This is a genomic window from Streptomyces sp. NPDC012510 (assembly GCF_042955065.1).
In the GTDB taxonomy this organism is placed as follows: domain Bacteria; phylum Actinomycetota; class Actinomycetes; order Streptomycetales; family Streptomycetaceae; genus Streptomyces.
On the sequence record NZ_JBIBEN010000020.1, the window covers coordinates 1 to 56,351 of the forward strand.

Annotated in this window: 51 protein-coding genes and 4 pseudogenes (1 of these 55 running past the window's edge); 35 read left to right on the forward strand and 20 right to left on the reverse strand. The window is 70.7% G+C overall.

The annotated features are described in order from the left end of the window. The first annotated feature begins 321 nt into the window (after window positions 1-321). From ACFY9I_RS31000 to ACFY9I_RS31010, 3 genes are all read left to right on the forward strand, one after another. A complete protein-coding gene (locus ACFY9I_RS31000; RefSeq protein WP_391007574.1) occupies window positions 322-1,146 on the forward strand; it encodes an SDR family NAD(P)-dependent oxidoreductase in 825 nt (274 codons plus the stop codon). 546 nt (window positions 1,147-1,692) lie between these two features. Further along, window positions 1,693-1,860 (forward strand): alpha/beta fold hydrolase, encoded by a 168-nt coding sequence (locus ACFY9I_RS31005; protein WP_391007575.1) that lies wholly within the window; start codon window positions 1,693-1,695, stop codon window positions 1,858-1,860. Between the two features lie 353 nt (window positions 1,861-2,213). Next, on the forward strand, window positions 2,214-2,837 hold the full coding sequence (locus tag ACFY9I_RS31010; protein WP_391007577.1) for a TetR family transcriptional regulator: 624 nt from the start codon (window positions 2,214-2,216) through the stop codon (window positions 2,835-2,837). 786 nt (window positions 2,838-3,623) lie between these two features. Here ACFY9I_RS31010 and ACFY9I_RS31015 read toward each other — a convergent pair. Next, entirely contained in the window at window positions 3,624-3,806 is a 183-nt protein-coding gene (locus ACFY9I_RS31015) for a hypothetical protein (RefSeq protein WP_391007839.1), read from the reverse strand. Between ACFY9I_RS31015 and ACFY9I_RS31020 the strand changes: the two are divergent. The 3 genes and pseudogenes from ACFY9I_RS31020 to moaA form a co-directional block, all read left to right on the forward strand. Then, window positions 3,744-4,204, forward strand: a pseudogene (locus ACFY9I_RS31020) (molybdopterin cofactor-binding domain-containing protein); the annotation flags it as partial. The gene ACFY9I_RS31015 and the pseudogene ACFY9I_RS31020 sit on opposite strands and share 63 nt — an antisense overlap. Beyond that, window positions 4,202-4,524: pseudogene (locus ACFY9I_RS31025) on the forward strand (XdhC family protein); the annotation flags it as partial. The pseudogenes ACFY9I_RS31020 and ACFY9I_RS31025, both read left to right, overlap by 3 nt. 104 nt (window positions 4,525-4,628) lie before the next feature. Next, window positions 4,629-5,618: a GTP 3',8-cyclase MoaA gene (gene moaA / locus ACFY9I_RS31030; RefSeq protein WP_391007579.1), complete on the forward strand. Its 990-nt coding sequence runs from the start codon at window positions 4,629-4,631 to the stop codon at window positions 5,616-5,618. A gap of 60 nt (window positions 5,619-5,678) precedes the next feature. On the opposite strand, the gene ACFY9I_RS31035 is transcribed toward moaA, so the two are convergent. Further along, window positions 5,679-6,566, reverse strand: a complete 888-nt coding sequence (locus tag ACFY9I_RS31035) for a helix-turn-helix domain-containing protein (RefSeq protein ID WP_391007581.1) — start codon at window positions 6,564-6,566, stop codon at window positions 5,679-5,681. A gap of 139 nt (window positions 6,567-6,705) precedes the next feature. Between ACFY9I_RS31035 and ACFY9I_RS31040 the strand changes: the two genes are divergently transcribed. After that, window positions 6,706-7,530, forward strand: a complete 825-nt coding sequence (locus ACFY9I_RS31040; protein ID WP_391007574.1) for an SDR family NAD(P)-dependent oxidoreductase — start codon at window positions 6,706-6,708, stop codon at window positions 7,528-7,530. Window positions 7,531-7,724: 194 nt separating this feature from the next. Here ACFY9I_RS31040 and ACFY9I_RS31045 read toward each other — a convergent pair whose 3' ends face one another. Continuing rightward, a complete protein-coding gene (locus ACFY9I_RS31045; RefSeq protein ID WP_391007583.1) occupies window positions 7,725-8,276 on the reverse strand; it encodes a gamma carbonic anhydrase family protein in 552 nt (183 codons plus the stop codon). Between the two features lie 281 nt (window positions 8,277-8,557). Between ACFY9I_RS31045 and ACFY9I_RS31050 the strand changes: the two genes are divergently transcribed. Next, window positions 8,558-9,391 carry a PaaX family transcriptional regulator C-terminal domain-containing protein gene (locus ACFY9I_RS31050; protein WP_391007584.1) on the forward strand — a complete coding sequence of 278 codons (834 nt, stop codon included), beginning with the start codon at window positions 8,558-8,560 and terminating at the stop codon, window positions 9,389-9,391. Window positions 9,392-9,609: 218 nt separating this feature from the next. On the opposite strand, the gene fdxA is transcribed toward ACFY9I_RS31050, so the two are convergent. The 6 genes from fdxA to ACFY9I_RS31080 all read right to left on the reverse strand — a co-directional run bounded on the left by fdxA (window position 9,610) and on the right by ACFY9I_RS31080 (window position 17,076). Further along, window positions 9,610-9,951: a ferredoxin gene (gene fdxA, locus ACFY9I_RS31055; protein WP_391007586.1), complete on the reverse strand. Its 342-nt coding sequence runs from the start codon at window positions 9,949-9,951 to the stop codon at window positions 9,610-9,612. A gap of 16 nt (window positions 9,952-9,967) precedes the next feature. After that, window positions 9,968-10,984, reverse strand: coding sequence for an FAD-dependent oxidoreductase (locus ACFY9I_RS31060; protein ID WP_391007587.1), 1,017 nt, complete (start codon window positions 10,982-10,984; stop codon window positions 9,968-9,970). A 122-nt stretch (window positions 10,985-11,106) separates the two neighbouring features. Further along, on the reverse strand, window positions 11,107-12,699 hold the full coding sequence (locus ACFY9I_RS31065) for a benzoate-CoA ligase family protein (RefSeq protein WP_391007588.1): 1,593 nt from the start codon (window positions 12,697-12,699) through the stop codon (window positions 11,107-11,109). Between the two features lie 11 nt (window positions 12,700-12,710). After that, window positions 12,711-14,132, reverse strand: coding sequence for a benzoyl-CoA 2,3-epoxidase subunit BoxB (gene boxB, locus ACFY9I_RS31070; protein WP_391007590.1), 1,422 nt, complete (start codon window positions 14,130-14,132; stop codon window positions 12,711-12,713). 4 nt (window positions 14,133-14,136) lie between these two features. Next, window positions 14,137-15,846, reverse strand: coding sequence for a 2,3-epoxybenzoyl-CoA dihydrolase (gene boxC / locus ACFY9I_RS31075; RefSeq protein ID WP_391007591.1), 1,710 nt, complete (start codon window positions 15,844-15,846; stop codon window positions 14,137-14,139). Window positions 15,847-16,110: 264 nt separating this feature from the next. Beyond that, the gene (locus ACFY9I_RS31080; RefSeq protein ID WP_391007593.1) at window positions 16,111-17,076 is read right to left on the reverse strand and encodes a LysR family transcriptional regulator; all 966 of its coding nucleotides are present in this window, start codon (window positions 17,074-17,076) and stop codon (window positions 16,111-16,113) included. A 332-nt stretch (window positions 17,077-17,408) separates the two neighbouring features. Here ACFY9I_RS31080 and ACFY9I_RS31085 point away from each other — a divergent pair, with 332 nt between their 5' ends. From ACFY9I_RS31085 to ACFY9I_RS31110, 6 genes are all read left to right on the forward strand, one after another. Next, window positions 17,409-18,467, forward strand: a complete 1,059-nt coding sequence (locus ACFY9I_RS31085; protein ID WP_391007594.1) for a fumarylacetoacetate hydrolase family protein — start codon at window positions 17,409-17,411, stop codon at window positions 18,465-18,467. A 67-nt stretch (window positions 18,468-18,534) separates the two neighbouring features. Then, a complete protein-coding gene (locus ACFY9I_RS31090) occupies window positions 18,535-19,773 on the forward strand; it encodes a cytochrome P450 (protein ID WP_391007596.1) in 1,239 nt (412 codons plus the stop codon). 144 nt (window positions 19,774-19,917) lie between these two features. Next, on the forward strand, window positions 19,918-20,397 hold the full coding sequence (locus tag ACFY9I_RS31095) for a DoxX family membrane protein (RefSeq protein WP_391007598.1): 480 nt from the start codon (window positions 19,918-19,920) through the stop codon (window positions 20,395-20,397). Next, complete coding sequence (locus tag ACFY9I_RS31100; protein ID WP_391007600.1) at window positions 20,394-21,416, forward strand: amidohydrolase family protein; 1,023 nt, start codon at window positions 20,394-20,396, stop codon at window positions 21,414-21,416. The genes ACFY9I_RS31095 and ACFY9I_RS31100 overlap by 4 nt, the downstream gene beginning before the upstream one ends. Window positions 21,417-21,468: 52 nt before the next feature. After that, complete coding sequence (locus ACFY9I_RS31105; protein WP_391007602.1) at window positions 21,469-22,455, forward strand: cyclase family protein; 987 nt, start codon at window positions 21,469-21,471, stop codon at window positions 22,453-22,455. A 103-nt stretch (window positions 22,456-22,558) separates the two neighbouring features. Then, on the forward strand, window positions 22,559-23,536 hold the full coding sequence (locus ACFY9I_RS31110) for a fumarylacetoacetate hydrolase family protein (protein ID WP_391007604.1): 978 nt from the start codon (window positions 22,559-22,561) through the stop codon (window positions 23,534-23,536). A gap of 195 nt (window positions 23,537-23,731) precedes the next feature. Here the strand turns inward: ACFY9I_RS31110 and ACFY9I_RS31115 are convergent, their stop codons facing one another. Then, on the reverse strand, window positions 23,732-24,859 hold the full coding sequence (locus ACFY9I_RS31115) for an FAD-dependent monooxygenase (protein WP_391007605.1): 1,128 nt from the start codon (window positions 24,857-24,859) through the stop codon (window positions 23,732-23,734). Between the two features lie 414 nt (window positions 24,860-25,273). Here ACFY9I_RS31115 and ACFY9I_RS31120 point away from each other — a divergent pair, with 414 nt between their 5' ends. The 4 genes from ACFY9I_RS31120 (at window position 25,274) to ACFY9I_RS31135 (ending at window position 29,086) form a co-directional block, all read left to right on the forward strand. Continuing rightward, entirely contained in the window at window positions 25,274-26,158 is an 885-nt protein-coding gene (locus ACFY9I_RS31120) for a hypothetical protein (RefSeq protein ID WP_391007606.1), read from the forward strand. After that, entirely contained in the window at window positions 26,155-26,442 is a 288-nt protein-coding gene (locus ACFY9I_RS31125) for a hypothetical protein (RefSeq protein WP_391007608.1), read from the forward strand. The genes ACFY9I_RS31120 and ACFY9I_RS31125 overlap by 4 nt, the downstream gene beginning before the upstream one ends. A 163-nt stretch (window positions 26,443-26,605) precedes the next feature. Next, complete coding sequence (locus tag ACFY9I_RS31130) at window positions 26,606-27,967, forward strand: glycine cleavage T C-terminal barrel domain-containing protein (protein WP_391007610.1); 1,362 nt, start codon at window positions 26,606-26,608, stop codon at window positions 27,965-27,967. Window positions 27,968-28,060: 93 nt separating this feature from the next. Continuing rightward, entirely contained in the window at window positions 28,061-29,086 is a 1,026-nt protein-coding gene (locus ACFY9I_RS31135) for an alcohol dehydrogenase catalytic domain-containing protein (protein WP_391007612.1), read from the forward strand. A 132-nt stretch (window positions 29,087-29,218) separates the two neighbouring features. Here ACFY9I_RS31135 and ACFY9I_RS31140 read toward each other — a convergent pair whose 3' ends face one another. After that, window positions 29,219-29,389, reverse strand: coding sequence for a hypothetical protein (locus ACFY9I_RS31140; protein WP_391007613.1), 171 nt, complete (start codon window positions 29,387-29,389; stop codon window positions 29,219-29,221). Window positions 29,390-29,505: 116 nt separating this feature from the next. Here ACFY9I_RS31140 and ACFY9I_RS31145 point away from each other — a divergent pair, with 116 nt between their 5' ends. The 3 genes from ACFY9I_RS31145 (at window position 29,506) to ACFY9I_RS31155 (ending at window position 33,414) form a co-directional block, all read left to right on the forward strand. Then, the gene (locus tag ACFY9I_RS31145; RefSeq protein ID WP_391007614.1) at window positions 29,506-30,129 is read left to right on the forward strand and encodes a TetR family transcriptional regulator; all 624 of its coding nucleotides are present in this window, start codon (window positions 29,506-29,508) and stop codon (window positions 30,127-30,129) included. Between the two features lie 1,011 nt (window positions 30,130-31,140). After that, window positions 31,141-32,538 carry an alpha/beta hydrolase-fold protein gene (locus ACFY9I_RS31150; RefSeq protein ID WP_391007616.1) on the forward strand — a complete coding sequence of 466 codons (1,398 nt, stop codon included), beginning with the start codon at window positions 31,141-31,143 and terminating at the stop codon, window positions 32,536-32,538. A gap of 132 nt (window positions 32,539-32,670) precedes the next feature. After that, the gene (locus ACFY9I_RS31155; protein ID WP_391007618.1) at window positions 32,671-33,414 is read left to right on the forward strand and encodes a family 1 glycosylhydrolase; all 744 of its coding nucleotides are present in this window, start codon (window positions 32,671-32,673) and stop codon (window positions 33,412-33,414) included. 531 nt (window positions 33,415-33,945) lie between these two features. Here ACFY9I_RS31155 and ACFY9I_RS31160 read toward each other — a convergent pair. Then, window positions 33,946-34,911, reverse strand: coding sequence for a pirin family protein (locus tag ACFY9I_RS31160; protein WP_391007620.1), 966 nt, complete (start codon window positions 34,909-34,911; stop codon window positions 33,946-33,948). A 408-nt stretch (window positions 34,912-35,319) separates the two neighbouring features. On the opposite strand from ACFY9I_RS31160, the pseudogene ACFY9I_RS31165 reads away from it, so the two are divergent. Then, window positions 35,320-35,768, forward strand: a pseudogene (locus tag ACFY9I_RS31165) (MarR family transcriptional regulator). Window positions 35,769-35,871: 103 nt separating this feature from the next. On the opposite strand, the gene ACFY9I_RS31170 reads toward ACFY9I_RS31165, so the two are convergent. Next, on the reverse strand, window positions 35,872-37,326 hold the full coding sequence (locus tag ACFY9I_RS31170) for a PepSY domain-containing protein (protein WP_391007621.1): 1,455 nt from the start codon (window positions 37,324-37,326) through the stop codon (window positions 35,872-35,874). Between the two features lie 299 nt (window positions 37,327-37,625). Between ACFY9I_RS31170 and ACFY9I_RS31175 the strand changes: the two genes are divergently transcribed. Next, complete coding sequence (locus tag ACFY9I_RS31175; RefSeq protein WP_391007623.1) at window positions 37,626-38,282, forward strand: peptide deformylase; 657 nt, start codon at window positions 37,626-37,628, stop codon at window positions 38,280-38,282. Window positions 38,283-38,404: 122 nt separating this feature from the next. Here the strand turns inward: ACFY9I_RS31175 and ACFY9I_RS31180 are convergent, their stop codons facing one another. Then, window positions 38,405-39,862 (reverse strand): FAD-dependent oxidoreductase, encoded by a 1,458-nt coding sequence (locus tag ACFY9I_RS31180; RefSeq protein ID WP_391007625.1) that lies wholly within the window; start codon window positions 39,860-39,862, stop codon window positions 38,405-38,407. Window positions 39,863-39,988: 126 nt separating this feature from the next. On the opposite strand from ACFY9I_RS31180, the gene trxA reads away from it, so the two are divergent. Further along, a complete protein-coding gene (gene trxA, locus ACFY9I_RS31185) occupies window positions 39,989-40,435 on the forward strand; it encodes a thioredoxin (protein ID WP_391007627.1) in 447 nt (148 codons plus the stop codon). Between the two features lie 203 nt (window positions 40,436-40,638). On the opposite strand, the gene ACFY9I_RS31190 is transcribed toward trxA, so the two are convergent. Then, the gene (locus ACFY9I_RS31190; protein WP_391007629.1) at window positions 40,639-41,673 is read right to left on the reverse strand and encodes a substrate-binding domain-containing protein; all 1,035 of its coding nucleotides are present in this window, start codon (window positions 41,671-41,673) and stop codon (window positions 40,639-40,641) included. Window positions 41,674-42,516: 843 nt separating this feature from the next. Here ACFY9I_RS31190 and ACFY9I_RS31195 point away from each other — a divergent pair. The 4 genes from ACFY9I_RS31195 (at window position 42,517) to ACFY9I_RS31210 (ending at window position 46,358) form a co-directional block, all read left to right on the forward strand. Beyond that, window positions 42,517-43,941: an amidase gene (locus ACFY9I_RS31195; protein ID WP_391007631.1), complete on the forward strand. Its 1,425-nt coding sequence runs from the start codon at window positions 42,517-42,519 to the stop codon at window positions 43,939-43,941. A gap of 54 nt (window positions 43,942-43,995) precedes the next feature. Next, complete coding sequence (locus tag ACFY9I_RS31200; RefSeq protein ID WP_391007632.1) at window positions 43,996-44,220, forward strand: hypothetical protein; 225 nt, start codon at window positions 43,996-43,998, stop codon at window positions 44,218-44,220. A gap of 136 nt (window positions 44,221-44,356) precedes the next feature. Then, entirely contained in the window at window positions 44,357-45,775 is a 1,419-nt protein-coding gene (locus tag ACFY9I_RS31205; RefSeq protein ID WP_391007634.1) for an SPFH domain-containing protein, read from the forward strand. A 136-nt stretch (window positions 45,776-45,911) separates the two neighbouring features. Then, the gene (locus ACFY9I_RS31210) at window positions 45,912-46,358 is read left to right on the forward strand and encodes a type II toxin-antitoxin system PemK/MazF family toxin (RefSeq protein WP_391007635.1); all 447 of its coding nucleotides are present in this window, start codon (window positions 45,912-45,914) and stop codon (window positions 46,356-46,358) included. Window positions 46,359-46,450: 92 nt separating this feature from the next. Here the strand turns inward: ACFY9I_RS31210 and ACFY9I_RS31215 are convergent, their stop codons facing one another. Continuing rightward, window positions 46,451-47,275, reverse strand: coding sequence for a TIGR02452 family protein (locus tag ACFY9I_RS31215; protein WP_391007637.1), 825 nt, complete (start codon window positions 47,273-47,275; stop codon window positions 46,451-46,453). A gap of 360 nt (window positions 47,276-47,635) precedes the next feature. Here ACFY9I_RS31215 and egtA point away from each other — a divergent pair, with 360 nt between their 5' ends. The 6 genes from egtA to ACFY9I_RS31245 all read left to right on the forward strand — a co-directional run bounded on the left by egtA (window position 47,636) and on the right by ACFY9I_RS31245 (window position 52,953). After that, a complete protein-coding gene (gene egtA / locus ACFY9I_RS31220; RefSeq protein ID WP_391007639.1) occupies window positions 47,636-48,910 on the forward strand; it encodes an ergothioneine biosynthesis glutamate--cysteine ligase EgtA in 1,275 nt (424 codons plus the stop codon). Next, window positions 48,907-50,253 (forward strand): ergothioneine biosynthesis protein EgtB, encoded by a 1,347-nt coding sequence (gene egtB, locus ACFY9I_RS31225; RefSeq protein ID WP_391007641.1) that lies wholly within the window; start codon window positions 48,907-48,909, stop codon window positions 50,251-50,253. Before egtA ends, egtB begins: the two co-directional genes overlap by 4 nt. After that, window positions 50,253-51,101 (forward strand): ergothioneine biosynthesis protein EgtC, encoded by an 849-nt coding sequence (gene egtC / locus ACFY9I_RS31230; RefSeq protein WP_391007643.1) that lies wholly within the window; start codon window positions 50,253-50,255, stop codon window positions 51,099-51,101. The genes egtB and egtC overlap by 1 nt, the downstream gene beginning before the upstream one ends. Next, window positions 51,098-52,060 (forward strand): L-histidine N(alpha)-methyltransferase, encoded by a 963-nt coding sequence (gene egtD, locus ACFY9I_RS31235; RefSeq protein WP_391007645.1) that lies wholly within the window; start codon window positions 51,098-51,100, stop codon window positions 52,058-52,060. The genes egtC and egtD overlap by 4 nt, the downstream gene beginning before the upstream one ends. Continuing rightward, window positions 52,057-52,185: a hypothetical protein gene (locus tag ACFY9I_RS31240; RefSeq protein ID WP_391007646.1), complete on the forward strand. Its 129-nt coding sequence runs from the start codon at window positions 52,057-52,059 to the stop codon at window positions 52,183-52,185. The genes egtD and ACFY9I_RS31240 overlap by 4 nt, the downstream gene beginning before the upstream one ends. 552 nt (window positions 52,186-52,737) lie before the next feature. Then, window positions 52,738-52,953 carry a dodecin gene (locus tag ACFY9I_RS31245; protein ID WP_391007648.1) on the forward strand — a complete coding sequence of 72 codons (216 nt, stop codon included), beginning with the start codon at window positions 52,738-52,740 and terminating at the stop codon, window positions 52,951-52,953. 37 nt (window positions 52,954-52,990) lie between these two features. Here the strand turns inward: ACFY9I_RS31245 and ACFY9I_RS31250 are convergent, their stop codons facing one another. Beyond that, window positions 52,991-53,479, reverse strand: coding sequence for an HAD family acid phosphatase (locus ACFY9I_RS31250; protein ID WP_391007650.1), 489 nt, complete (start codon window positions 53,477-53,479; stop codon window positions 52,991-52,993). A gap of 145 nt (window positions 53,480-53,624) precedes the next feature. On the opposite strand from ACFY9I_RS31250, the gene ACFY9I_RS31255 reads away from it, so the two are divergent. Then, on the forward strand, window positions 53,625-54,728 hold the full coding sequence (locus tag ACFY9I_RS31255) for an FAD-dependent oxidoreductase (RefSeq protein ID WP_391007652.1): 1,104 nt from the start codon (window positions 53,625-53,627) through the stop codon (window positions 54,726-54,728). 87 nt (window positions 54,729-54,815) lie between these two features. On the opposite strand, the pseudogene ACFY9I_RS31260 reads toward ACFY9I_RS31255, so the two are convergent. From ACFY9I_RS31260 to ACFY9I_RS31270, 3 genes and pseudogenes are all read right to left on the reverse strand, one after another. Next, window positions 54,816-54,950 (reverse strand): annotated as a pseudogene (locus ACFY9I_RS31260) (MarR family transcriptional regulator); the annotation flags it as partial. A gap of 147 nt (window positions 54,951-55,097) precedes the next feature. Further along, window positions 55,098-56,168, reverse strand: a complete 1,071-nt coding sequence (locus ACFY9I_RS31265) for an alcohol dehydrogenase catalytic domain-containing protein (protein ID WP_391007654.1) — start codon at window positions 56,166-56,168, stop codon at window positions 55,098-55,100. A 178-nt stretch (window positions 56,169-56,346) separates the two neighbouring features. After that, on the reverse strand, window positions 56,347-56,351 hold the 3' end of the coding sequence (locus tag ACFY9I_RS31270) for a phosphoketolase (RefSeq protein WP_391007656.1). 2,377 nt of this gene lie beyond the right edge of the window; only the last 5 of its 2,382 coding nucleotides appear in the window; its start codon lies off the right edge, out of view — the gene reads right to left on this strand; its stop codon occupies window positions 56,347-56,349.

The window sequence follows — 56,351 nt, forward strand, 5'->3', positions numbered from 1 at the left end:
TCGACCCGCCCGAGGCCCGCACCGAACTCGCCTCCGTGTCCACCGAACTCGCCGCGCTCTACGGCGCGCGGGCCTGACAGCACCGACCGACCTGCGCCGAACGCAGCCCGCGCGCGCCGTCCTGGCCGACTCGTTCAGAGGCCCCACTGGAGATCCGGTGGGGCTTCGTCGTCTCACCTTCGCTCGCACATGCCGGGACGGCGGTAGGCCCGCGCACCGATACCCGCCCTCATGCCGACCCCACGATTCGACTTGATACTTAGTATCAGTCCGATGTACAGTCTCCCCACAAGACTTCATCTCGAACGGAAGTGCTTCCCCATGAGCAAGATCTGGTTCATCACCGGCTCATCCCGCGGCTTCGGCCGCCAGTTCACCCAGGCAGCCCTGGAGCGCGGCGACAAGGTCGCAGCCACCGCCCGCAACACCGACTCCCTCGCAGACCTGGTCGCCACCCACGGCGAGGCGATCCTGCCGCTGAAGCTGGACGTCACCGACAAGGCCGCCGCATTCCAGGCCGTCCAGCAGGCACACGAGCACTTCGGCCGCCTGGACGTCATCGTCAACAACGCCGGACACGGCCTCTTCGGCGCCATCGAGGAACTGACCGAACAGCAGGTCCGCGACCAGATGGAAACCAACTTCTACGGCGCCCTGTGGATCACCCAGGCCGCCCTGCCCCTCCTGCGCGCCCAGAACAGCGGCCACATCGTGCAGATCTCCACCGTCGGCGGCATCGTCTCCTTCCCCAACCTCGGCGGCTACAACGCCTCCAAGTGGGCCCTGGAAGGAATGACCGAAGCCCTCGCCCAGGAAATCGCCGACTTCGGCATCAAGGTCACCCTCGTCGAACCCGGCGGCTTCGAAACCGACTGGGCCGGCGCCTCCGCCACCTTCGCCACACAACTGCCCGCCTACGACAACCTGCGCACCGCCGTCGCCGCCTCCTGGGCCGACGTCAAGTCCGGCGACCCCACCGCAACCGGCCCCGCCCTCCTCAAGATCATCGACGCCGACAACCCGCCCCTGCGCGTCTTCTTCGGCACCCCTCCGCTCCACCTCGTCCCCCACGTCTACGCCGAACGCCTCAAGACCTGGCAGGAATGGGCCGACATCTCCACCCAGGCCCAAGGCAACGCCGCATAGAGCAAGACCGTCCCACCGCGGACACCCCGCGCTGCGGCACGGGCCGGTTGCCCAGGGGAACGGCTTCCGGAGCGCGTTCCCGGGCCGTTGGACGGCCGGTGTGGCCGTGCAGTGACGGCCGCGCCGGCCACTGGACGGCACTGCCCAGAGGCAGACGCCCCTCCGTGAGGGGTGTCCGGTCAGCCCTGATCGAACTGGAGAACGCAGGCGGCAGGGGAACGGCCGTCGTCCTTGAGCACGCGGGCAGCGGCAGGACACTGGCTTGGCCGTACCAGCAGCCCGTGCCGGCCAGGGCCGGTCACCGGGTGATCGCGTACTCGCGGCGCGGCCACTACCGGCCCTAGGCTGCGCCCCCCAGGACCCGCCGTCCTCCGAGGATCTGCTCATGCTGGCCGATCATCTGGGGCTGAACAGGTTCCACCTGCTCGGCACGGCGTACGGGGGCATGCGGACCTGGCGCCGAAGCTGGCGCGCACGACCACGTGGGACCTGCTGGAGACCAAGCAGGTCAGGACTCTGCTCACGGCGGGCGGCGCGGATCTGTACATGCCCCTGCCGGTGACCAGGACGCTGCTCAAGCACCTGCCCAACGCCAGTTTGCTCACGTTCTCCCAAGCCGGCCATTCCCCCCACTGGGAGCAGCCCGCCCTCTACGACCAGAAGCTGCTGCGGTTCCTGGCCGGCGCCCGGTTCCCCCAGAGCGCCCACTGCTGACCGGAATGGCTTTCCCACCCCATGGCAGGGAGGTTCGCACCTCCCTGCTCTCGCAGATCCTGCCGTGCGGCAGCGCACCTCTGCCGACACCGGCCCGCCGCTGCGCCTCCAGGGACGTCGCCGCCGTGACGCGCACCTCGATCAGCGAGTCCACGGCGGAGTCCACGATTCGGGCCAGTGTGGCCTGTGCGCACCCCGAGGTCGACCGGCCCGTCGAGCCGGGCGGCGGGCGAAGCAACCCTGTTGCGCCTGCTGTTCACCCCTGTACGCGGGATGAATCGGAACCTACCAGGCAAACCAAGACTCAGCGCGACACTCAGTATCAAACTGAGTCCCTGATGTACACTTCCGGTATGGATGAGAGCGCTCGTACCGCCGACCAGCCCACCCGCAAGCCGCCCGGCCTGCGTGAGCGCATGCGTGCGACCGTTCAGGCGGAGGTGGTCGAGGTGGCGCACCGCCTCTTCAGCGAGCAGGGGTTCGATCGGACGACCGTCGACCAGATCGCTGCCGAGGTGGGCCTGTCGCGCGCCAGCCTGTTCCGTTATTTCGGCACCAAGGAAGAGATCGTTCTGGGCCGCCTGGTGGAATCCGGCCGTCAGATCGCGGAGGCACTGGCCGCCCGCCCCGAGGACGAGCGGCCCTGGGAGGCACTACGCCGGGCGTTCGACGTCCTCACGCAGGCGAACGAGCAGGCACCCGAGCAGACACTTGCCTATCTGCGCATGCTGCAGGAGACACCGTCCCTGCGCGCCGGGCACTACGAGAAGCAGCTGAGCTGGCAGGAACTGCTGGTGCCGGAGATCGCCCGGCGACTGGGGGTCAGCCCGGGCCGGCCCGAGGACACCAGGCCGAGTGCACTGGCCGCCTGCGCCCTCGCCTGCCTGGACGTGGCCGCCACTGGCTGGGTGGCCTGCGAGGGCACTGTCCCGCTGGCCGTGCTGCTCGACCGGGCGATGGGCGCGTTGAGGGAGTGACCGGGCCCGCCGCCCCGTCGGCGCGCCACCACGCCGGACGCCGACTCTGCCACGGCAGTAAGTGGCCACAACCGCACCTGGTGCACACGCAGCCCTCTCCGCAGCCCTTCCACGTCCATCACGTCCACGTCCATCACGCCCGAGAGCATCTCCCGGCTACGATGGCCGCATCCGTCAGCCCATACACCTAGCGGGCCGTGGAACATCCCGGATGGAGATGTGATCCGGTGGGCTGCCTTCACGCTGAGCCGCCACACGATCGGCTACGGCCTCATCACCGCCACCCTTCGCCGGCGCCGCCCTGATGTCCGGCACTGCCCGTACCGCCACACCTCGTCGCGGTACACGCACTCGGCGACGTCGAGGAGGCCTCCCGGAGACGTTGCCCGGCGGGCGGCAAAGCTGACATCGTCCCCCGCGACACCTCCGGCACAGTCTGGCGTAACAACGCCAACGGCAACAGTTCCCTAAGGCCCCGAGAGCCGTCGGCGGCCGGAGCGCTCTGCCTGCTACTGCCAGACGTAGCAACGGCGGTGGTACCTACCGGAGTCGTCCCAAAAACGTCTGCTCGTCGGATCGAGCCTCGTGCCGCACAGTGGATGTCGTGCCGCACCGATCCGGGTGGGGCGGCTGCCGATCGTGTTCAACCCCTGGCCGCCGCACTCCGCCTGGGCCGACGGTGCGCCTCGTCCGCCACGGCGTGGACCGTATCAAGAGACGCCGTCCCGACCGGCACCGCCGGGACGCGCAGACCACGACGCCACGCGGCGGGACTGCTCACCCGCATCAGTCGTCCACGCGCTGACCGAGGAGTTCCCCCCATTGTCCCGTCATGTACTGGTACTCGCTGCCCTCCCACACCAAGCGCCACCTGGACCACCGGACGTCCTGGATGCACATCCACTCGAGGCCCACGCCCACGCAGGGCTCGATGCCGACGGCACCGTGGTGGTCCAGTCCGCGACCCATGACGTGAGTACGGGCACGTACACCTCCATCACCTCCGTGACCCAGATCGCCGCCGACGCCTCGGCCCGGCCGCCCGTCACGTCACCTTCCGGCTCGGCGACTCCACCATGGCGCCGGCCCCGCCACAGGGCGCCTCCCAGACCACGGCCAGCGTGGGACCCGTCGCCCAGGACACCTGCGACAAACTGCGGCAGCAGGCGATCAAGCTCGCGGTCGAGGACGAGCGCTCACCGCTGCACGGCGTCGACGCCGACGGCGTCGTGGTCCGCGGCGGCCGGCTCCATGTGAAGGGCAGCCCCGCCCGCGGGGAGACCTACCGGCAGCTCCTCGCCCGCAACGACCGCACCCACCTGGAGGCGCGCGGATCCTGGACCCCGGAGGAGAACAGCCGGTTCAACGAAGTCGTCGTCGACTGGCCGCACCGCTACCTGGAAACCACCCAACTCGACACCCGCACGGCTTCTGCGTCCTCACCCACGACGCCAAGTTCGACATCCCCCTGCTCCGCCCGGCCCTCGACCTTCCCGTCGGCTACATCGGCGCGATGGGCTCCCGCCGCACTCAGGAACACCGCCTGGACCGGCTGCGGGAGGCCGGCGTGACCGATGGGCACCTCGCACGCCTGCGCTCACCGATCGGACTGGACCTCGGCGCCCACACCCCCGAGGAGACAGCAATCTCCATCACCGCCGAGATCATTCCGTTCCCGCGGCCCGGATGTCGTCACCAGCCGCGCTCCTGGCCGCATGCGACGCGCGCCGAGTCGTCGCGCGCTCGCTGACGAGCCACAGAAATCCGATACACGCTGAGGAGAGGCCCCACGTGCTCACCGACACCCACGGCCGGGTGGCCACCGACCTCAGGGTCTCACTGACCGACCGGTGCAACCTGCGCTGTACGTACTGCATGCCCGAGGAGGGCCTGCAGTGGCTGGCCAAGCCGGACCTGCTCACGGACCACGAGATAGTCCGCCTGATCGACATCGCGGTCACGTCCCTCGGGATCGAGGAGGTCCGCTTCACCGGCGGCGAGCCGCTGCTGCGCCCGGGCCTGGTCGGCATCGTCGAGGGCGTCGCGGCGCTGGACCCCCGCCCCCAGATGTCGCTGACGACCAACGGCATCGGCCTCAAGCGCACGGCCACGGCCCTGAAGCAGGCAGGCCTGGACCGGGTCAACGTCTCCCTCGACACGCTCCGCCCGGACGTCTTCAAGACCCTCACCCGCCGCGACCGCCACAAGGACGTCATCGATGGCCTGCACGCCGCCCGCGACGCGGGCCTGACCCCCGTCAAGGTCAACTCGGTCCTGATGCCGGGGCTCAACGACGACGAGGCCCCCGACCTCCTCGCCTGGGCCGTGGAACACGACTACGAGCTGCGCTTCATCGAGCAGATGCCCCTGGACGCCCAGCACGGCTGGAAGCGCGACGGCATGATCACGGCGGGCGACATCCTGGCCTCCCTGCGCACCCGCTTCGAACTGACCGCCGAGGGCGAGGAGAAGCGCGGCGCGGCACCGGCGGAGCGCTGGCTCGTCGACGGCGGCCCGCATGTGGTCGGCGTCATCGCCTCCGTCACCCGCCCGTTCTGCGCGGCCTGCGACCGCACCCGCCTCACCGCCGACGGCCAGATACGCACCTGCCTGTTCGCCCAGGAGGAGACCGACCTGCGCGCCGCGCTCCGCTCCGGCGCCCCCGACGAGGAGATCGCCCGCATCTGGAGTGCGGCGATGTGGGGCAAGAAGGCGGGTTCTGGCCTGGACGATCCCTCGTTCGTGCGGCCGGAGAGGCCGATGTCGGCGATCGGCGGCTGACGGAATGGCAGGCAGGCCGCCGACCGCACCCGGGGCACATGGCGTGGGCCTTCCCACATGTCAGTGCTGCGGCTCCATCTCCCACCTGGCCAGCATCCGCAGGGCTTCATCCGACCGGGAGCCCGGCTCGGCATGGTAGGTGGCCAGCCGCATGGGGGCGCCCCCAGGCAGTGCCATGGGCTCGTGCACGAGGTCGAACTCTCCCACCAGCGGGTGCCGCATCCGTATGATGTCGCCGACGGTTCCGCAGCCCACCTCGTGATGTGCCCACAACCGCCGGAACTCCTCGCTCCGCTGCGACAACTCCTCGATCAGCGAGGAGAAGTGTGCGTCTCCGGGGCTCTTGCCTGCGTTCGTACGCAGAACGCCGGCGACTACCAGAGCCGTCCGTCCCGGATCGGCGAACCTGTCGCGCGCCTCGGGCGAGAGGAAGATCAGCCGGGCCACGTTGCGCTCCTCGGGCGGCAGTTGGGCCCAGTCCCCGAAGACGGCGGCGGCGAGCCGGTTCCACCCGAGGAGGTCCATGCGCCGGTCGACGACGTAGGCGGGTACGCCGAGCGCGTCGAGCAGGTGCTGGACGGCGGGCCGCAGCCGCTGCGGCGAGGGCGCGGCACGCGTCGCGCTCTGCCGCTCGGGCTGGGCCAGCCGGACCAGATGGTCACACTCCTCCTCGGTCAGCCGCAGGGCGCGGGCCACGGCGTCCAGCACCTCGGCCGACATGGTTTCGCCGTACCCCTGTTCCAGGCGCGCGTAGTACGCGTACGACACACCCGCCAGCTGCGCCAGCTCCTCGCGGCGCAAACCGGGAACCCGCCGCCGCCCGTGCGAGGGCAGGCCCATGTCCTCGGGCCTGAGCCGGGCTCTGCGAGAACGCAGGAACTCCCTCAGCTCGGTACGCCGGTCAAGTCCGAACGTCCCTTGGTCACCACGCGCCACAGGTGAAGACATCTTTGTCCTCCAGTTGTCAAAGGTGCCTCGCTGGTGCGAGCAGCGTACAACATCGACCCCACGATTCGATTTGATACTCAGTATCAGTCCGATGTACAGTCTCCCCACAAGACTTCATCTCGAACGGAAGTGCTTCCCCATGAGCAAGATCTGGTTCATCACCGGCTCATCCCGCGGCTTCGGCCGCCAGTTCACCCAGGCAGCCCTGGAGCGCGGCGACAAGGTCGCAGCCACCGCCCGCAACACCGACTCCCTCGCAGACCTGGTCGCCACCCACGGCGAGGCGATCCTGCCGCTGAAGCTGGACGTCACCGACAAGGCCGCCGCATTCCAGGCCGTCCAGCAGGCACACGAGCACTTCGGCCGCCTGGACGTCATCGTCAACAACGCCGGACACGGCCTCTTCGGCGCCATCGAGGAACTGACCGAACAGCAGGTCCGCGACCAGATGGAAACCAACTTCTACGGCGCCCTGTGGATCACCCAGGCCGCCCTGCCCCTCCTGCGCGCCCAGAACAGCGGCCACATCGTGCAGATCTCCACCGTCGGCGGCATCGTCTCCTTCCCCAACCTCGGCGGCTACAACGCCTCCAAGTGGGCCCTGGAAGGAATGACCGAAGCCCTCGCCCAGGAAATCGCCGACTTCGGCATCAAGGTCACCCTCGTCGAACCCGGCGGCTTCGAAACCGACTGGGCCGGCGCCTCCGCCACCTTCGCCACACAACTGCCCGCCTACGACAACCTGCGCACCGCCGTCGCCGCCTCCTGGGCCGACGTCAAGTCCGGCGACCCCACCGCAACCGGCCCCGCCCTCCTCAAGATCATCGACGCCGACAACCCGCCCCTGCGCGTCTTCTTCGGCACCCCTCCGCTCCACCTCGTCCCCCACGTCTACGCCGAACGCCTCAAGACCTGGCAGGAATGGGCCGACATCTCCACCCAGGCCCAAGGCAACGCCGCATAACCCACACACCCACGACACCAGCCACGCCCGCCGACCGCCCCCACAGCCATGGGAGCGGTCGGCGGGCGTACGCACGTCCACAACGAACACCCGTTGGCTGAACCTGCTTGCGCAGCAGCGGCCCGCCGCCGATCGCGGCGAATATCGTCGCGCCGACGGTCACGCAAGCGGCGACTTGGAGCGCGCCGGAGCTGTCATTCAACCCACCGGTAGTCCGCAGTGGGGCGGTCGATGCGCCTGAGATCGCGCCGGTGGTGCGCGCCCGCCTCGACGTAGGCGCGTACGGCGTACTCCACCCATGAGGGATCGACTTCCCCCTCGCGCAGCCGGACCGGGACTCCGAGGGCCATGACTCTGGGCGGGACCTCGAGGTCCTCCGGCACCAGTGCGGCGGCGCCGACCACGGCACCCTCGCGTACGATGGCCCGGTTGAGGACCACGGAGCCGGAGCCGATGAGGCAGTGGCGCTCCACCGTGCATCCCTCCAGGTGGGCGTTGTGGCCGACCACGCACTCGGGGCCGATCACGGTCGGCCACTGTTCGGTGGTGTGCAGGACGGTGCCGTCCTGGATGCTGGTGCGAGCGCCCACCTCGATGCGTCCGCCGAGGTCTCCGCGCAAGACTGCACCGGGCCAGACACTGGCTTCCGCGCCGATAGACACGCTCCCGATCACGACGGCGTCGGGGTGGACGAAGGCGCTGGGATGAATGTCCGGCTCGTCGGACCCGAGGGCATACACCGGCATGACCGCCACCTCGCTCGTCTGTCGGGCCGACCACCCGCCTGCCCGACAGACACTCTACTGATACTTCACTTTGCGACAAGGTAACGTATAAGGAAAGAGCGGTCCTCCCCGCTCCCCGCCGAAGCGTCCGGATACGCTGATGGATCCGGTGTCGCGCGACGGCGTGATACATCAGGACGGCCTGGCAGCAAGGGAAGTGAGGGACCATGGTGGATGCCGCGTCGCACGGGCCCCGCCGGAGCACCCGAGCCGGCCGGGTCCCCACAACAGGTGCGCGGCCGGTGGTCAGCCGGCGCCGGGAGATCGGTGACGTCAGCGCACGGTCGCTGCTGATGACCATGCTCGGCGAGTACGTGCTCCCTCAGGGCCGCCCGGTGTGGACCTCGGCGCTGGTGGACGCGCTGGCGAACTTCGATGTCGAGGAGAAGTCGGCCCGCCAGGCGCTGGCCCGCACCGCCGCCGAGGGATGGCTGGCCTCCGAGCGAGTCGGACGCCGGGTGCGCTGGGCGCTCACCCCGCCGGGGCGGCGCCTGCTGACCGAGGGCGCGCAGCGCATCTACGACTTCGGCGGCGGCGAGCGCACCTGGGACGACACCTGGCTGGTGGTGTTGGTTTCGGTGCCTGAGGCCAAGCGGGATCTGCGGCACCAGGTGCGCACCCGGCTCAGCTGGGCCGGCTTCGGCTCCCCGGAGCCGGGCGTGTGGATCACACCGCACGCCGACCGCGAGGCGGAGGCGCTCGGCGTGCTGAAGGAACTGGGGCTCGCCGACGACGCGATGTCCTTCACCGCCGCCTACGGAGCCGTGGGCAGCGAGGCGGCCATGGTGGCCCGTGCCTGGGACCTCAGCGAGGTGGAGGAACGCTACGAGGCGTTCATCGACGAGTTCACCGGCCTGCGCCCCGCCGACGGCGACGCCGTGCTGCACGCCCAGACCATGCTGGTGCACGAATGGCGCCGCTTCCCCTTCCTCGACCCGCGGCTTCCACCGAAGCTGCTGCCGGCCAACTGGAGTGGCGCCAAGGCGGCGGACCTCTTCCACGGCAGGCACGCCGAATGGAGCCCGGCGGCGCTGGAGCGGTGGGATGAGCTGACCGGGAGTCACGGCCAGGCCTGAGGCGACCGTCGATGCTCAGCCCGCTGGCGGTGCCGACCGGCACCACCGGCCGTCGTTCCTCGGCTTCGGCAAGGTGTCCGTCCACTCGGACCAGGCCGGCTTGAGCGTGGACGGTCTCGGAGCGTGGACGGTCTCGGAGCGTGGACGTGCGCGTCGACCGCGGTCGCGCCATCGACCGCGGTCGCACCGTCGATCACGGCGCTCCTCCGCCCGGGTGCTCAGCCGCGCGAGTCGTACGCGGCGACGAGTTCGGTGTCCGCGCCGACCGGGCCGTGGGCCGTGGCGCCTCCCGGCGCGCCGATCGGCTCGTCCCGGCCCGGCAGCGGTTCGGCGAAGAACCGCTTGTTGTCGGCGACGAAGTCCTTCAGCTCCGGCGGCACCCGGCGGTCCTGCGTGATCGCCTGCACCGGGCAGACCGGCTCGCAGTTGCCGCAGTCGATGCATTCCAGCGGGTTGATGTAGAGCTTGCGGTCGCCTTCGTAGATGCAGTCGACGGGGCACTCCTCCATGCAGGAGCGGTCCATGATGTCGATGCAGGGCTCGGCGATGACGTAGGGCATGAGGGCTTCTTCCGTGCTAGGCGGCAGGCGCGGCCGCCGTGGGAACGTCGGTGGAGTGGCCGGGGAACACCGGCTGTTCGGGGTCGATGTGGTGCGCGGCGTTGTTGACGGCGGTCGCCGCCTCCCCGAAGCCGACCGCGATCAGCCGCACCTTGCCGGGGTAGTAGTTGATGTCGCCGGCCGCGTAGATCCCGGGGACGGACGTCCGCATGGCCGAGTCGACCGGGATGTGGCGCCGGTTCGCGATGTCGATGCCCCAGCCGAGGAGCGGTCCGAGGTTGGCGGTGAAGCCGAGGGCGGCGATGATCCGTTGGCAGGACAGGCGGTGGGCCCGCCCGTCGCGCTGCGTGATCTCGACGGCCGCGAGGCCCCTTTCGTCGCCCACGACATCGGTCAGCTCGGCCTCGGTGATGATCTCCACGCCGAGGGCTTGTACGGCGGTCACCGTGGCGGGGTGCGCGCGGAAGGCGTCGCGTCGGTGGACCAGGGTGACGGACGCGGCCAGCGGGTGCAGGGTGAGGGCCCAGTCGAAGGCGCTGTCCCCGCCGCCGACGATCACCACCTCCTGGCCCGCGTACTCCTCCGGCCGGCGCACGAAGTACGCCAGCCCGGCCCCCTCGTACGCGGCGGCGGCCGGCAGCGGGCGGGGGGTAAAGGTGCCGATGCCGCCGGTGACGAGCACGGCCCGGGCCCGCACCCGCACGCCCTGGTGCGTGGTCACGGCGAAGCCGCGCTCGGCGGTTCGTTCCAGTGTCTCGGCCCGGTGGCCGAGCAGGTAGGACGGGTCGTAGGGTGCCGCCTGCTCCAGGAGCCCGTCGACGAGCTCCCGCCCCCGTACGGCGGGGAACCCGGCGATGTCGAAGATGTGCTTCTCCGGGTACATGGCGTTGATCTGGCCGCCCGGCTCGGGCAGCGAGTCCAGCACGGTCACGGACAGACCGCGGAAACCGGCGTAATAGGCCGCGAAGAGACCGGTGGGGCCGGCGCCGACGATGAGCAGATCCGTGCTGTGATCCGCGGCAGGCGGGGACATGCGCGTCCTCCTTGTCGCATGGGGAATCAGCCCTCCGGCGGAGGGTTGTCAGCCCCTCCGGCGTCCGAGGAGAGGGGTCCGGGGCAGAAGGGTTCGAGGGCAGGGGCGAAGACGCCGTCGGCTCAGCCCCGGGATACCGGTGACGCGGGCGCCTCCGCCCACGACCCGTCACGCGCCATCGCACGCAGCACATTGCGGCGGATCTTCCCCGTGGGCGTACGCGGCAGCTCCGGCAGCCCGATCACCCCGCGCGGGCGCTTGAACGCGGCCAGTCCCTCCCGGCACCAGGCGACGAGCGCGTCCGCATCGACCTCGCGGCCGGGCTTCGGCACCACACACGCGACCGGCTTGTCCAGACCGTCCGCGTCCGGTACGCCCACCACAGCGACCTCGGCCACGTCCGGGTGAGCGAGGAGGCGTTCCTCCACCTCGGCCGGGGAGACCCAGATGCCGCCCGCCTTGAGCAGGTCGTTGGTGCGGCCCATGCAGGTGTAGGTGCCGCTGGCGTTGCGGAGGTAGGTGTCGCCGGTGCGCACCCAGTCGCCGAGGAAGACCTGGCGGGTGGTCCCGGCCCGGCACCAGTAGCCGGTGGCGGCGGACTCGCCGCGGACGTAGAGCTCTCCGGGTGTGCCGTCGCCCTCCACCACGCGGCCCTCTACGTCGCGCAGCTCCACCTCGTAGCCGGGGACGGGTTCGCCGGAGGAGCCCGGGTGGATCCTGCCCGGCCGGTTGGAGATGAAGATGTGCAGCATCTCGGTGGAGCCGATGCCGTCGAGCACCTCGACACCGAACCGTCGCAGCATCCCGTGGTACATCCGCGCGGGCAGTGCCTCACCGGCCGAGACGCCCAGCCGTACGGTCGCGAAGGCGTCGTCCGGGATGTCGGCGCTCGCGAGCAGGGGGCCGAAGAAACTGGGCGTGCCGAACAGGACCGTGGCCCGGTCGCCGCCCGCCCGCTTGGCGAACAGCGCGGCGGACGGTCTGGAGGGTTCCAGCAGTGCCGTGCCGCCCGCCGCCAGCGGGAAGAACATGGAGTTTCCGATGCCGTACGCGAAGAAGAGCTTCGCGACCGACAGGCAGCGGTCCCCGGGCCCGATGCCCAGCACCTGCCGCCCGTAGTTCTCGGCGACCACCTTGATGTCGATGTGCCGGTGCATGGCCGCCTTGGGCGTGCCCGTGGTGCCGGAGGTGTACAGCCACAGGGCGGGCGAGTCCGGCCAGGTCGGGTACGGCTCGCCGTCCCCTGCCGCGTCCAGCATCTGCCGCCAGGTGCGCCCTTGGACGTGGACCGGCAGTCCTGCGCAGTCGTCGCCGGTCAGGACGGCGTGCTCCACCTCCGGTGCCTCCTGGAGTGCCACCCGGACGACGGGGGCGAACTCGGCGGAGCCCAACACGATCCGGCAGCGGGAGTCCGCCATCAGCTTGCCCAGCTCGGGGCCGGTGAGCATGGTCGAGGCGGGGACGGCCACAGCGCCGATGTGGAAGGCGGCGAGGATTCCCGTGAAGAGTTCCACGTCGTCCACCATGCACAGCAGGACACGCTCCTCCGGCCGTACGCCCAGGGCCCGCAGTCCGGCAGCGACCCGGCGGACGTCCGCCGCCAGCTCCTCGTAGGTCAGCGCCCGCGTGGGAGTGACCAGGGCCGTGCGGGGGCCGTTGCCCTCCCGCAGGTGCCGGTCGACCAGGTAGTCCGCCGTGTTGAACACCTCAGGCATCCCGGCTCACCTCACACCAGTCGGACGTACTCGTAGTCGAACGGCTGACCGTTGATGCCGTTGACCGGCGGCGCGACCCAGTGGGCGATCTTCCCGCGCTCGTACACCGGCTGCATCAGCGACCGGACGAACGCCAGGTCCTCTGCGGTGGGCAGCCAGTGGCGGCGGCCGGCCTCCCAGACCTGCTCGTCGACGATCGTGCCGTCGGGGGTGATGTGGTGTCCGGCGGCGAGGCCGACGTTCCGGTTGAAACCAGGGTGCGGCAGCTTCAGCCGGAAGTCGATGCCGTGATCCTCCAGGATCCGGTTCCAGCGCTTGAGGCCGTTCTCGCAGTCGGCGATGTACTCGTCACGCAGGTCCAGGTTGAGGGCGAGCAGCGCGGGGACCTCCTCCTGGGACCAACTGCCGTCGGCCTCCGGCCTGTCCAGAAACGCACTGTCGTCGGTGAGCCGGTGGTCGTCCTTGCGGCGCTCCTCCTGCCAGCGGCCCTTGAGCCCGGCGGTGTAGTAGTTCGCGGCGTTGGTGGAGGTCTCGCCGCCGAAGAGGTCCAGGGAGACCGTGTAGTGGAAGTTGATGTACTTCTGGATGATGTCCAGCGGGATGCCGCCGCAGGCCGCGATGTCCAGGGTTTCGTGCTCGCGGATCAGCTGGGCGCTGCGGGTCACCACGCGGTCGACGCCGGTGGTGCCGACCATCATGTGGTGCGCCTCCTCCTTCAGCATGAAGGTGCACGTCCGCGACAGCGGGTCGAAGGCGCTCTCCTTCAGCGAGCCGAGCTGGTACTTGCCGTCCCGGTCGGTGAAGTACGTGAACATGTAGAAGGCCAGCCAGTCGGCGGTCTCCTCGTTGAACGCGCCCAGGATGCGCGGCGAGTCGGGGCTGCCGGAGTTGCGGAACAGCAGCGCCTCGGCCTCCTCCCGGCCCTCCCTGCCGAAGTAGGCGTGCAGCAGGTACACCATCGCCCACAGGTGCCGGCCCTCCTCCACGTTGACCTGGAAGAGGTTGCGCAGGTCGTAGAGGCTCGGCGCGGTCAGCCCCAGCAGCCGCTGCTGCTCGACGGAGGCGGGCTCGGTGTCGCCCTGGACGACGATGAGCCGCTGCAGGTCGGCGCGGTACTCGCCGGGCACCTGCTGCCAGACCGGCTGCCCCTTGTGCTCACCGAAGGCGATACGGCGCTCGGGGTCGCGCTCGGAGAGGAAGATGCCCCACCGGTAGTCGGGCACGTTGACGTGGTCGAAGTGGGCCCACCCGTCACGTCCGACCGACACGGCGGTGCGCAGGTAGACGCCGTGGTTCTCCAGGGCCGGGCCCATCTCGCCCCACCAGTTGAGGAACTTGGGCTGCCAGCCCTCCAGCGCCCGCTGCAGGCGCCGGTCGTCGGCGAGGGCGACGTTGTTGGGGATCCGGGAGTCGTAGTCGATCTTCGTGGGCATCGGGTCACACTCGCTTCCGGTCGTAGACCGCCTTCTGACCGGTGCCGTAGCGGCGCAGGGCACCCTCCGGGCCGGAGGCGTTGGGGCGTATGAAGATCCAGTTCTGCCAGGCGGTGAGCCTGCCGAAGATCTTGGTCTCGATGGTCTCCGGGCCGACGAACCGGTGGTTGGCCTCCATTCCGGTCAAGGCGTCCGGGCTCAGTGCCGCCCGGCTCTCCAGGACGATGCGCACCTCGTCCTCCCAGTCGATGTCGTCGGGCGCGTCGGTGACGAGGCCGAGTTCGCGGGCCTGGGCGGGGTTCAGGGGCTGCCCGGTTTCGCGGCGCAGCCAGTCGAGGTGGTCGTTCTCCTGGTAGAAGCGGGACTCCAGACGGGTCAGGCCGTTGCCCATGGGGAAGGTGCCGAAGTTCGCCTCGGAGAGGGTGAGTTGGGCGCGGGCGTCGCTTTCGGGGTCATCGACGGGTGGGCCGTCCAGCATGTACTGGAGGTCGCACGCGAGGGCAAGCTCCAGGAGCGGCCCGGCGAAGCAGCTCCCCGGCTCGATCAGCGCGATGAGGCTGCGGCTGGTGACGTCGAGCCGTTTCAGGGTGCGCTTGTAGTAGTGCACGATCTCGCCCGCCAGCCAGTCGCCCTCGGCGGCGGCTGCGCGTACGGCCCGCTCATGGGCCAGTACGCGCTCGGGGTCGCCCTCCGTGCACAGCACCCACGTGCCCAGCTCGATCTCGTTCGCCCGCAGCCGCAGGATCAGGTCGTCGAGCTCCCGGGTGAGGGCGAGCAGCCAGCCGTCGGCGCCCTGGGCGTGGATCGCGGCGGCGTCGGCGGGGGCGTCCCCGTCGGGCCCCCGCACGGTGATGCGGACCAGGCCGAGCGGACGGTCGTACTCGGCGCGGGCGTACCGGTAGGCGATGCCGCCCTCGGTGACGTCGCGCCCCAGCGGGGTCAGCTCGACGCCCCGGGCGTCCGCCGGGCGGGAGCTGTGCTCGGCCGCTTCCCGGGCGCGCTGCTCGACGATCGTACGGAAGTCCCGGCGCGGGACGACCTCGTCGACCAGCCGCCAGTCCACCGCCGTCTTGCCGCGGACGCCGTCGGGGCGGGTGGCGAAGAGATCGGCCAGGTCCTTGCGCACGCGGCGCTTGTCGGTGACCCGGGTCAGGCCGCCGGTGCCGGGCAGCACGCCCAGCAGCGGGACCTCGGGCAGCGCCACCGCCGAGGAGTTGTCGTCGATCAGCAGGATCCGGTCGCAGGCCAGCGCGAGCTCGTAACCGCCCCCCGCGCACGAGCCGTTGACGGCGGCGATGAAGGTGAGCCCGGAGTTCTCCGAGGCGTCCTCCATGCTGTTGCGGGTCTCGTTGGTGAACTTGCAGAAGTTCACCTTCCAGTGGTGCGAGGAGGCCGCCAGCATCCGGATGTTCGCCCCGGCGCAGAAGACCTTCTCCTTGGCGCTGGTCAGCACCACCGAGCGCACCTCGGGGTGCTCGAACCGCAGCCGCTGGAGGGCGTCGTAGAGCTCGATGTCCACGCCCAGGTCGTAGGAGTTGAGCTTCAGCTCGTACCCGGGGACCAAGCCGCCCTGTTCGTCGACGTCCATCTCCAGCCATGCGACCGGGCCGTCGATGCTCAGCTTCCAGTGCCGGTACGCGTCCGGACTGCGGTCGAAGGACACCACCACCATGACGAGCGCCTCCTCGCGCCAGTACGGGTTCGACGAGAGCATCTTCTACAGAAGAAACCAAGTGCGTCAAGGTTCTGTAGAACATTGGCCGCGGTGGAACATTGACCGAGGTGGGCTATCGCCCCTAGGAGTTCGCGCGGCTGTTCATGGCCCCCGCTGCGCCGGCAGCCCCTGGCACCGCGACGGCGGGCAGTAGGCGACAAACCGCGTATCGCACCCCACCGTCGGCGGCAAGCGCTCGCCGTCCGGACACGTCGGATGCCGGAATTCGCCAGGCGACGATTGGCTGGGCCTGGCTGGGCGTGGCTAGGCGACGCGTTCCGCCGCACGCCCCAGCGCGTCACGGAACCATCGGTGGCCGGGATCGTCGCTCATGGTCGGGTGCCATCGCAGCGACAGGTTGAGAGGTCCGATGTCCACCGGGCTCGGCAGAATCCGCACGGGCGCCACGGGTGCCAGGCGTCGCGCGAGTCTCTCCTGAAGGAAGGCGACGCGGTTGCTGCCGGCGAGCAGGAACGGGACCGAGAGGAAGCTGTCGGTCACCACCTCCACGTGCGGCTCCATGCCGTTCGACCGCAAGTGGCGCAGTGCCGGGAAGCTGGCCGGGTCGGAGTGGGTGAACTGGCTCACCCACGGCAGGACGGCGAGTTCGGCCAGGGTCGGCTCGCTGCTGATCACGGTGTTGCTGTCGGCCACGACGCACACCCAGCGGTCGCGCAGCAGGAGCCGACCGGGATAGCCCTGCACCAGCTCATGCGGCAGGACCACCCCGTCGGTGTGCCGGATCAGGGCGTCGGCGTCGAGGTGGGAGCTGGTGGTGAGGGGGCGAAGGTCGAGTCCGGCGCCGGGGGCCTCCTCGGCCAGAATCCGGTTGAGTTCCTCGAACAGGATGGCGACGGTGTAGTCGGAGAGCGCGAGGGAGAACTGCCGGTTGGTCGTCGCGGGGTCGAAGTCGTCGCCGAACACGCGCTCCAGCGCCTCGGTGGCCGACTCGATCCGTGACAGGAGGCCGGCGGCCAGCGGCGTGAGCTCGTAGTCCCGGCCCACCCGGATCAGCAGCTGGTCACCGAACCGGCGACGAAGGCGGGCCAGCACCGCGCTGGTGGCGGGCTGGCTCAGGCCGACGGACTCGCCGGCCCGGGTGACGTTGCGCTCGACCAGCAGGGCGCGCAGGACGGGCAGGGTCGCCACGTCCTGGTTGCGCAGTATCCGGCCTGACGGCTCCGAGGTGCGTCCACCTGCCGTGGGGCTTGGAGTCGAGTTGTACGTCACCGCGGTGTCCTCCCCCGGCTACTGTTCCAGGCGCGGTTCGGCGAGCCGACCAGCAGCAGTGCGGCTCCGAAGCCTTCGCCGAACGACTCGCACCGGCCGGTCGATGCCTGAGCATCCATTCCGTCGATGGGTCGCATATAAGGCTGAGCATATCCCAGGCCTCATGGCCCGGGTCACAATCAGATCATCCTCCGGCCGGCCCGTCCTCCGGGCTCCTTTTCGTCCGCCGGAAAGGTCGGACAGACCCAGGGCGAAAGGTGATCCATGACTTTCGCCGTCCAGGTGTCGTGCGTCCCGCACGACCCAGCGTCACCGAAACGGAAACGTGACCCATGACTGAGACCACCCCTGTCACGCGCGCTCCGGAACACCCGGTCGACCCGGCGACCGGGCTGCGCGCGGGAACCTTCGCGCTCGGTACCTTCGCCGGCGAGACGCGTGCCTTCCCGGCCCTCGTGACCGCCGACGGCAGGGTCACCGACCTGTCCGACCGTTTCCACGACCTGCACGAGGTCTTCGCCGACTGGACGACGAACTTCCGGTTCCTCGAGGAGGTGTGGAGCGGCTCCTCCCGACCGACCCGACCGTTGGCGGAGCTGCGTGTGCTGCCGCCGCTCAGCCATCCCAACCTCCTGGGCGCCGGCGCCAACTACAAGACACATTCGGCGCAGATGCTGACGAAGAACGCCTTCAACCAGCACAACCGTCGACCGGGCGAGACCGACGAGGAGTTCTTCCAGCGCAATCTCGCGTTCATGGAGCGCCGGTCGCGAGAGGGGATTCCCTTCGCCTGGGTCGGGATGCACTCCTCGCTCGTGGGGGCGACCGACGACGTCGTGCTGCCGGCCCTGGGCGACGAGCCTGACTGGGAGCTCGAACTCGGGGTCGTCGTCGGCGGCACCGGTCGGTTCCTCACCCCGGACGAGGCGACGGGGCTGATCGCCGGCTACACGATCGTCAACGACCTCGGCACCGTCGACCAGTTCCGCCGCACCGACATCCCGTGGGGCTTCGACTGGATGGGCAAGCACCAGCCCGCCTTCAAGCCGACCGGGCCGTTCGTCGTGCCCGCGCAGTTCTTCACGCTCGACGACACCATCCGGACCACATTGAAGGTCAACGGCCAGGTCATGCAGGACTGGCCGACCGGCGACATGATCTTCGACCCGGCGCAGTTCGTGGCGTACGCCTCCGAGCACGTCCGGCTGACGCCCGGGGACATCATCTTCATGGGCTCTCCGCCCGGCAACGGCAAGCACCACGGTCGCTTTCTGCACGACGGCGACGTCATCGACAGTGAGATCACCTACCTCGGACGACAGCGCAACCGCTGCGTCGCCGAGGACTTGCAGGGCCGCAAACCCCACTTCGGCCCCTTCCCGACCGACTGAGCACGGCCGGCCGACCTGGTCGGCCCCACCCAAGCGATCGCTGCTCTACCGGAAAGCGAGGTGCACCATGTCGTCCGCCGTCGAGACACATGCCGAACCGGACTGGTACCCGGAGGAGGACCGAGGGGGCCGATCCCGCGGTGGCGGGCTCCGCTCACCCGAGCGGTACGCCGAGTACACCCGTCTGCGCCGCGAGTGCCCGGTCGCCTTCAGCGACACCCCCGAAACACACGCGACCCTGACCCGGTACGCGGACGTCAGCGCCGCCGCCCTGGACACAGCACGTTTCCGCAGCGACCCCTCGACCACCCCGTTCATCGGGATGCCGCTCGGCGACCAGATCCCCATCACCCTGAACTCGCCCGAGCACGGCCTGTTCCGGCGCATGCTCAACCGCTACTTCAGGCCGGACCGCATGGCCGCGCTCGAACCGCTCATCCGGCGCTACGCCGTCGAGCACATCGAGGCGCTCCTCGCCGCCGGGGAGGCCGACGTGAATCCCACGCTCTGCAGGCCTGTCTCGGCCCAGGCCTTGACGGCGCTGCTCAACCTACCCGAAGAGGCCGCGCGGGAGCTGCTCGACCACTGGCAGATCATGCTGGACACGGAATACGACGTCGAGAAATTCAACGACGTCATGTTCGGCGTCTTCGCCCAGTACGCCGGTGTCGTCGTCGCGCAGCGACGGGCCGCACCGCTCGATCCCGACGACGACATGATCAGCGGCGTCCTGGCCACCGAGATCAACGGCAGCAAGCTCACCGACGACCAGGTCATCAAAATCGCCATGGCGATGATCGCCGCCGGGCACTTCACGACTGCGGAGACACTCGGGTCGGCGATCCACCGGGTGGCCACCGTCCCCGGGCTGCAGGAGGAGCTACGGTCGCGGCCCGACCTCATACCGGCGGCGGTGGAGGAGATGATCCGCCTCGACCTGCCCCTCCACGAACTCGGCCGGCTGGCCACCACCGACGTCGAACTGCACGGCCGTACCATCCCGCGGGGCTGCCCCGTCGGGCTCAACTTCGCCGCCGCCAACCGCGACCCCGAGGCCTTCGACAACCCCGACGAGTTCGTCCTCGACCGGAGCCAGAACCGCCACCTCGGCTTCGGCCACGGCGTCCACAAGTGCGTCGGTGCCCCGCTGGCCCGCTTGGAGATGAGGGTCGTGCTGGAGGAGATCCTGGCCAGGACGACAGCCATCGAACTCGCCGATCAGCCCCTGAACGACGTGGGCCTGCTGGGCGGGGGCTTCGAGAGGGTGCCGGTCCGTCTCCGGAGCGCGGCCGACCGCGACAACTGACCCCTCGGCCGACCCGTCTTTCTTGTGCGGCCCGTGGGCGGCCGCGGCTCGCGAGCGACCTCTTGATCCGGTCGCCGATCCACGAGCGCGGCTTTCCCCAACGCTCAAATCACCTCCGTCACCCCACGGGAAAGAGAAACAGACATGGCGATCGTTTCCCTGCCACCTGTCCAGCGCCTCAGACCTCTGGCACCACTCGTCGTACGCGTGGCCGCCGGGGTCACCCTGATCGCGCACGGCTTCGAATACTCTCCCGCAGAGTTCGGCCAACTCGTCCGCGAGGCTTTCGGTGTGCCGTTCTCCGGTCTCATCGGCTGGGTGGCGGTCCTGCTGCAGGTGGTCGGAGGCGGCATGTTCGTCCTCGGCCTGCTGTCGCGGATCGTCGCGATCCCGGCGATCGTGCACATGGCGCTCGCCCTCTCGTGGGAGGCGCAGTTCGGGCTCGCGCCGGACAACACGGCGGAGAGCATCGGCGCGCAAGTCCCCCTCCTCATCATGGCGGGCTTCATCGTCGTGCTGCTCGCCGGTCCCGGGCCCGTGTCCCTGGACAGGTTGATCGGATGGGACAACGGCTGGGATCAGCGCCCCCAGTCGGCTCGGACGGATGAGGTGGTGGCGCCGTGAGCGTGCTCACCGTCGATGTGCACGCCCATGCGGGCGTACCGGCTGTCGACGCGCTGATCGAGGGGCAGCCGGGCCTGGCACGGCAGCGGGAGATCGACGCGGCCACCCTCGGCCGGGCGTCGCTGGCAGTGAACCTGAAGCAGATCGCCGAGCTCGGGCCGAAGCTGGTAGACCTCGACCTGCGGCTTGCCGCGATGGACGCCGCGCGTGTGCAGGTGCAGGCGGTCAGCGCAGTACCGCTGCCCCATGCGTGGGCCGACCGTGAGCTGGCCACCCGCATCGTCGCGGTGGGCAACGAGGGCATCGCGGCGTTGTGCGCGAAGGAACCGACTCGACTGCTTCCGATCGGAACCATAGCGCTGCAGCACCCCGATCTGGCGGTCGGGCAGTTGGTGTCAGCGGTCCGCGACCTCGGTATGCGGGGGGTGCAGATCTCGACCTCCGCCGGCCCGGGCCGGGAACTCGACGACCCGTCGCTGGCCGACTTCTGGGCCGCCGCCGAGGAACTGGGCGCCGCCGTGCTCATCCACCCCTGGGGCTGCACCCTCGGCGAGCGGCTGAACGCCTACTACCTGTTCAACAGCGTGGGAAACCCCACCGAAACCGCTCTCGCGCTGTCCCGGATCGTGTTCTCCGGACTGCTCGAGCGGCACCCGCGGCTGAAGATCTGGTCCGCGCACGGCGGTGGCTACCTGACCGGCTACATGGTCCGCGCCGACCACGCCTGGGCGGCCCGCTCCGACGCGCACACCACCGTCGAGCCGCCGTCCGCGCTGCTGCGCCGCACCTTCGTCGACTCGCTGGTCTACACCGCTGAGCAGCTGCGGCACCTGGTGGGCTCGATGGGCGCGAGTCAGGTGACCCTCGGCAGCGACTACCCGTTCGACATGGGCGTGGTCGACCCGGTCGACCGCCTGGAGGCGGCCGGCTTCGACCAGGCCACGACCGACGCCATCCGCGGTGGCAACGCCGCCCGCCTCCTCGGTCCGATCCCGGCGGTAGGAACCGCGCACCCATAGCCCCGATGACCTTGCTGCCGATCCCTGATCGGAACTCCACGGAGGAAGACCTGTGACCACGTTCGACCGCTCCGATCCCGAAGGGGCCATCGCGGCCGCGGCCAAGCGCGTCTCCAACTGGGGCCGCTGGGGCGCCGATGACGTCCTCGGCACGCTGAACTTCCTCGACGAGGCCAAACGGGCGCAGGGCGCGCGGCTGGCCCGCCGCGGCGTGAGCTTCTCGCTGGCCCAGCGCTTCGACGCGGAAGGCCCGCAGAAGGGGTGGCGGCGGCGCACCAACCCTGTGCACACCATGCTCTCTTCCGGCCTGGACGCCGAATTCGGCCCGGCGGAGTTCCCGCACGGGCTCGGCGGCGCGGACGACGTGGTCTTCATGCCGCTGCAGGCCTCCACCCAGTGGGACGGCCTCGGCCACATCTTCGACCACGGCACGGCCTACAACGGACGCCGCGCCTCCCAGGTGGTGACGAGCGAGGGAGACAGGCTCACCGGCATCGAGACCGTGGCCGACAGGATCGCCGGCCGGGGTGTGCTGCTCGACGTCGGCAGGGCGATCGGGGCCGAGGGCGAGCTGCCGGACGGCTTCGCCATCACCGCCGAACACCTCGAGGCGACCATCGCCGCGCAAGGTGAGACCGCCCGGGTCGGCCGCGGCGACCTGCTGCTGGTCCGCACCGGCCAGCTCACCCGGGCCCGGCGCGGCATCGCCGCGGGCGACGGCTGGGGCGACTACGCGGGCGGCCCCGCTCCCGGTCTGTCGTTCACCACGGCCGACTGGCTGCACTCCTCCGAGATCGCCGGCATCGCCACCGACACCTGGGGCTTCGAGGTTCGCCCCAACGAGTTCGATGTCGCCTTCCAGCCGCTGCATCAGGTCGCCATCCCGCACATGGGCCTGTTCCTCGGGGAGATGTGGGACCTCGACACCCTGGCGGCCGACTGCGCCGCCGACGGCGTCTACGAGTTCCTTCTCGTGGCCGCCCCCCTGCCCGTGACCGGCGCCGTCGGCGCACCGGTCAACCCCCTCGCCGTCAAATGACGGGTAAGGAGCCCACCGTGCCCGTGGTGCACGACGCCATCGTCGACCGACGTCCGTCGAACACGCTCACTCCGCCGCCCCTCCACCTCGCCGGTCCGGGTCGGTGAAGTTCGCGACCTGGGAGTCCCAGGGCAGAACGTTTTCGGGTGTCGTCTCCGAGGCAGGGCTGCACGCCCTCCCGGAGGGGACGACGGTGCTCGACCTCGTACGTGCGGGACTGCCGGCCGCGCTGGAGACCGGCGGCACGGCGCTGGAGACGCAGGCCGTGCCGGTGGACGGCGTCCGGCTGCTGCCGCCGCTCGCCCCGCCCACCATGCGGGACTTCGTGGCGTTCGAGGAGCACGTGGAGGGGGTGGTGCGGAGCATGACCGACGGCGGTGTGATGTCGGAGTGGTACGAGGCACCCACCTTCTACTTCACCAACCCCTACGCGCTCGTCGGTGCCCATGACGACGTCGCCGTCCCGCCCGGCTCACAGCTGCTCGACTTCGAACTCGAGGTCGCCGCCGTCGTCGGCAGGGACGGCGCGTCGCTGAGTCCGGAGCAGGCCCGCGATGCCGTCTTCGGCTACACGGTGCTCAACGACTGGTCCGCGCGCGACCTGCAGCGCCGGGAGATGAGGGTCGGCCTGGGCCCGGCCAAGGGCAAGGACTTCGCCGGCACCCTGGGCCCGTGGCTGGTGACCGCCGACGAACTGGAGCCGTACCGGGACGACGAGGGCTTCCTGTCCCTCGAGATGCGGGTCTCCGTGAACGGCACCGAGATCGGACATGACCTGCTGTCCAACATGGGCTGGCCGTTCGAGGAGCTGGTCTCCTACGCATCCCGCGGCAGCGAGGTCCGCGCCGGGGACGTCCTCGGCTCGGGCACCTGCGGGAACGGCGGTTGCCTGGCCGAGCTGTGGGGCCTCCGTGGGCGCCCGGACCCGCCGCCGCTACGGCCCGGCGACGTCGTGGAGATGACCGTCGAGGGCATCGGCACCATCCGCAACCGGGTCGTCCCCGGCCTTCAGCTCCCGCCGGTCCGCGCCGCCCGGCCACGGCCGCGGGCACGCGCACGGGCAAGGAAGCGGCTGTCGTGAGCGGGCGGTGACACGAGCGTAGTGCTTCGGCGGGGGGCGAAGTCCGGTGAGCGCGAAGGCGCGCATCGATGAGCACACCGACCGGGCGCCGTCCGTCAGGGGCTACGCCCGGTCCGGTGGTCGTGCGTCGTCGTGCTCGCCGACTCCCGTGGGTCGTCGGTCCGCATGCGCCGGGCACGGGGCTTAGCAGGGGGCTCAGTAGGGGCTGGAGAGAGCCTCCATCGCCCGCCCCCGCACCTTGTTCTGAGCGGCGATCGGCTCTCCCCGCTGCTGCATGCGGTCCAGTTCGACGCTGGTCTGCACGACCAGGCGAGCCCGCTCGAAGCGCCGCGTCATGAAGCGCTTGAACACGTCCTCGAGCGGGCCGCCGGCCGCGCATTCCTGACCGAGGACCACACCGTCCTCGACCGCCATACCCCCGCCGGCACCGAGGTGGGCGGTGGTGGCGTGCGCGGCGTCACCGATCAGCAGGACCCGGCCCCGGGACCAGGGCTCGGACACGAGCAGCCAGTCGTAGTCGTTGACGATGATCCTCGTGTCGTCCGTGAGCCGCTCCTCCAGCGCGCGCATCAGCGGCGCGGTGAACGAGCGGAGGTTCTCCCGGACGATCTGCCGGGCCTGTGCCGCATCGATCCGCGGGCGCTCCGGGAACTCGCGGCCGGTTGCGAGGTAGACGCCGCCGTCCCGCTGCCGCCGGATCACGCAGAGGTGCTCCGACTCGTAGTGCCCGATCGGGCCGACATCCGGCACCCCGTCGGCGACCCAACGGAACATCGTGAGACCGGTGTACTTCGGGATCACCTGGTCCCCCAGAATGAGCGAACGCGTCTTCGATCGGATGCCGTCCGCGCCGATGACCAGGTCGTACGACCGCTCCGACCCGTCGGTGAGGATGGCGGTGACGGAGTCTTCCGTCTGCCGCAGCCCGGCGAGACCCACGCCGTTGCGCACGCTCGCGCCGGCCCCCTCCGCGGCTCGCCGAAGGACGTTCGCCAGGGCCGGCCGGTAGATGAGGATGCCGTGCGGCAGAGCGGACGTCGGTGCGGGAGGCATGGGCGGCGTGGACACCGGTTTCCCCGCCGCGTCGAAGTAGGCGAAGATGTCCTGCGGGGACACCGCCAGCCCCTCCTCCAGGCACTGATCCAGGACTCCGATCTCGGCGAGACCGTCGACGGCCCGGTTGAGCAGTGAGATGGCGGCCCCGGCCGGACCGTCGGCCAGGTCGACGACGTCGCAGGAGATCCCGGTACGGGACAGGGCGGTCGCGGCGGTCAGGCCGGCGATGCCCCCGCCGACGATGAGTGCGTTCTGGATGCTGGTCAAAGCAGGACTCCGAGTGCGTCAGGGCAGGTTGAGGAGATCGGTGCAGGGCGATGAGAAACGTCCGGGCCGAATGCCAACGAGCGTCGGTGAGCACCGGGAGTCCCGGCGGCTCCGCTGTGGAAACCCTGAACTCCCGTGGTGCAGAACCATCTTGTGGGTAGCCCGAGCCACGTCCAATACCCGGTTTCATATCGCAGGCATGGACCAGGTGAATACCCGAGCGACGCCATGTCTGCGCTTCGGGGCGGCTCTTCACACGACGAACGTCGTCGGACCATCCGCTCCGTGGATAGTGCGCATACCGGTTCCGCTATTCCCCAACGACGTCGCACCGCTCACGCTGTTACCACCGAATTTGGAGATTCCCTCTGTACGGCCGGTCTGCCTGGAGGGTTCCATGGTGAAAGGTGAGCGATGGCCAGCGTCGTCCAAGTGCTGTGCACTCCCCATGACCCGCTGCTCCCCGGCGTTGCCGCCGGCGGGTCGGCGGCTCCCGAGCCGCTGCAGCGATCGGTCGCCCATTTCGCGGAACTGCGCGCGCGGCTGGCCGCCTCGCGGCCCGACGTGCTGGTGGTGGTCTCCGGGGACCACTTCAACCAGTGGTTCTACGACAACATGCCGACCTTCCTGATCGGCAAGGCGGTCCGGGCGCGTGGCCCGTTCCCGCACGAGCAGGAGCTGTTCGGCATCGGGCCCTACGACACCGCCCTGGAAGGGGACATCGCGCGGCACCTGCTGCGCGGCGGCTTCCAGCGCGGGATCGACTTCTCCTACAGCGACGACTTCCTGCTCGACCACGGGTTCACCGTCCCGTTGAGCTTCCTCAGGCCCGAGCAGGACCTGCCGGTCGTTCCGATCTTCACCAACGTGATGGCTCCCCCGGTGGCCACCGGGCGCCGCTTCTACGACCTCGGCGCCGCCATCGTGGAGATGGTGGAGGCGCACCCGGCCGACCTGCGGGTGGCGATCATCGCCAGCGGCCACCTGTCCAACGCGATCGGCAACCCGGCCATGGCACGGTTCCAGACCGAGCCGGAGACAGCGTGGGACAAACGGGTATGGGCGCAGATCACCGCCGGTGACACCGAGTCGCTGATCAAGGAGACCACGTACGAGTCGCTCGCGGCGATCGGCAGCGGCACACCGGGATTCCTCGACTTCCTCTTCGCACTCGGCGCTGTGGGTGGAGCCACCCCGGACTACGCCGAGAAGGTCGCCTGCACCTTCGCCCCGCCGACCGGTTTCCTGGCCTGGGGTGACCATGGGTCCGTTCCCGCATCGGAGGTGGTGGCCCCATGAGCCGGTACGCCACCAACCGGGTGCTGTGGGAGGTCGCCGCCGACGGCGACCTGGCGAAGCAGCTGAAGGAAGTCCCGGAGGCCGTGCTCGCCGACCGCGACCTGACCGACCAGGAGCGCGAGGCGTTGGCCAGGACCGACATCCGCCAATTGTTCCAGCTCGGTGTCCACCCCTTCCTGCTCTACAACTTCGCCCTTCGGCTGAACGGCGGCTTCACCATGGAGTGGATGGCGTCCTACCTGGAGCAGCTGAAGGGTCTGGAAGTCGGCGACGTGACGACGTGACCGCGTGACCAGGGCGGCGTATGTTCGTCGCCTGCCGACTCGACGGCGCAGACCGCCCCGTCCATTTGTCTCGTGAGTTTGCGGCTCAGCGAAAGTAACGGATTCCCGGCGAAACACCTCCGGGTCAGAAATGCCGCATCACCATCACCGCCGGAGGAATTCCATGGAGCATCTGACCGATCGGCAGCGCGCCCGCTACCAGGCTTTGCTGGAACTGGCCGACCGCCCCTTCGACGTGGAGCGGCCGGCGGTGTTCAGCCCGGCGGCCGCCGCGCAGGACGAGGCGAACGTCAAGGGCCTGCTCTTCCGATGGACGCCCGTTTTCATCCCATACGAGTACACCAACTGGAGCGAGGAGAGCCTGGCGCATGTGCGGTCGTGCTACATCGGCGACTGGTCGGCCATCGGCAAGCTCCGCGTCCGCGGGACCGAGGCCCTGACCGCGCTCACCCGCATCGGCATGAACAACCTGTCACGCTTCGAGCCCGGCCAGATCAAGCACCACGTCCAGCTGGACGAACGCGGCCACATCGCCTCCGAGGGCCTGCTGTACCGGGTGGCCGAGGAGGAGTTCGTCTACAGCGGCGGCGGCGTCGACTGGACCGCCTGGCAGATCGACCAGGGCGGCTGGGACGCCAAGAGCGAGGTGATCAGCCCCGACATGTTCATCTTCGAGATCCAGGGGCCGACGTCGCTGTTCGCACTCGAGGCCGCGACCGGCGAGAGCCTGCGCGACATCGGCTTCAACCGGAGCCGCATGACCAGTATCAGCGGCATCCCCGTGCGGATTCTGCGCTCGGGGATCTCCGGGGAGCTGGGGTACGAACTGCACGGGTCCGCCGACGACGCCAACGCGATCTGGACGGCGGTCGTCGAGGCCGGGGCCGAGCACGGCATCCGCCAGCTGGGGATGCGCTCCCAGCTCGTGGCCCACATCGAGGCGGGCATCGCGACCGTCGGCATCGACTACCTGCCTTCGTCGATCATCACGCCGGGGGCGCCCAAGCTCTTTCCCCGCGGGATGCCGGACGGCAGTTTCATCCCGGCCGACGTGACGGAGTACTTCCGCCGTCCCGGTGAGCTCGGCTGGGGCCGTCGCGGAGCCCTCACCTCCCACGACTTCATCGGACGCGACGCGCTGGCCGCGGAGGCGGCCGCAGGCGGCCCGGCGCGCCACCTGGCAGGCCTGCACTGGAACAACGAGGACGTGATCGCCCTGTTCGCCTCCCAGTTCGGCGACGGCCCGTTGCCCGATCCCATGGAGATGCCGCGCAAGATCGGCGCCAGCCTCGACCAGGTGCTGCTCAACGGAAACCCGGTAGGCGTCTCGACCTCCCGCACGTACAGCACGCACCTGCGCCGCACCATCTCCCTCTGCGTCATCGAACGCGAACTGGCGGCACCGGGCACCGAGGTGACGGTGCTGTGGGGGAACCCCGGCACCGCCCAGCGCGAGATCCGCGCCACCGTCACCTCCCTGCCCATGAAGGAGGACCGCCGTCGCATCGACGTCAACACGCTTTGAGCCTGGCGTGAGGTGCGTGTGCCTCCTGCGCCGCTGGTGGTCGACGACATACGTGCCCTTTTCCCATCCGTTGTACAAGGAAAGGTGAACATCGTGAAGGCAGCTGTGATACCTGAGGTCAACGGCAGGTGGGAGCTGCGCGAGGTGCCTACTCCGCAGCCGGGGCCCGGCGAGGTGCTGATGCGGGTGCGCGCCTCCGGCGTATGCATCAACGACGTCCTGGCCACCACCGGGGCGATCCGGTTCCCCTCGTGCGACCCGGCGATCACCGGACACGAGCCGGCGGGCGAGGTCGTCGCGGTCGGGCCGGGGGTCACCACGCGCCGCGTAGGTGACCGGGTGGGCACTCACTGGGTCCGGGCCGCCTGCGGACGGTGCGACTACTGCCGTCTGGGGCTGCCGGTGACCGGTCAGGCCGCCTTCGCGTGCGCGGCACCCACCACGACCGGTTTCAGCGTGCAGGGCGGGCACGCCGAGTTCATGGTCGTGGGCGCCGACGAGACGGTACTCCTGCCCGACGGGCTCGCCTTCGAGTTGGCCGCGCCCATCTTGTGTGCGGGCTACACGGGCTGGTCCGCCCTGCGCGCCGGGGAGCCCAAGCCGCACGAGCGGGTCGCCGTGCTCGGTATCGGCGCGGTGGGCCATCTGGCGGTGCAGTTCGCGCATGCCTGCGGCCTCGAGACGATCGCGATGACAAGTTCGCCGGACAAACACGACGTGGCACGGCGGCTGGGCGCGGACGAGGTCGTGACGAACGGCGCCGAGTTGCGCGCAGCGGGCGGCGCCGACGTCATCTTGGCGACCGCCGGTTCGTATCCGGCCGCGGCGGAGGCGATGACGGGCCTGCGGCCCGGCGGGCGACTGGTCCTGTCGGGCATCGACGGCACCGACCCCTTCACCGTCCCGCCCGCAAGCAGGACCCTTCCGTTCATAGGCATGCGGATACAGGTGATCGGTTCCACCCACAACGGGCCGCACTACCTCCGGGAGGCCCTCGACCTCGCAGCTGCGGGAAAGGTCACCCCCATGGTCGAGACGTTCCCGAAGGAGCAGGTGGCCACGGCGGTCGACAGGGTTGCCAAGGGCTCCGTCCGCTTCCGCGCGATAGTCACCTATTAAGGAGGTCGTTTCCTAAGCTTGTCATTTGACGACCGGCGTCGAACGCGGCTCGAGCTTGATCAAGGGCTTTCAGCACCTGGCCGCGCGACGTGACCGGCGTGTCTGCGGGCTCGGGCTGCTTCGGGGCACGGCTCATCGCCCCAGCCCTCGCTTGCTGTTCGGGCGCCGCTTCGCCACGGATCCCCCGATCGTGTCGGCGCCGGAGGGGAGCGCCTTGAAAGGGCCCCTGGCCAGCAGCCGCGCATCCTCGCCGCAGCGGTGGCCGTGGGTGACGACCTCGCCGCCGGGCTGGACTCCGAGCATGCGGACGTCATCGGCCCCCTTACTGCTGGCGTTGCCACCGTAGCCTCGCCGCATCTAAAAATCTAAACAAGTTTCTATATTGAGACAGGTGCCGGGGCCCGCCCTATGCTCGACCTGTGACCAAGCAGGCGAAGACAGCGAGCAGTGGGGCCCGCGGCCCCCGGGGGTCCTACGCGAAGACCGGCGAGGTGCGGCAGAAGATTCTCGACGCCTGCGTCGAGGCATTCGGCGCCGGAGGCTTCCACGGCGCCACCATGAAGGACATCGCGGAGCGAGCCGGCATCAGCCAGACCGGCCTGCTGCACCACTTCGGCAGCAAGGCGGAACTACTGGTCGAGGTACTCGCCGCACACGAGCGGGAGACGGCCGCGATCGTCCGGGAAGCCGATGACCTGGATGTACTGCAGACTCAACTGCGGGTCGCGCACGCCAACGAGGCCCGACCCGGGCTGATCCAGCTGCACAGCATCATCTCGAGCGAGGCCACGGCCGGCGAGCATCCCGCTCACGAGCTGTACCGGGCCCGCTACGACAGCCTGCGCCTGCACCTGACCCGGATCTTCGCCGAGTTGCGCGGTCGCGGACGCCTGAAGGTGGACACGAGGCCGGAAATCCTTGCGAACCTGCTCATCGCAGTCATCGACGGACTCCAGATCCAGTGGCTGTACAACCCGGGCGCGGTGGATGTGTCGACAGGCATCGAGGCCTTCCTCGCAGGGGTTGTCGACGACGAGGCCTGAGAACTTCCAGGCGACTGAAAACGTGTGCTAGCGTCCACCTCAATCTCGAAACTCGAATCCAATTTTGAGATTGAGGTGATCGGTTCACCGATCGCGCACGCGCACGCGCAGTCAAGGAGACCTCACATGCCTCGTTCTCGGCCATCCGAGGCTCACACCCCGGCCGAGACATCCGCTGCGTCTGCGCCGTTGGCCCATACCGCCGCGCCCGCCCAGAGCGCGGTCCGCGATGTGACCTCGTTCGGTACCGGTCTGGGACGAAGGCCCCGAACCGGCCGCCCGGCTCTCCGCCCGCTTCGTCGGTGCGTGACCCCAGCCGCACCCGGCGTGGCGGCCGCCGGCGAACACTTCCCCGGCCACGGCACCTCCGAAGGCGCAGGCGACCAAGCCATCGAGCGGATCGGCCGACGTCCCTTCGTCGGCGAGCACCTTGCCGGCACGTATCGAAGACACCGGCGGCGCCCCCGCTGAAGGCCGCCGCAGACTTCGTCCGGGCGTGGCCGACCTGCGTGCCCGCGCGTCGGCGAGACCGGGGTCCGCTCCTCGTCGGCGATTGAGCGAGCCACGAGCGTGCGCCTGGTCCGCCGACCGTCTCGATCGCTCGACTCCCGATAGTGGTCTCCCCCGGCGAGCATCTACGTGAAGTCGAGGAAGCGGCTTGAGCGCACGGTGCCTGACGGCCGCGGCGGCATCGATGGCGGAGGGTCACGGAGACGGTCACAGCGCGCGGCTACGACATCCGCGGACGCCGCGCCCCTGACCATTGCCGAACACCGAGACGGCGGCACGCCGACCCCGGAGATGACAGCCGCCATCCCGTTCCCCCGACGGCAGAACGAAAGGCGCCCGCACCCACCGGAGCACTGCTCACCTCAAGGCCCCCGGTTCGGCCACGAGTCGACCAGGACCACGGTGCTCGTCCACGGCCGCCTCCCACCGGTCCCGGCCGCCCGCGCCGCGAACCCGGAACAGACAGAGAAGCGAAACATGACCACAAGGAGACGGACAATCTTGAACGGCAGGCGCATGAGGATCCCCGCGGCACTCGCTCTGGGGGCGGTGATGGTCTTCGGATGCGGTCACCCTCCCGCCCGGACAGCCGAGGCAGCCGAGGCAGCCCCCACCGAAACCGGCATCGCGCTGGTGAATCAGAAGCGACTCTCGCCGCGGCTCAGCGAACTGACCTTCGCCTCGCCCGCTCTCGACGGCACGACCAAGGTGCGCGTACTGCTCCCCCTTGGCTACGACGCGGAGAAGAGGCGCCGTTACCCCGTGCTGTACCTCTACCACGGTGGAGGGCAGAGCGCTGCGAGCTGGACACAGGACGGTGCCGCGGAGGAGATCACGGCCGGTCTGCCCGCGATCGTGGTGATGCCGGACGCCGGCTCCACGGAGTGGTACGCCGACTGGTGGAACAACGGCCACCGCGGTCGGCCGATGTGGGAGACCTTCCACATCAACAGGCTCCTCCCGTGGGTGGACGAGCACTACCGAACGATCCCCGCGCGCGGGGCGCGGGCCGCCGCCGGACTGTCGATGGGCGGGTTCGGGGCCGTCTCGTACGCCGCCCGGCACCCCGACCTCTTCGGTGCCGTCGGCTCGTTCTCCGGAGACGTCGACCACCAGAACGTCAAGATGCGCACCATCATCGAGCAGCTCCACCCCTTGCTCTGGGGCCCGTGGGCAACGCAGGAAGTCCGCTGGCGCGGGGACAACCCCTGGGACCTGGCGGCCAATCTGGCCCACACGGACGTGTCCCTGTACACGGGCAACGGCCGGCCCCGGCACGACGGTGAGACTGTGGACGCCACGGAACAACGGATCCGGCAGGAGAACGTGTCCTTCCACGAGCGCCTGCGGGATCTCGGCATCCGGCACCGGTGGCACGACTACGGACCCGGCAGCCACACATGGCCCTACTGGCAGTCAGACCTCCGGGCCTGGATACCGCACCTGAAGGCCTACTTCGCCCGCCACGCGCAGCACCGCGCCACTCCCCGGTCGTTCACCTTCTCGTCGATCAGGCCGCAGTACAGCGCCTACGGCTGGACCGTACGGATGCGGCGGAACGTCACCGAGTTCAGTGCGCTCAACGTTGCGCGCCAGCGCCGCTTCACTGTGGTCGGGAACGGCTCGGCCGCGGTACTGACACCCTCACTGGCTCGCCCGGGCATGCGGTATCGCGTCACCGTCCGCGACCGCGAGGGCGTCTCAGTGCGGTCGGCCACCGCCGACCGCCAGGGGCGCTTGACGATTCCCCTCGCGCTGGGCCCCGGCAACCCGCACCAGCAGTACTCGCCGCAGGCCGAGACGTCGAGTACGGGCCCCAGCCCTGACGATGTGCCGTTCCACGCCAGGGGTAACAGCTCCCGCTTCAACCGGGCCGAGGTGACGATCATCCCGCGTTGAGATCCGCTCGCCCAGCCCTCCGGGCCAGAGGCCCGGGGGGGGACACCGAGGGAGATCAGCAGAGCCATTCACGCACATCCCGGCACCGGGCCAGGAACCGCCGCTTGAGCGACTCACCGGTACCGCGAGGACATGCAGCTCCTCGCCGGCGCGGGACTCAACTCGTACCGGTTCGGCATCGAGTGGGTGCGCATCGAACCCCGGCCCGGGCAGTTCTCGAACGCCGAACTCGCACACTACGGGCGCATGATCGATACCGCTCTCGAGCTCGGTGTGACGCCCGTGGTGACCCTGCGCCACTTCACCAGCCCTCTCTGGTTCGCCGAAGAGGGCGGCTGGCTCTCCCCGAAAGCGACCGACCGTTTCGTGGCATACGTGAGCCGGGCCAGCGAGATCCTCGACGGTGTCGAGTGGGTTGTGACCATCAACGAGCCCAACATGATGGCGATGATGCAGGAGGCCATGCGCTCAGGAAAGGTCTCGCAGTGGCATAGCCCGACCGTCGACGGCGACGCCGAGCGGGAACGCATCGCGGCGAACCTTCCTGTACCGACCCCTGAGTTCGCTGCACCGTTCATCGCCGCCCATCACGCCGCTCGCGACGTCATACGCGAACGCACCGGCGCGAACGTCGGCTGGTCGGTCGCCAACGGTGCTCTGACCTCTGCTCCCGAGCACACGGAGAAGCTGGCCGAGGTGGAGCACTCGTGGGAGAACCTCTATCTCGAGGCCGCGGCAGGGGACGACTTCATCGGCGTGCAGTCGTACTCGTCACGACGGGTCGACGCGAACGGACTCGTTCCGCATCCCGACCACCCGGACAACACCATGACCGGTGCCGCGTACCGCCCGGACGCGCTCGGCGTGGTTCAGTGACGTCGGCAGCGCACCTACCACGGACCCGCAGCGGTGAGGGGCGAACGGGACCAGAACGATCTCGCGGAGCGTGGTACCGGTCTGCAGACCCGCGAAGGCGCGGAGGCCGTTGTCGTTCAGCGCCGTGAGCACGAGGTGCCGCCAGGTTCGCGGGCGAGATCAGCTTCCCTGGGCAAGGGCCCGTCTCGCTGAGGGCAAGATCCGGACCATTCCCGGGCCGACGGCTCCAACGAGTCATACGGGGCCACGTTTTACGCAGGCCAGCGACGCGTGACGCACCAGCAGACCAACAAACCGAAGCGGGGAGAAGAGCCACTCACCCCAGCCTGACGAGGCGTCAGCAAAGTCAGCATCAGGTCAGCAAGAGTCCTGTCACAGCCGCCCACAGACAGCCATATTGTGGAATCGCCAACCGCGCCGGCCTGAGCCAGCCGACTGTTCGGACGCCTTCCGGCAGGCAGGTGGAAGACAGCAAGAATTACCCGACCGCCATCTGCCCGGCGGCCACCAATGCTGACGCGTTTCCGCAGGTCAGCGCACCCTTCCCCGCGGCTTCAACGGCACCGGCGGCAGTTCCGGTGCGGGCAGTGGATCCCCGGCATACCCCTTCACCTCCCCGAACCTGGAGCCTTCCATCCAGTCCTGACGGGCCTGTGCGATCTCTTCCTGAGATCGCCCGATGAAGTTCCAGAACATGATCAGCTCCTCCTCGAAGGGTTCGCCGCCGAGGAGCATGAGGGACGCTTCGGAGTCGGCGCGGAGGGGCAGTTCGGTGCGGCCGCAGCCGAGGTAGAGCATGGAGCCGGGCAGGACGGGAACGTTGTCGACGTGGGCCTCGCCGGACATGGAGAGGACGGCGTACTCGAAGGCGCGGTCGAGAGGGAGGCGCACCTCGGCGCCACGGGTCAGGGTCAGGTCGGCGCCGACGATCGGTGTGAAGGTCGTACCGGGTGACGTCGCGCCGTCCAGGGAGCCGAGAATGAGGGTGGCGCTCAGGCCGGCCGCCGTGACGACGGGCAGGTCGGCATGGTGTTCGAAGCGTGGATCGGTGTGCCGGTGGCTGTCCGGCAGGGCCACCCAGAGCTGGGCTCCGTGCAGAAAGCGGGCGTGCGGCTTCGGGCTCTCCTCGGAGTGGCTGATGGCGCGACCGGAGGTCATCAGCCCCAGCTCGCGCGGGCGGATCGTCTGGAGACTGCCCGTCGAGTCTCGGTGCAGCACCTCGCCCTCGTGCAGCCAACTCACCGTCTGCAGGCCCATGTGCGGGTGCGGCGGCACCTGCATGCCGGGCTCGTCCGCGATGTCGTCGGGGCCGTAGTGATCGACGAAGGCCCACGCGCCCACCATGCGGCGGCCCAGGTTGGGCAGCAGACGCCGGACTTCGGTGGACTCACCGAGGGGGACCGTGCGAGGGCTGAGGAGTTCACGCACCGGCTCGGCCACCACGAAACCCCGGCCGCCACACACCGCGGGCACCGCCTCGCGATCAAGATTGCTCATGCCCTCAACCTAGACCTGTCCGGCTCCCACCGTCAGTCCGTCACCCCGGCCCGTCCCGGGGCACCTGGTACGGAGGGAGAGGGCGCCGAGACGGCATCGGCAGTGAGCGGCGCACACCAGCCCGGTAAATAGCAGCCTTCCGCTGGAAACCGCTGGGCTGCTCGAACGCGCCCGTGACCCGCGCGACCCCCGCGTCGTGCGACTGGCGCTCACCGAGCGGGGCCGCGAGGTCGCCCGCGCGATCGACGTCGTCCAGGGGCTGCTGCAACAACTGCTGGAGCCCCTCGGCGGCCTGTGACGGCGCCCGCGCGCACGCGAGTTCACACGCGATCTGACAGCCCTGCTCGACGTACCGCTCACCCCGCCCACCGAGCGCGCTCACGAGCACGAGCACCAGAAGGAGCAGTCATGACCACCACCGCACCTCCCGTCAACGGTCGGGACATCGGCCTCGCCCACTACGCCGGCCGCGTGGTCCTGGAGCGCGTGCTGGCCGCCCACGGCGCCACGTTCCAGCAGTCGGTGCTCCTCCGCGTCGTCGCGGTCGCCGACGAACCCGTCGGCCGCGACCGGCTCGTGGAGCAGGCCGTCGACTTCCTCAAGGCCGATGCGGCCGACATCCTGGCCGTCGTGGAGGAGTTGTCTCCGCGGCGTGGCTGGAGCCGGACCCGGAGCAGCCGTCCCGGCTCAGGATCACGGACGCCGGACGGAAGGTGCACACCGGATCGACCGCCGAGATCGCGCCGGTCTCCACCCGGATCTACGCCGGTATCCCCGCCGAGGATCTGGCGGTCGCCGGTCGCGTACTGGCCCTCGTCACCGAGCGGGCGAACGCGGAGCTGGCCGCCATGGAGTAGGGGACACGGCACGCAGGGCAGCGGCGAGCAAGGGGCACGACCCCGCCCTCGTCGGCCCCGGCACCCCGGACCCTCCCCGGACCCCTCAGGCGGCCAGGAACCATCACGCCCCGGGCGCCCCGGACGCTTCCTCCCGCGTGTCCGACCCCGTCTCGGTCCGACCGCCGTACGACCGCTTGCCTCGTCGGTGGGCGATCTCGCCCAGGACGACGTCCACCGCGATGAACGCGGCGAGGGGGAGGCCGAGGAGGGGCACGAAGTAGCCGAGGACGGCTATGACGGCGAGGGCGGGGACCAGGAGGTGCGGCGGCACCTGCTGCCAGGCTCCGCGTGGGATCGGGCGGCCGAAGGACGAGGCCCGGCCGCGCTGCCACCACATGCGGTAGCCCCAGAGGATCAGCACCACCAGGGAGAGCGCGAGCGCGACCAGGAGGAGTTGGTTGGCCAGGCCGAACAGGACACCGGTGTGGGCGTCGATGCCCCAGCGGGACAGCTTGGCGAGAATGGGGAAGTCGGCGAACCGAAGCGTGTCGGTGACCTCGGCGGTCGCCGGGTCCACGGCGACCGCGTCCTGCTTGGTGGGCCAGCTTCGCTGGACCTGCTTCACGACATACGTGGAGGACGCGTCGGCGGGCGGCACGATCTCGACGGGGTCGCCGAGGCCCTCGGCACGCGCGGCGGCGAGCATCTTGTCCAGGTCGCCCTCCCCAGGGGCCCCTCCGCCCGCCGAGCCGTCGCCGTGATCGCCGTGGTCGCCCGCCGCTGCCGAGATCGCCGAGATCGCCGGGGTCGCCTGGTGGAGTTCGGTGCGCAGGACCTCGATGTTGGCGCCGGCGTACGTCGACCAGGTCAGGCCCGTCGCCGAGAGGAAGAAGAACCCGGTGGCCGCCCAGACGCCGACGGTGCCGTGCAGGCCCAGGGTGCGGCGCCGGCCGGTCGTGCCGCGCACCTTGCGTTGGGCGCGGCGGCGGGCGAACCAGAGCACGAGCCCGCCGCCCGAGATGACCCACAGCCAGCTCGCCGCGAGTTCGCTGTAGAGACGGCCGGTCTCGCCGAGCTGGAGGTTGGCGTGGAACTTGTCGATCCAGGTCCGCACCGGCAGTGCGCCCGTCGAACCGTACTGCTCCAGCGCACCACGTACCTGAGCCGTGTACGGGTCGACGAACACGGCGAGCGTGTCGGTCTCGTCGATGCCCTCGACGCCCGACAGCAGCACGCGGGTCGTCGCGTCGTCCTCCGGCGAGGGGCGTACGGCGGCGATGGCACCCTCGGGGTGCGCCTTGCGGGCGGCGGCCACCTGCTCGGAGATCGGCAGCTTCTCGTCGCCCACCTTCGCGACGGTCAGCTGGTCCGCGTAGAGGAGCTTCTCGACCGAGAACGAGGCGGCGTAGAACCCACCCGTCAGGGCGGCCACCAGCAGGAACGGGGCGACGAGGACGCCCGCGTAGAAGTGCAGCCGCAACACGAGCGGCCTGAGCGAGGCCCAGCCCTTCGTCGCGTCGGGCCTGGCGACGGGTTTCTGGGGCTCGTCCGTCTCGGTCGAGGGGGCGATGGTCATCGGCGGATGCTCCGGGATGGGATGCGGGGACGTCGTGGCGGTTCAGTAGTCGGGACGTAGGGGCCGCAAGTTCCCGACAATTCATGTGATGCAGGTCACATGGCATGCCCGGTGTCCTGCCGCAGTCGGGAGGCGGGGGCGGGCCTACGGTCGGGGGCGCGGCCGATGGTCGAGGGCGTGGCCGACGGTCGGTGCACTGCCGATACCGACGGTCGGTGCACTGCCGATACCGACGGCCGGGGGCGCGTCTGCGCGAGAGCCGCCTCGCATCGCGAGAGCACGCTTGGCATCCTGACGCGATGGCTTCCGAACGTGATCGCACCGAGTCCCACCCCCTTAGCGACCGGGTCGAGGAGCTCCTCGCCCACGAGGGCCCGCTGCCGATCGTCGCCGCGGGCGATCCGGTGCTGCGCCGCGCCGCCGAGCCCTTCGACGGCCAGCTCGCCCCGGACCTGCTGGCCCGCTTCGTCGCCGCCCTGCGCGCCACCATGCACGCGGCACCCGGCGTCGGCCTCGCCGCGCCCCAGGTCGGGGTGTCCCTGCGTATCGCGGTCATCGAGGACCCCGCGCCGGTCCCGGAGGAGGTGCGGCTGGCTCGGGGCCGTGTCCCGCAGCCTTTCCGTGTCCTGGTCAATCCGGCGTACGAGGCGGTCGGGCCGTTCCGTGACGCGTTCTTCGAAGGCTGTCTGAGCGTGCCGGGCTGGCAGGCGGTGGTGGCCCGGCACGCCAAGGTGCGGCTACGGGCGCTCGACGAGTTCGGGCGGGCGGTGGACGAGCAGTTCGCGGGGTGGCCCGCCCGTATCGTCCAGCACGAGACGGACCATCTGAACGGCACGCTCTACCTCGACCACGCCGAGCTGCGTTCCCTGTCCTCGAACCAGGCGATGGCCGACCGCTGGAACGAACCCACCCCCGCGAACGCCGCCCGGGCACTGGGCTTCCTCCTGCCCGACTGACAGCACGCCCGCCCAGCCGAAGACACGACCGCCCGATTGCGGGCACGCCCCGGCTGAGCGCCGCCGACCGACTTGACCGAGCGGACGCCCTCGAGTCGGGGCGGGCGCCCGCACCGCACGGTTCAGCCCCGGTAGGCCTCCAGCAGCCGCAGCCACACCTCACTGATCGTCGGGAACGAGGGCACCGCGTGCCAGAGGCGGTCGACGGGGACCTCACCGGCGACGGCGATCGTGGCCGAGTGGATGAGTTCGCCGACGGCGGGGCCGACGAAGGTCACGCCGCGCAGGATCTCGCGGTCGAGGTCGACGACCATGCGGGCACGGCCCCGGTAGCCGTCGGCGTACAGGCCCGCCCCCGCGACGGAGGAGAACTCGACGTCGACCGCGCGGACCCGGTGGCCGGCTTCCTCGGCCTCGGCGAGGGAGAGACCCACGGCGGCGGCCTCGGGGTCGGTGAAGACCACCTGGGGGACGGCGGCTTGGTCGGCGGTGGCCGCGTGGGCGCCCCAGCGGTCGCTCTCCAGGAGAGGGACGCCGGCCGCGCGGGCGGCGATGGCGGCGCCCGCGATCCGCGCCTGGTACTTGCCCTGGTGGGTCAGCAGCGCCCGGTGATTGACGTCACCGACCGCGTACAGCCAGTCACTGCCCATCACCCGGAGGCTGTCGTCGACCGGCAGCCACGATCCCGGCTCCAGGCCGACCGTGTCGAGTCCGAGGTCGTCGGTGCGCGGGGCGCGGCCGGTGGCGAAGAGGATCTCGTCGGCCTCCAGCCGGTCCCCGGTGTCCGTGAGGGCCACGACGGTCCCGTTCTCTCGGGACACCGCCGTCACCGACGTACCGGTACGGACGTCCACGCCCGCCTCGCCGAGCGCCTCGGCGACCAGTTCACCGGCGAAGGGTTCCATGCGGGGCAGCAGACCCTTGCCCCGGACCAGGACGGTGACCTCGGAGCCGAGGGCCCGCCAGGCGGTGGCCATCTCGACGGCGACGACACCGCCGCCCACGACGAGCAGCCGGCCGGGGACCGTCTGCGCACTGGTGGCCTCACGGCTGGTCCATGGCCTGACCCGCGCGAGCCCCGGCAGGTCGGGCAGGAGGGCACGGCTGCCGGTGGAGACCACCACGGCGTGCCGGGCGGTGAGGACCCGGCGCTCGCCGTCGGGGGCCTCCACGACGACTCGGCGGGGACCGGCGAACCGCCCTCGGCCCCGGTACAGGGTGGCCCCGATGCTCTCCAGCCAGCCGACCTGGCCGTCGTCCTTCCAGTGGGCGGCCTCGTAGTCGCGGTGGGCGAGCACCTCGGAGGTGTCCAGCGGGCCGTCGGCAAGCCGTCGGAGGCCTGGTACCCGTCGGGCGTCGGCGCGGGCGATCGCGGGGCGCAGCAGGGCCTTGCTGGGTATGCACGCCCAGTACGAGCACTCGCCCCCGACCAGCTCGCTCTCCACCACCGCGGTGGACAGGCCGGCCGCGCGGGTGCGGTCGGCGACGTTCTCCCCCACGGGTCCGGCACCGAGCACCACGACGTCGTACTCGGCCGTCGCCGCGTGTGCTGGGTCTTCGGTGGTTTCCGTATCCGTCATGGGGCCAGTCTGGTTGGTGGTGTGCGCCGTGGCCACACGGGTACGAGCGCGGAATACGCCGTCGCGGGGTGGCGTTGTCGAGAGCGGCTCGCCCGAGCACCGAGACCAGGAAGAGGGATGTACGCCATGAGCAGCACCGTGGAGCTCACCAAGGAGAATTTCGACCGGACGGTCACCGACAACGAGTTCGTCCTGATCGACTTCTGGGCGTCCTGGTGCGGGCCGTGCCGTCAGTTCGCCCCGGTCTACGAGAAGGCCGCCGAGGACAACCCGGACCTGGTGTTCGGCAAGGTGGACACGGAGGCGCAGCCGGAGCTGGCGGAGGCCTTCGGTATCCAGTCGATCCCGACGCTGATGATCGTCCGCGACCAGGTCGCCGTGTTCGCGCAGCCGGGCGCGCTGCCCGAGGCCGCCCTGACCGATGTCATCGGGCAGGCCCGCAAGCTCGACATGGACGAGGTGCGCAAGGCCGTCGCCGAGCAGCAGGCTCAGGCTCAGGCTCAGGCTCAGGCTCAGGCTCAGGCTCAGGCTCAGGCTCAGGCTCAGGCTCAGGCTCAGCAGAACGGTCAGTGAGCCCGGGGGCGCGCGGCATCCCGGTCTTGTCACAACTGGAGACACCGAGTCGCCCGTCAGGCCCGGCCTGGGCACAACTCCACGTGCTCGTTGAGGAGTTGTGCCGATCCCCGCTCGTACGGCTCGATGGACGCGGGCGTCGGCCGACCACGCGGTCGACGTCCGGACCCGTAGCAGCGCCCCGCGCGGGACGACGTGGGCGCTCAGCTCGATTCGCGGTGCACGATCGTGGCGCCGAGCACGTCGTGGGTCGTGGGGACGTTCGCGGGGTCGCGCACCACGCGGTCGACCAGTTCCGCGAGGTCGCGTCCGGAGGGCAGTTCGAGATGGACGGTGCTCAGGCGGGGCCGTAGCAGTCGGCCGAGCATCAGGTCGTCGGCACCGACGACGGCCGTCTCCCCGGGGACGTCGATGCCCTCGTCCTGCAAGGCCCGCATCACCAGCATCGCGTATTCGTCGTTGTACGCGAACACGGCGTCCAGACCGAGTGAGCGCCAGTCGCGGGCCAGCCGGGCCGCGGCCTCCTCCTCGTAGGCGAGGGGCAGTTCGGTGACCGTCGCCTCCGTGCCCCGCACCGCGCTTCGTACGCCGGCGAGCCTGGGCAGGGAGAAGACCCCGAGGCCGGGCTCCGCGGGCATGACGACACCGATGCGACGGCGCCCGCGCTCGACCAGGTGCCGGCCGGCGCTGTGGCCGACGCCGGCGTGGTCGAGGATGAGCGCGTGGGCGCCCTCGACGGGTTCGGGGGTGAGGGTGACAACCACCCTGGCGCCGGAGCGTTTGAGGACGGCCACACCCTGCGGGCCGAGGCCTACGCCGGGCACGATCACCGCGACCGGGCGCAGCTCGGCCCAGGCACGGGCGGCGTCGTCGCCGCGCAGGCCGATGCCGCCGAACTGCACGACGGTGTAGTCGAGACGGCTGAGTGCCCACTGGATCTCGTTGATGAACTGGCTGTAGAGCGGGCCGATCGGCACGTTCGGGGTGGGCATCAGCACCATGCGGCTGTGCCCGGCACGCAGGCTGCGGGCCGCCGCGTGCGGCACATAGCCGAGCTCCTTGGCGGCCTCGTGGACCCGGCGGCGGGTGGGCTCGCTGATGCGGACGGCGCTGGTGTTGTTGAGGACGTAGCTGACCGTCGCGCGGGACACACCCGCGAGTCGGGCCACATCGGCGCTCGTGGGCACGGATCGCTGCAGGGGCGAGGGCGGGGCGGGCTCTTTCGGTATCTGCACCATGAGGAGGGCATCCTTGCAGAAGCGGTGATGTGCGTTCCGGCCGGGGGAGTGCCGACCGTGCGGAAGCTCAGGTTCGGGCCACCGATCTTTGTGGCAGGGCAGTTTGGCGAATGTGTTCGAAATCTGTTCAACCCGGCAACCATTTCGCGCCATCTCCGTGCAGGCGGACGGGCGGTGACTGTTCGTGGACGGCCGCTCGGCGTCCCGCCCCGGCCCGGTGGGCGGTGACGGACCGCGGTTCGGACATCGTCATGAACCTCGTCGCACGGCCGAGTCGACGGGGATCCGCTGGTCGTGGCGTCGGGCGGCACGCGGGGCGGGCTGCCGGCCGACCGGTGGCGGAGTCGCCCCTCCGCCCGTCGGACCGCGACGCGCCGACCGACGGGCGCGAAGCACGACCGGCGGCGGCCGGCCACCTGCGCACCCGCATGCGGCCGCCGCGCTCGGAAGCTATGGCGTGATCTGTGCGTTCGGCGCGGGTGTGAACAACGTCTGCGTTGTGGGTGTGAACAGCGGGTTCGGTGTGAGCACGGGCGGCGGGTTCGCGTAGGTCCGTCTGCCCGTCGGCCGCGCCGCTCCGGGGCGGGTCCGGCCGCCTGCGGGCCACCCGCGCCCTCGAGGAACCGGGGCCGCCGGGAACCGCGGCGGCCCCCACTCGGCCGCAATCAGGGCACGCACCCACGTCGCTCCTGCGGCGAGCCGAGTGTGGTGGACGCGGTGCCGGCCAACGACCTCGCCCCAGGCGAATCGCCGCCCCCGTCAGGCAAGTCGCCGTCCTCGCGTCCTCAGCGACCCCATGGACATTACCGTTCGGTAGAAAGCCCGCTTCCGGAGGTGTTCCGTATGGCTGTCGACCGTGCGCCGGGTCTGGTGGAGTCCGCTCGTGCGCTGGCTGCCGGGGAGGTGACGTCGCGTTCGCTCGTGGAGGGGGCACTTGCGCGGATCGAGGCGAGTCAGGGGTCGGTCAACGCGTTCCGGCGGGTGCGGGCCGAGGCGGCGCTGGTGGAGGCCGAGGCTGCGGACGAGGAGCTGGCGGCGGGCGGACGACGGCCGTTGCTCGGGGTGCCGGTGGCCGTGAAGGACGACATGGACGTGGCGGGCGAGCCGACCGCGTTCGGCTGTCAGGGCGAGTTCCCCTCCCTGCCGGAGGACGGCGAGGCGGTACGGCGACTGCGCGCTGCCGGGGCGATCGTCATCGGCAAGACGAACACGTGCGAGCTGGGGCAGTGGCCGTTCACCGAGGGGCCGGCCTTCGGGGCGACCCGGAATCCCTGGCATCCGGACCACACCCCGGGCGGCTCCTCCGGCGGTTCGGCGGCGGCCGTCGCCGCCGGGCTCGTGCCGGCGGCGCTGGGCTCGGACGGCGCCGGTTCGGTGCGCATCCCGGCGTCCTGGACCCATCTCATCGGCGTCAAACCCCAGCGCGGCCGTATCTCGACCTGGCCGCACGCGGAGTCCTTCCAGGGCATCACCGTCAACGGCACCCTCGCCCGCACGGTCGCCGACGCCGCCCTCCTCCTCGACGCGGCGAGCGGCAACCACGAGGGCGACCTGCACCGGCCCCCCGCCATCGACGCCTCCGAGGCGGTGCGGCGGGAACCGGGACGGCTCAGAATCGCCCTGTCCCTGAAGCCGCCCTTCACCGCGGTGCCCGCGCGGCTCGATCCCCGGGTACGTGAGCGGGTCCGCGCGGTGGCGGAACAACTCGCCGCGCTCGGGCACGTGGTGGAGGAGGCGGAGCCGCGCTACGGGCAGATCGGGCTGACGTTCGTCCCGCGCGCCACCGCCGGGATCGCCGAACGGGTCGGTGCCATCACCCAGCGGGAGCTCCTCGACCGGCGCACCCTGGACGCCGCCCGCCTCGGCCGACTGCTCGGCGGGGCTCCCCTGCGGCTGGCCCGCCGCGCGGAAGCCGCCCTCCACCAGCGCATCGGCGCACTCTTCCGCTCGTACGACGTGCTGCTGGCGCCCACCACCGCTGCTCCCCCGCCCCGCATCGGCTCCATGCTGAACCTCGGCGGACTCGGCACCGACCGCGCGATGATCGCGGCCTGCCCGTACGCCTGGCCCTGGAACGTACTGGGCTGGCCCGGCGTGAACGTACCGGCGGGCTTCGTGGGCGACGGGCTGCCGGTGGGCGCGCAGTTGCTCGGTCCGGCGAACAGCGAGCCCCTGCTGCTGTCCCTGGCCGCCCAGTTGGAGGCGGACCAGCGCTGGCACGAACTGTGGCCGCCGGAGCGGGCCACCGCGGACTCCCCCGTGGTGTGAGCGGGTTCGAGCGGGTTCGAGCGGGTTCGGCGTCCGTGAGGTGACCCGTACGCTGTGACCATGGACGAAGCGTCGATGGTCGGGCTGATGGGACGGGTGACCGGTGTGGTCGGTCCCGGGCTCGTCGGCGAGGTGATCGTCCGGGTACGGGGCGGCGCCGAGCACTTTCTCGCGTACCCCGCCTCCGCGAAGGACCGGATCGAGCCGGGAACGCTCGTGATGGTGATGGAGTACCTGCCGCCGCGCACGGTGTACGTGTCGGCGGCGTACGACAGTTGACGGTCTGACGGCCTTCCGGCACCGGTTCGCATCAAGACTGCAACAACGGTCCCGCGGTGCCTGTACCACTGCCGTGCCACGCGGGACACTCCCGACGTTCGGTGCCGAAAGGGCACCTGGCAGAGGGGGTGTGCCGATGTTCGTCGGCATGATCGCGGGGGCGGCCCTGGGCGCCGTCCTGGTACTGATCGGTCTGTTCAAACTCATGTGGCGCGTCGCCGAACCCAACGAAGCTCTGATCATCTCCGGCTCCAAGCACAAGATGGAGGGCCTGGAGGAGGGCATGAACTTCCGCATCGTCACCGGGCGCGGCACCCTCGTGCTGCCCGGTATGCAGGCGGTGCGCAAGCTCTCGCTCGATCTGAACCAGACCGAGTTGGCCGTGGAGTGTGTAACCCATCAGGGCATTCCGCTGAAGATCCGCGGTGTCGTCATCTTCAAGGTGGGCGACGACTTCGTGTCCATCGCCAACGCCGCCCGCCGTTTCCTCGATCAGCAGAAGCGGGTCTCGGAGCGGGTGCACAACGTGTTCGCCGGTCATCTGCGGTCCATCGTGGGCGGGTTGACGGTCGAGGACATGATCCGCGACCGCGAGAAACTGACCGGGCAGACACGGGCGGCGTGCGGTACGGAGATGGAGAAACTGGGTCTGATCGTCGACTCGCTGCAGATCCACGAGATCGAGGACCCCACGGGCTACATCAAGAACCTGGCCATGCCCCACGCGGCCGCCGTCCAACGCGACGCCCGTATCGCCCAGGCCGAGGCCAACCGGCTCGCCACCGAGGCCGAGCAGCAGGCCGCCGCGCGCATGGCGGAGGCCACCCGGGACAGCGAGATCCTGCAGGCCGGCTACCAGGCCGAGCGGGACAACGCCTCGGCGAAGGCCAAACAGGCGGGTCCCCTCGCCGAGGCGGCCGCCCTGCAGGAAGTCGTCGTCCAGGAGACCCGGGTCGCGGAGCTGGCGGCAGCCCGGCGCGAGCAGCAGCTCCAGGCGGACGTCCGCAAGCCGGCGGACGCCAAGGCCTACGAGAAGCGCACCCTCGCCGAGGCCGAGCGCGACGCCCGTATCTCCGCCGCACAGGCCAAGGCCAAGGAGACCGAACTGGCGGCCGTCGCCGAGGCGAACGCGACCCGTGCCACCGGTGAGGCCGAGGCCGCCGCCCGGCAGGCCAAGGGGCTCGCCGCCGCCGAGGCCGCACGGGCGAAGGGGCTCGCCGAGGCCGAAGGCATCAAGGCGCGGAGCGCCGCGCTGGCGGAGAACCAGGAAGCGGTGATCGCGCAGCAGTTGGCCGAGAGGTGGCCGGAGATCGTGCAGGCCGGGGCGAGCGCGTTCGGGAACGTGGACAACATGGTGCTGCTCAACGGTGCCGACGGGATGGCGGACCTGTTCGCCAAGGCGCTCACGATGGGCGGGACGGGGTTGGGGCTGGCTCGGCAGTTGCTGGCCTCGATGAACCAGAACGGGGTGCCTGCCGGCGGCTCGGCCGGGGTCAATGGGGTGCCGGTGGAGAAGGTGGCCGTGGAGAAGGTGCAGGTGGACAGGGAGGCGTAGCGCCGTGGTTCCGACTGTGCGAGGTCGACCGCGGGTGGGTAGGTGACTGGTCGCGCCCACGCGGCGGAGCCGCACATCGATGTCCGACCCGCGCCCCGTCAGGGGCGCGGGTCGGGCATACGGCTAGCGTGACCTCGTGACTTCCTTCGCTGATCAAGAAGTGCCGGGGCGCTACGGGCCCTCCGCCACCGCCGAGGCCGATCCCCGTGGTGTCGGGCGGGTGCGGACCGAGTACTCGCCCGCGCACGACGGGGATCCGGATCCCGGGGAGATCGTGTGGACGTGGGTGCCGTTCGAGGAGAACGACGGGCGGGGGAAGGACCGGCCCGTGCTCGTGGTGGCGAGGGAGGCCGGGGGCACGTTGCTCGCCGTGCAGTTGTCCAGCAAGCGACACGACGGGGACCGGGAGTGGGTGCCGATCGGCAGTGGGCCGTGGGACCGGTCGGGCCGGGAGTCGTGGGTGGATGTGGACCGGGTGTTGCGACTGCATGAGGCGGGGATGCGGCGGGAGGCCTGCGCCTTGGACCGGATGCGGTTCAACTCCGTGGTGCACCGGTTGCGCGAGCGGTACGGGTGGCGGTAGCCCTGTGCCGTCGGCGCTCCGGTGGGGCCGGTCACGCCCACTCGGCGGCAGCCGCGCATCGGAACGGCCCCGTAGCGGAACGGCCCGCGCCCTCACAGGCGGGGGCCGAGCGCTCGTTCGAAGCAGGTCCGGACAACCGCTCCCCTGGTGCGGTCCAGCACCCCGAACGCCACGTGCTCGAAAGTGCCCTCGAATCTGCCGCCGTCCTTGAGCAGCGTTCTGAACGCCGTCGCCACCTGTGTCGGATCGTTGCCGAACACTCCGCAGCCCCAGGCCCCCAGCACCAGCCGCCGGTAGCCGTGAGCCGCCGCCGTCTCCAGCACTCGTTCCGCGCGTGCGGCCAGCGCACGGGGCAGTTCCCCGGCTCGCTCCGGCGCCGTACGCCGGACCACCGAGGCGTTCGGGGCCGCCGAGGTCAGGAAGCCGGCCGTGTAGGGCTCGTCGAGAAGGGTGCCCCGGTCGTCGCGGAAGACCGGGACGGCGGGTGAGTGGATGACACGGTCCGTGTAGAACGGGTCGCGGTGGGTGCGGTGGTGGTCGTAGAAGGCGCGGGCCTCGCGGACGCAGGTGTAGAGAGCCGAGGCTCGGCAAAGGGCCTCCTCCTGGGCCTGGGCGCCGTTCAGATAGCCGCCGCCGGGGTTACGGGCGGAGGAGAAGTTGAGGACGGCGACGGGGGCCTCTGCGGCCGTCAGGCGTCGGGCCGCTTCCAGACTGCTCTCGCCGGTGACCTCGATACGCGTCCGCACGGGGCTGGCCTGCGGTGTCTCCAGCGGGTCCGGACCGTGCAGACGGGTGCCGGCCCGGGCGGCCCTGATCTGGGCCGCGAGGAGGACCTCATGGCCGCCGGGGGCGCGATAGCGGCCCGCCGCGACGATCTTCTCGGTCTCCTGTGCGATTCCTCGTAGGCGTGCGCTCATGGCGCCATCCCCGCCCACACCATCCCCGCGCGCGTCGCCCACGCCGTCCTCGTCGTGCCCTGCGCGCGCGGTACCCGCGTGCGCTCCCCCGTCGTGCTCATGCGCGCATCCTGAGTGATGCTGGTGAGTGGCCGCAACGGAGTTTCCTGTCGCGAATGGCCTTGGACGGTACGGGAAGACGTGTCTGAAGTTCCCGTGAACAGCACGTGTGGTCGGCTGGTCGATCCGCATTGCCACGATGTGCACCCTTGTGCGAAACCGTCACGAGGGTTTTGGGTGGGACGAGCGCCGCCGGTCCGAGCCCCACGGAAGCGGACCGGCGACTTGGCCGACAAGAGGGCATCTCAGGAGGATCCCGACATGTCAGACTCGCCGAGTGACTGTACGGAGCACCGCTCAACGGTCACCGAAGCGGAGGTGGAGGCCCTGGTACGAGGCATCTGCTTCAAGACCGGCCCACCCCGGACCCTCGGTGTCGAACTGGAATGGCACGTCCACGAGCTGCGTGATCCGCGGCTCCCTGCACGACCCGCACGACTGGAGGCGGCCTACGCCTCCCTGCGGACCCTGCCTCTGACCTCGGCGTTGACCGTCGAGCCCGGCGGTCAGCTGGAACTCAGCTCGGCGCCGGCCGGCTCCCTGACGGAGTGCGTCGGGTCCGTCTCGGCCGATCTCGGCGCCGTACGCGCGACGCTGCGCGAGGCGGGCCTCGGCATCAGCGGCTTCGGCCATGAACCCTGGAACCCCCCGACCCGCTACCTCCACGAGCCCCGGTACGACGCGATGGAGACCTATCTCGACCGCTTCGGACCCGAGGGGCGCGCCATGATGTGCTCGTCCGCCTCGGTCCAGGTGTGTCTCGACTCCGGGTACGAGGAGCCGGGTCCGCTCGGCCACGAGCGGCGCTGGTGGCTGGCGCACCAGCTCGGCGCGGTACTGGTGGCCGCGTTCGCGCACTCGCCGCTGGCGCGCGGTGAGGTCACCGGCTGGCGGTCGACCCGGCAGGCGCTGTGGGCCGCCATGGACCCCGGCCGTACGGACGCCCCGGCGCTGGACGGCGACGCGCGCGGGGCGTGGGCACGGCTGGTGCTCGACGCCCCGGTGATGTGTGTCCGGGCGGAGGAGGGCCCCTGGGGCGTTCCGGGCGCGATGACGTTCCGGGAGTGGACGAGATCGGACACCCCGCCGAGCCGCGCCGACCTCGACTACCACCTGACGACGCTGTTCCCGCCGGTGCGCCCGCGCGGCCATATGGAGCTGCGCATGATCGACGCCCAGCCCGGTGAGGACGGGTGGATCGTGCCGCTCGCCGTGACGACCGCACTGTTCGAGGACCCGGAGGCGGCGGAGACCGCCTACCGGACGGTCAAGCCCCTCGCCGAGCGGGCCGGTTCGCAGCCTCCGCCGCGCAATCCGCTGTGGGAGGCGGCGGCCCGCGACGGCCTGGCCGATGCCGAGCTGCGGGAGGCGGCGGCCGTCTGCTTCGCCGCGGCGGCCGAGGCACTGCCCCGGCTGGGCGCGAGCACCGAGGTGCGGAAGGCGGTCGCGGCGTACACCGACCGCTATGTGGCCCGGGGTCGCTGCCCCGCCGACGATCTGCTCGACCTGTACCACGGGAAGGACATCCCCGCATGACCGCGCCCGAGACGCCGGCTCCGACGCACGACACCGACCCCGACATACTCCGGGAGCGCGCGCTGGCGGCCCTGACCACCGCCCGCGCCCGCACCGCGCTCCTGACCACCGTCGTCGACGAACCCGACCTCACCGCGCAGCACTCGCCGCTGATGTCCCCGCTGGTGTGGGACCTCGCCCACATCGGCAACCAGGAGGAGCTGTGGCTGCTGCGGAACGTGGCCGGGCGGGAGGCGATGCGGCCCGAGATCGACGGGCTGTACGATGCCTTCGAGCATCCGCGCGCCGAGCGGCCCTCGCTGCCGCTGCTGGCACCGGAGGAGGCCCGCCGGTATCTCGCCGAGGTGCGCGGGCGTGCCCTGGACGTGCTGGAGAGCACCGACTTCCAGGGCACCCGGCTCACCGACGCGGGCTTCGCCTTCGGCATGATCGCCCAGCACGAACAGCAGCACGACGAGACGATGCTGATCACCCATCAGCTCCGCAGGGGCCCGGCGGTGCTCTCGGCGCCGGACCCCGCGCCCGCCCCGCTGTTCACGGGGCCGGCCGAAGTCCTCGTACCGGGCGGGGAGTTCACGATGGGGACCTCGGACGAGCCGTGGGCACTGGACAACGAGCGGCCCGCGCACCGGCGGTCCGTCCCGCCGTTCCACATCGACACCGCACCGGTGACGAACGGCGCGTACCAGGCGTTCATCGAGGACGGCGGGTACGAGGACGAGCGGTGGTGGACGGACCGGGGCTGGGAGCACATCCGCGCGCACGGCATCCACGCGCCGCTGTTCTGGCGGCGTGACGGCCGGCAGTGGCTGCGGCGGCGCTTCGGCGTCACCGAGGTGGTACCGGCCGACGAGCCGGTGCTGCACGTGTGCTGGTACGAGGCCGACGCGTACGCCCGCTGGGCGGGGCGCCGGCTGCCCACGGAGGCGGAGTGGGAGAAGGCGGCCCGGCACGACCCGGTCACCGGCCGCTCGACCCGCTACCCGTGGGGCGACGCCGACCCGCTGCCCGAGCACGCCAACCTCGGGCAGCGGCATCTGCGCCCGGCGCCGGCGGGCAGCTACCCGGCGGGCGAATCCCCGCTCGGTGTGCGGCAGTTGATCGGTGACGTGTGGGAGTGGACGTCAAGCGACTTCCTGCCCTATCCGGGGTTCACGGCGTTCCCGTACAAGGAGTACTCGGAGGTGTTCTTCGGCCCCGAGTACAAGGTGCTGCGCGGTGGTTCGTTCGCAGTGGACCCGGTGGCGTGCCGGGGGACCTTCCGCAACTGGGACTATCCGATCCGGCGGCAGATCTTCTGCGGGTTCCGCACGGCACGGGACGCCTCCCCGGAGGCGGTCTGATGTGTCGTCATATCGCTTTCCTGGGACCGTCGTCACCGCTGGGCAGGATCCTGGTGGATCCGCCGCACGCTCTTCTCCGGCAGTCGTGGGCGCCCCGGCGGCAGCGGCACGGGACGGTCAACGCCGATGGTTTCGGGGTTGGCTGGTACGCCGAGGGTGACCCGGCGCCGGCCCGGTACCGGCGGGCCGGTCCCATCTGGGGCGACCTGTCCTTCGCCGACCTCGCCCGGGTGGTGCGTACGGAGGCGCTGCTCGCCGCCGTACGGGACGCCACCGTGCCGGGGGCGGACAACGAGGCAGCGGCGGCGCCGTACGCCGCCGGGCCCTGGCTGTTCAGCCACAACGGGGCGGTCGCCGGGTGGCCCCGGTCGCTGGCCCCGCTCGCCGCCGGCCTGCCCGCCGTCGAGGTGCTGTCGATGGAGGCCCGCAACGACTCCGCGCTCGTGTGGGCCCTGGTCCTGAACCGGCTGCGCGCCGGCGACGAGGAGGGCCAGGCGCTGGCGGACACGGTCCTGGAGGTCTCCCGAGCGGCCCCCGGGTCCCGGCTCAACCTTCTGCTCACCAACGGCGACACCATCGCCGCGACGGCCTGGGGCGACACCCTATGGTACCGCGCCGGGCCCGGCCGCAGCACGGTCGTGGCGTCCGAGCCGTACGACGACGATCCGCACTGGGTGGAGGTACCGGATCGCACACTGCTCGCGGCGAGCCGTACGGACGTCCTGCTCACCCCGCTGAAGGAACCGGACGAAGCCGCCCGCCCGGTCGACGACACGACGACGCCCTCCCCCGCTCTCGGCCCCGCTCGCCCGGGAGGACCCGCATCTTCGAAGGAGCCCCCTGCGTGAGCCCGTTCCATGTCACCCGCACCCTGCCCGAGAACGCCACGGACGCGGCGCTGCGCGCCGATGTCCTGGAGGGCCTGACCCGCATGCCGAAGACGCTGCCGCCGAAGTGGTTCTACGACGCCCGGGGCAGCGAGCTGTTCGAGCGGATCACCGAGCTGCCCGAGTACTACCCCACCCGTGCCGAGCGGGAGATCCTCGTCGACCGGGCCGCCGAGATAGCCTCGGCGAGCGGTGCGCGCACCCTCGTCGAGCTGGGGTCCGGTTCCTCCGACAAGACCCGCCATCTACTGGACGCGATGCCCGGTCTGCACACGTATGTGCCGGTCGACGTGAGTGAGAGCGCGCTGCGGCAGGCGGGTGAGGCGCTGGTGGCCGAGCGGCCGGACCTCCATGTGCACGCCCTGATCGCCGACTTCACCGCCCGGCTCGAACTTCCCGCGACGCCGGGGCCGCGCCTCGTGGCGTTCCTCGGCGGCACGATCGGCAACCTGGTGCCCGTGGAGCGGGCCGCGTTCCTGGCCGCCGTACGCGCCCTGCTGGCGCCCGGGGACGCGTTGTTGCTGGGCACGGACCTGGTGAAGGACGAGGGGGTGCTGGTCGCGGCGTACGACGACGCGGCGGGGGTGACGGCCGAGTTCAACAAGAACGTGTTGCGCGTGGTCGACCGGGAGCTGGGGGCGGACTTCGACCCCGACGCCTTCCAGCATGTCGCGCTGTGGGACGCCGAGCGGGAGTGGATCGAGATGCGGTTGCGGGCGCGGGGGGCCCAGACCGTGAAGATCCACGCGCTGGATCTCGCGGTCGACTTCGCGGACGGGGAGGAGCTGCGCACGGAGGTCTCGGCGAAGTTCAGGATGGACGGTGTGCGGGCCGAACTGGCTGCCGTCGGGCTCGAACTGACGCGCTGGTGGACCGACCGGGAGGGGCGGTTCGCGCTCTCGTTGAGCCTGGCGGGGTGAGTGCGCGACCGGCCGCCTTCTACTCGACTCACCCCCGCCGCCCCTACCCGTTCCCGTCCCGGGGCTGCGTCCCCGGCCCCCGCATCGGCCCGAAGAGCCTCGTCCCCAAACGCCGGGCGGACTGACGTGGCGAAGGCCCCGTCCACCGCGCGCCGGACGGACCGACATGACTGAAGCCCCCGTCCATCCAACGCCGGAGAGGGCGAGATGGCCGGGGGCCCTCGTCCATCCACCGCCACAGGAGGGCGAGGCGACCAAGATCCACAGCCATCCGACACAGCCGAGGTCCTCCTCCGTCAAACGCCGGGCGGACTGACGTGGCCGGGCACCTCGTCCGACAGACGCCGGGCGGACCGATGCGGCCGGGCACCTCGTCCGACAGACGCCGGGCGGACCGATGCGGCCGAGCCCCTCACCCGACAGACGCCGGGCGGACCGATGCGGCCGAGCCCCTCACCCGACAGACGCCGGGCGGACCGATGCGGCCGAGGGGCACGTCGGTCAGCCCCTCCTGCGTCTGAGGAGCGGGGTGGGGGCGGAGCCCCAGGGATGGGACGGGTAAGGGCGGCGGGGGCGGAAGACATCTCGACGTCTCGCGGAGTGGCTGACTCTGGGGCACCGTGGAATGGCGTGTGGCGCACCGGCCACGGCGGAGCACCCCGACAAGGAGAACCCGTATGTCCGACCACACCTACCGGGTCACCGAGATCGTCGGCAGTTCGGGCGAGAGCGTCGACCACGCCATCCGCAACGGCGTCGCCCGCGCCGCCCAGACCCTGCGCAATCTGGACTGGTTCGAGGTGACGCAGGTCAGGGGGCACATCGAGGACGGGCAGATAGCGCACTACCAGGTCGGCCTGAAGGTCGGCTTCCGGCTGGAGGACATGGAGTAGGGCGACAGCCCGACCGGCTCCGGCGGGCGGCGGGCCCTCAGGTCCGCCCCTCCCTCTCCTGCGCCACCTTCAGCGCGGCGGAAGCATCGGCCCAGCGCGCCCGTACAACCGTGAACCCGGCCCGCTCCGCGTCCTCACAGACCAGCTCGTCGTCGTCCACGAGAACGCGGATCTCACGGGTGCGGGCGAGCCGGCGGAGGATCTCCAGCTTGGTGCGACGCGCGGGGCGGCGGTCGTTGTCACGCCGCATCCAGATCCGGCCCTCGGGCAGCCCATGGGCGGCCAGCCACTCGACCGTGTCGGGACGACACCGCTCGGGACGCCCGGTCAGATACACGACCTCGCACTCCTCGGCGCTCTCCCGTGCCAGCGCCACACCCTCGTGCAGCGGCGGATCCTGCGGGGCGGCGGCGAAGAAGGCGTCCCAGTCACGCGGCTTCACCTCCAGGTATCGCTGCCGGTGCGCGGTGTCGGCGAGGGTGTTGTCGAGGTCGAATACGGCGAGGGGCCGGTCGTTGGCGGTCACGGGGCCAGCCTAGGCGGCCGATGACTCCCGGTGACTCGTGTCGCCCGTCGTCGCTTCACACAACGACCACAAACCCTGCTCTCAACTTTAAGTTTCAAACGTTAGGCTCATCATCTCTCCCCCCACCCAGCACAGGAGAATCGGTGTGCTTGACGGCGAAGTGATAGTGATCGGCGGCGGATACGGGGGCATCCGCCTCGCCAAGCAGCTCGACGAGGTCGCACGGGTCACCCTCGTGGACCGCAAGGAGGTCTTCTTCCACCGCATCGCCGCACTGCGGGCCGGTGTACAGGAGGACTGGACGACGGCGCCCTTCATCCCGTACGACCGGCTGCTGCGCAACGGCCGTGTCGTGGTGGGCAAGGCGATGGACATCGACACCGGCGAGCGGCAGGTGAAGCTCGCCACGGGTGAGCGACTGCCGTACGACGTGGTGGTGATCGCGACCGGCGCGGACTACCCGGAGCCGGCCCGTTTCCTGGGCACCACGACCGAGGAGGCGGCCAAGACGTTCGCCGCGTACCAGGAGCGCGTGGCGGCGGCCGGGCACGTGCTGGTCGTCGGCGGTGGGCCGGGCGGCGTGGAGCTGGCCGCCGAGGTCCGACTGGCCCGGCCGGACGCGCGGGTCACGCTCGCGCACGCCGGACCGGCGCTGCTCAACTCCACCGGCAGCGAGCGGGCCGGGCGGCGGGCCCTGGCCTGGCTGGAGTCCCATGACGTGGAGGTACGGCTGGACTCGTTCGTCTCCCCCGGACCCGACTTCGGCACCTACCGGGACGGGCGGGGCAACCTCATCGAGGCCGATCTGTCGTTCTGGGCCAACGGTACGACGCCCAACACGCTCTGGCTGCGGCTGGCCGGGCACGGCGACTGGCTGAACTCCGCCGGGCACATCAAGGTCGACCGGACGCTCCGGGTGGAGGGGCGGCTCGACGTCTTCGCGGTCGGTGACGTGAATGATGTGAGCGAGCTGAAGATCTCCCCCGTCGCGATCAACCAGGCGGACATCGCCGCCCACAACATCCGCGCCTACCTGGGGAGTTCGGGCAAGCACCGCAAGGAGCCGCGCCTGTTCCGGCCGATCCGGCGCACCCCGCTGATCGTGCCCCTCGGCCCGGCCGACGGCATCACCCTCATCCCCGTCCCGGGCGGGGAGACCGCCGTGCTCGGCGCCCGCACCTCGACCGTCGCCAAAGCGAAGACGCTGATGACGCCGTACATCCGCAAGCAGCTCGGTTACACCGCCTAGGAGCAGGGGTTCCCGAGCGTGCCGAACACGGCGAACACCGCACCTCAGACAAGTCGGTCGGCCCGGGTCGAGCCCGACCGACTCCTGTTCCACGAGGTCGTCGGCGTGCGCTAGGAAGTCGTCGACCATCCGGTGGAAGAGTGCGGCGAGCTGCCGCAGTTCCTCGGGCGACCAGTCGGCCAGGGCCATCTGCGTCCCTCGGACCCCGGCTTCGCCGGCGCGAAGGTCCTGTCCGTCGACGACGTCTGGGCCGCCGTCTGATCACCTTCGCCGGCGCCCGACCGCGGCCGGGCCGCGGTCGGGCGGGGTCCCGTCCGGGGCCGTGCTCGACCGGTGACGGGAGGACCGGCGCTGTCGTTCGGATCACGCCTACGCCGCACGCACGGCGACGGCATTGTGCTGCTCCTCGCCGAGCACGACCTTGAGGGCGCCCGTGTCGGCGGCGCGGGAGAAGACGTCGTACGCCTCCTCCATCTGGTCCAGCGTGAAGGTGTGGGTGACGAGCTGGGAGGTGGGCAGCCGGCCTGCCGCCGCCATCCGCAGCAGGGTCGGGGTGGAGTAGGTGTCGACCAGGCCGGTGGTGATGGTGACGTTCTTGATCCACAGGTCTTCCAGGTGCAGGGTCACGGGGCTGCCGTGCACACCGACGTTGGCCACGTGACCGCCGGGCCGGACCGTGCGGGTGCACAGCTCGAAGCTGTCCGGGATGCCGACGGCCTCGATGACGACGTCCGCGCCGAGCCCGTCGGTCAGATCGGCGATCAGTTGCTCGGGGGCCTCGCGCGCGTCGGCCACGGCCTCGGCGCCCAGTCCTCTGGCCGCCTCCAGCCGGGCGGGGGCCGGGTCCACCGCGACGATCCGCTCGGGGGAGAACAGCCGCGCCGTGCTGATCGCCGCCAGTCCGATGGGGCCGGCCCCGACCACGACGACGGTGTCTCCGGGACGCACATGTCCGTTGAGCACGCCCACCTCGTAGGAGGTCGGGAAGATGTCGGCCAGCAACACGGCGTCCTTGTCGTCCATGGCGGCAGGCAGCGGGTGGACGGACAGGTCCGCGTAGGGCACCCGGACGTACTCGGCCTGGGTGCCGTCGATCAGGTGGCCGAGGATCCAGCCACCGCCGTCGCGGCACTGGCCGTACGTCCCCTCACGGCAGTAGGCGCAGCGTCCGCACGCACTGATGCAGGAGACCAGGACCCGGTCCCCCGGCCGTACGGTCCGTACGTCGCTGCCGGCCTCGACGACCTCGCCGACGGCCTCGTGCCCGAGGACGGTGCCGGGGCGCACCTCGGGTACGTCGCCCTTGAGGATGTGCAGATCCGTGCCGCAGATGGTGACGGTCCCGACGCGCACGATCACGTCGGTGGGCTCCTTGATGGCCGGGTCCGGGACGTCTTCCCAGGTGGACTGCCCGGTGCCGTGGAACACGAAGGCTTTCATGGCACTCCTCACCTCGTTGTGTCCGCTGCGGGGGCCGAGCCCGGTGGAGGCCTCGTCGGTGGCCGTGCGTTCCTGGCACGGCCCTCGCACCGGAATCGCCCCACGGTTCCAGCTTGACCCGATTCCGGGGGCGCCGCTTGGCCGGCCCTCGGGCCCACCGCCCGGTTGCCTCCGGCCGTCAGG

Bases quoted from the DNA above. Each gene is read 5' to 3' on its own strand.
- ACFY9I_RS31000 (WP_391007574.1), top strand. From the start codon at position 322: ATGAGCAAGATCTGGTTCATCACCGGCTCATCCCGCGGCTTCGGCCGC.
- ACFY9I_RS31005 (WP_391007575.1), top strand. From the start codon at position 1,693: ATGCCCCTGCCGGTGACCAGGACGCTGCTCAAGCACCTGCCCAACGCC.
- ACFY9I_RS31010 (WP_391007577.1), top strand. From the start codon at position 2,214: ATGGATGAGAGCGCTCGTACCGCCGACCAGCCCACCCGCAAGCCGCCC.
- ACFY9I_RS31015 (WP_391007839.1), bottom strand. From the start codon at position 3,806: ATGGGTCGCGGACTGGACCACCACGGTGCCGTCGGCATCGAGCCCTGC.
- ACFY9I_RS31035 (WP_391007581.1), bottom strand. From the start codon at position 6,566: ATGTCTTCACCTGTGGCGCGTGGTGACCAAGGGACGTTCGGACTTGAC.
- ACFY9I_RS31040 (WP_391007574.1), top strand. From the start codon at position 6,706: ATGAGCAAGATCTGGTTCATCACCGGCTCATCCCGCGGCTTCGGCCGC.
- ACFY9I_RS31045 (WP_391007583.1), bottom strand. From the start codon at position 8,276: ATGCCGGTGTATGCCCTCGGGTCCGACGAGCCGGACATTCATCCCAGC.
- fdxA (WP_391007586.1), bottom strand. From the start codon at position 9,951: ATGCCCTACGTCATCGCCGAGCCCTGCATCGACATCATGGACCGCTCC.
- ACFY9I_RS31060 (WP_391007587.1), bottom strand. From the start codon at position 10,984: ATGTCCCCGCCTGCCGCGGATCACAGCACGGATCTGCTCATCGTCGGC.
- ACFY9I_RS31065 (WP_391007588.1), bottom strand. From the start codon at position 12,699: ATGCCTGAGGTGTTCAACACGGCGGACTACCTGGTCGACCGGCACCTG.
- boxB (WP_391007590.1), bottom strand. From the start codon at position 14,132: ATGCCCACGAAGATCGACTACGACTCCCGGATCCCCAACAACGTCGCC.
- boxC (WP_391007591.1), bottom strand. From the start codon at position 15,846: ATGCTCTCGTCGAACCCGTACTGGCGCGAGGAGGCGCTCGTCATGGTG.
- ACFY9I_RS31085 (WP_391007594.1), top strand. From the start codon at position 17,409: ATGACTGAGACCACCCCTGTCACGCGCGCTCCGGAACACCCGGTCGAC.
- ACFY9I_RS31090 (WP_391007596.1), top strand. From the start codon at position 18,535: ATGTCGTCCGCCGTCGAGACACATGCCGAACCGGACTGGTACCCGGAG.
- ACFY9I_RS31095 (WP_391007598.1), top strand. From the start codon at position 19,918: ATGGCGATCGTTTCCCTGCCACCTGTCCAGCGCCTCAGACCTCTGGCA.
- ACFY9I_RS31120 (WP_391007606.1), top strand. From the start codon at position 25,274: ATGGCCAGCGTCGTCCAAGTGCTGTGCACTCCCCATGACCCGCTGCTC.
- ACFY9I_RS31125 (WP_391007608.1), top strand. From the start codon at position 26,155: ATGAGCCGGTACGCCACCAACCGGGTGCTGTGGGAGGTCGCCGCCGAC.
- ACFY9I_RS31130 (WP_391007610.1), top strand. From the start codon at position 26,606: ATGGAGCATCTGACCGATCGGCAGCGCGCCCGCTACCAGGCTTTGCTG.
- ACFY9I_RS31140 (WP_391007613.1), bottom strand. From the start codon at position 29,389: ATGCTCGGAGTCCAGCCCGGCGGCGAGGTCGTCACCCACGGCCACCGC.
- ACFY9I_RS31155 (WP_391007618.1), top strand. From the start codon at position 32,671: ATGCAGCTCCTCGCCGGCGCGGGACTCAACTCGTACCGGTTCGGCATC.
- ACFY9I_RS31160 (WP_391007620.1), bottom strand. From the start codon at position 34,911: ATGAGCAATCTTGATCGCGAGGCGGTGCCCGCGGTGTGTGGCGGCCGG.
- ACFY9I_RS31170 (WP_391007621.1), bottom strand. From the start codon at position 37,326: ATGACCATCGCCCCCTCGACCGAGACGGACGAGCCCCAGAAACCCGTC.
- ACFY9I_RS31175 (WP_391007623.1), top strand. From the start codon at position 37,626: ATGGCTTCCGAACGTGATCGCACCGAGTCCCACCCCCTTAGCGACCGG.
- ACFY9I_RS31180 (WP_391007625.1), bottom strand. From the start codon at position 39,862: ATGACGGATACGGAAACCACCGAAGACCCAGCACACGCGGCGACGGCC.
- trxA (WP_391007627.1), top strand. From the start codon at position 39,989: ATGAGCAGCACCGTGGAGCTCACCAAGGAGAATTTCGACCGGACGGTC.
- ACFY9I_RS31190 (WP_391007629.1), bottom strand. From the start codon at position 41,673: ATGGTGCAGATACCGAAAGAGCCCGCCCCGCCCTCGCCCCTGCAGCGA.
- ACFY9I_RS31195 (WP_391007631.1), top strand. From the start codon at position 42,517: ATGGCTGTCGACCGTGCGCCGGGTCTGGTGGAGTCCGCTCGTGCGCTG.
- ACFY9I_RS31205 (WP_391007634.1), top strand. From the start codon at position 44,357: ATGTTCGTCGGCATGATCGCGGGGGCGGCCCTGGGCGCCGTCCTGGTA.
- ACFY9I_RS31215 (WP_391007637.1), bottom strand. From the start codon at position 47,275: ATGAGCGCACGCCTACGAGGAATCGCACAGGAGACCGAGAAGATCGTC.
- egtA (WP_391007639.1), top strand. From the start codon at position 47,636: ATGTCAGACTCGCCGAGTGACTGTACGGAGCACCGCTCAACGGTCACC.
- egtB (WP_391007641.1), top strand. From the start codon at position 48,907: ATGACCGCGCCCGAGACGCCGGCTCCGACGCACGACACCGACCCCGAC.
- egtC (WP_391007643.1), top strand. From the start codon at position 50,253: ATGTGTCGTCATATCGCTTTCCTGGGACCGTCGTCACCGCTGGGCAGG.
- ACFY9I_RS31245 (WP_391007648.1), top strand. From the start codon at position 52,738: ATGTCCGACCACACCTACCGGGTCACCGAGATCGTCGGCAGTTCGGGC.
- ACFY9I_RS31265 (WP_391007654.1), bottom strand. From the start codon at position 56,168: ATGAAAGCCTTCGTGTTCCACGGCACCGGGCAGTCCACCTGGGAAGAC.